53 protein-coding genes (2 of these 53 only partly in view) are annotated in these 56012 nt (G+C 69.0%); 27 read left to right on the top strand and 26 right to left on the bottom strand.

The annotated features are described in order from the left end of the window. The 3 genes in view from ACIHA7_RS02585 to ACIHA7_RS02575 are tightly spaced (at most 39 nt apart) and all read right to left on the bottom strand, a layout consistent with a single transcriptional unit that may run on beyond the window. A protein-coding gene (locus ACIHA7_RS02585; protein ID WP_397284800.1) for a hypothetical protein crosses the window boundary here: on the bottom strand, positions 1-1164 show its 5' portion. It extends 150 nt beyond the left edge of the window; only the first 1164 of its 1314 coding nucleotides appear in the window; the start codon lies at positions 1162-1164; its stop codon lies off the left edge, out of view. Further along, complete coding sequence (locus tag ACIHA7_RS02580) at positions 1157-1597, bottom strand: hypothetical protein (protein WP_397284798.1); 441 nt, start codon at positions 1595-1597, stop codon at positions 1157-1159. Before ACIHA7_RS02580 ends, ACIHA7_RS02585 begins: the two co-directional genes overlap by 8 nt. A gap of 39 nt (positions 1598-1636) precedes the next feature. Beyond that, positions 1637-2362, bottom strand: coding sequence for an alpha/beta hydrolase (locus ACIHA7_RS02575; RefSeq protein ID WP_397284796.1), 726 nt, complete (start codon positions 2360-2362; stop codon positions 1637-1639). Positions 2363-2533: 171 nt separating this feature from the next. On the opposite strand from ACIHA7_RS02575, the gene ACIHA7_RS02570 reads away from it, so the two are divergent. Next, positions 2534-3472: an SMP-30/gluconolactonase/LRE family protein gene (locus ACIHA7_RS02570; RefSeq protein WP_397284794.1), complete on the top strand. Its 939-nt coding sequence runs from the start codon at positions 2534-2536 to the stop codon at positions 3470-3472. Here the strand turns inward: ACIHA7_RS02570 and ACIHA7_RS02565 are convergent. Then, positions 3457-4443: a helix-turn-helix transcriptional regulator gene (locus tag ACIHA7_RS02565; protein WP_397284792.1), complete on the bottom strand. Its 987-nt coding sequence runs from the start codon at positions 4441-4443 to the stop codon at positions 3457-3459. The genes ACIHA7_RS02570 and ACIHA7_RS02565 overlap by 16 nt on opposite strands. 96 nt (positions 4444-4539) lie before the next feature. On the opposite strand from ACIHA7_RS02565, the gene ACIHA7_RS02560 reads away from it, so the two are divergent. Then, positions 4540-5685 carry an epoxide hydrolase family protein gene (locus ACIHA7_RS02560; RefSeq protein WP_397284790.1) on the top strand — a complete coding sequence of 382 codons (1146 nt, stop codon included), beginning with the start codon at positions 4540-4542 and terminating at the stop codon, positions 5683-5685. A gap of 43 nt (positions 5686-5728) precedes the next feature. On the opposite strand, the gene ACIHA7_RS02555 is transcribed toward ACIHA7_RS02560, so the two are convergent. Next, positions 5729-6613, bottom strand: coding sequence for a hypothetical protein (locus tag ACIHA7_RS02555; protein WP_397284788.1), 885 nt, complete (start codon positions 6611-6613; stop codon positions 5729-5731). 207 nt (positions 6614-6820) lie between these two features. Here ACIHA7_RS02555 and ACIHA7_RS02550 point away from each other — a divergent pair, with 207 nt between their 5' ends. Both ACIHA7_RS02550 and ACIHA7_RS02545 read left to right on the top strand, forming a co-directional pair. Further along, positions 6821-7993: an acyl-CoA dehydrogenase family protein gene (locus ACIHA7_RS02550; RefSeq protein WP_397284786.1), complete on the top strand. Its 1173-nt coding sequence runs from the start codon at positions 6821-6823 to the stop codon at positions 7991-7993. A gap of 9 nt (positions 7994-8002) precedes the next feature. After that, on the top strand, positions 8003-9130 hold the full coding sequence (locus tag ACIHA7_RS02545; RefSeq protein WP_397284784.1) for an acyl-CoA dehydrogenase family protein: 1128 nt from the start codon (positions 8003-8005) through the stop codon (positions 9128-9130). A gap of 39 nt (positions 9131-9169) precedes the next feature. On the opposite strand, the gene ACIHA7_RS02540 is transcribed toward ACIHA7_RS02545, so the two are convergent. After that, positions 9170-9676 carry a hypothetical protein gene (locus ACIHA7_RS02540; RefSeq protein WP_397284782.1) on the bottom strand — a complete coding sequence of 169 codons (507 nt, stop codon included), beginning with the start codon at positions 9674-9676 and terminating at the stop codon, positions 9170-9172. Positions 9677-9969: 293 nt separating this feature from the next. Between ACIHA7_RS02540 and ACIHA7_RS02535 the strand changes: the two genes are divergently transcribed. Beyond that, entirely contained in the window at positions 9970-10260 is a 291-nt protein-coding gene (locus tag ACIHA7_RS02535; RefSeq protein ID WP_107659044.1) for a hypothetical protein, read from the top strand. A gap of 117 nt (positions 10261-10377) precedes the next feature. Then, entirely contained in the window at positions 10378-11211 is an 834-nt protein-coding gene (locus tag ACIHA7_RS02530) for a GNAT family N-acetyltransferase (protein ID WP_397284780.1), read from the top strand. Between the two features lie 35 nt (positions 11212-11246). Here ACIHA7_RS02530 and ACIHA7_RS02525 read toward each other — a convergent pair whose 3' ends face one another. Both ACIHA7_RS02525 and ACIHA7_RS02520 read right to left on the bottom strand, forming a co-directional pair. Continuing rightward, entirely contained in the window at positions 11247-12893 is a 1647-nt protein-coding gene (locus ACIHA7_RS02525; RefSeq protein WP_397284778.1) for a serine/threonine-protein kinase, read from the bottom strand. 3 nt (positions 12894-12896) lie between these two features. Next, positions 12897-14699 carry a serine/threonine-protein kinase gene (locus ACIHA7_RS02520; RefSeq protein WP_397284776.1) on the bottom strand — a complete coding sequence of 601 codons (1803 nt, stop codon included), beginning with the start codon at positions 14697-14699 and terminating at the stop codon, positions 12897-12899. Between the two features lie 264 nt (positions 14700-14963). Here ACIHA7_RS02520 and ACIHA7_RS02515 point away from each other — a divergent pair, with 264 nt between their 5' ends. The 5 genes from ACIHA7_RS02515 to tuf all read left to right on the top strand — a co-directional run bounded on the left by ACIHA7_RS02515 (position 14964) and on the right by tuf (position 19650). Continuing rightward, the gene (locus tag ACIHA7_RS02515; protein WP_194836262.1) at positions 14964-15734 is read left to right on the top strand and encodes a deoxyribonuclease IV; all 771 of its coding nucleotides are present in this window, start codon (positions 14964-14966) and stop codon (positions 15732-15734) included. Positions 15735-15793: 59 nt separating this feature from the next. Continuing rightward, on the top strand, positions 15794-17011 hold the full coding sequence (locus tag ACIHA7_RS02510) for a CaiB/BaiF CoA transferase family protein (protein WP_397284773.1): 1218 nt from the start codon (positions 15794-15796) through the stop codon (positions 17009-17011). Further along, positions 17008-17166, top strand: coding sequence for a hypothetical protein (locus ACIHA7_RS02505; protein ID WP_397284771.1), 159 nt, complete (start codon positions 17008-17010; stop codon positions 17164-17166). The genes ACIHA7_RS02510 and ACIHA7_RS02505 overlap by 4 nt, the downstream gene beginning before the upstream one ends. Then, a complete protein-coding gene (locus ACIHA7_RS02500; RefSeq protein ID WP_397284769.1) occupies positions 17163-18104 on the top strand; it encodes a hydroxymethylglutaryl-CoA lyase in 942 nt (313 codons plus the stop codon). Before ACIHA7_RS02505 ends, ACIHA7_RS02500 begins: the two co-directional genes overlap by 4 nt. Positions 18105-18471: 367 nt before the next feature. After that, positions 18472-19650, top strand: coding sequence for an elongation factor Tu (gene tuf, locus ACIHA7_RS02495; RefSeq protein ID WP_397284767.1), 1179 nt, complete (start codon positions 18472-18474; stop codon positions 19648-19650). Between the two features lie 121 nt (positions 19651-19771). On the opposite strand, the gene cqsA is transcribed toward tuf, so the two are convergent. From cqsA to ACIHA7_RS02475, 4 genes are all read right to left on the bottom strand, one after another. Then, complete coding sequence (gene cqsA, locus ACIHA7_RS02490; RefSeq protein ID WP_397284765.1) at positions 19772-21010, bottom strand: alpha-hydroxyketone-type quorum-sensing autoinducer synthase; 1239 nt, start codon at positions 21008-21010, stop codon at positions 19772-19774. A 229-nt stretch (positions 21011-21239) separates the two neighbouring features. Beyond that, a complete protein-coding gene (fmdA, locus tag ACIHA7_RS02485; protein ID WP_397284763.1) occupies positions 21240-22493 on the bottom strand; it encodes a formamidase in 1254 nt (417 codons plus the stop codon). Between the two features lie 15 nt (positions 22494-22508). Further along, positions 22509-22787: an FmdB family zinc ribbon protein gene (locus ACIHA7_RS02480; RefSeq protein WP_397284761.1), complete on the bottom strand. Its 279-nt coding sequence runs from the start codon at positions 22785-22787 to the stop codon at positions 22509-22511. Positions 22788-22890: 103 nt separating this feature from the next. Then, entirely contained in the window at positions 22891-23964 is a 1074-nt protein-coding gene (locus ACIHA7_RS02475) for a substrate-binding domain-containing protein (protein ID WP_397284759.1), read from the bottom strand. A gap of 64 nt (positions 23965-24028) precedes the next feature. On the opposite strand from ACIHA7_RS02475, the gene ACIHA7_RS02470 reads away from it, so the two are divergent. From ACIHA7_RS02470 to ACIHA7_RS02455, 4 genes are all read left to right on the top strand, one after another. Then, positions 24029-24466: a MarR family winged helix-turn-helix transcriptional regulator gene (locus tag ACIHA7_RS02470; protein WP_397284757.1), complete on the top strand. Its 438-nt coding sequence runs from the start codon at positions 24029-24031 to the stop codon at positions 24464-24466. 81 nt (positions 24467-24547) lie between these two features. Then, a complete protein-coding gene (locus ACIHA7_RS02465; RefSeq protein WP_397284755.1) occupies positions 24548-25324 on the top strand; it encodes an ABC transporter ATP-binding protein in 777 nt (258 codons plus the stop codon). Positions 25325-25335: 11 nt separating this feature from the next. Further along, on the top strand, positions 25336-27849 hold the full coding sequence (locus ACIHA7_RS02460) for an ABC transporter permease (protein ID WP_397286463.1): 2514 nt from the start codon (positions 25336-25338) through the stop codon (positions 27847-27849). A gap of 226 nt (positions 27850-28075) precedes the next feature. Beyond that, positions 28076-28903, top strand: a complete 828-nt coding sequence (locus ACIHA7_RS02455) for a phosphatase PAP2 family protein (protein ID WP_397284753.1) — start codon at positions 28076-28078, stop codon at positions 28901-28903. Between the two features lie 195 nt (positions 28904-29098). Here the strand turns inward: ACIHA7_RS02455 and ACIHA7_RS02450 are convergent, their stop codons facing one another. From ACIHA7_RS02450 to ACIHA7_RS02425, 6 genes are all read right to left on the bottom strand, one after another. Further along, positions 29099-29506, bottom strand: a complete 408-nt coding sequence (locus tag ACIHA7_RS02450) for a PIN domain-containing protein (protein ID WP_397284751.1) — start codon at positions 29504-29506, stop codon at positions 29099-29101. Further along, positions 29503-29730 carry a type II toxin-antitoxin system VapB family antitoxin gene (locus ACIHA7_RS02445; protein ID WP_397284749.1) on the bottom strand — a complete coding sequence of 76 codons (228 nt, stop codon included), beginning with the start codon at positions 29728-29730 and terminating at the stop codon, positions 29503-29505. The genes ACIHA7_RS02450 and ACIHA7_RS02445 overlap by 4 nt, the downstream gene beginning before the upstream one ends. A gap of 59 nt (positions 29731-29789) precedes the next feature. Next, complete coding sequence (locus ACIHA7_RS02440) at positions 29790-30950, bottom strand: VWA domain-containing protein (RefSeq protein WP_397284747.1); 1161 nt, start codon at positions 30948-30950, stop codon at positions 29790-29792. A 97-nt stretch (positions 30951-31047) separates the two neighbouring features. Beyond that, complete coding sequence (locus tag ACIHA7_RS02435) at positions 31048-33390, bottom strand: DUF5682 family protein (protein WP_397284745.1); 2343 nt, start codon at positions 33388-33390, stop codon at positions 31048-31050. Further along, entirely contained in the window at positions 33387-34487 is a 1101-nt protein-coding gene (locus ACIHA7_RS02430; RefSeq protein WP_397284742.1) for an AAA family ATPase, read from the bottom strand. The genes ACIHA7_RS02435 and ACIHA7_RS02430 overlap by 4 nt, the downstream gene beginning before the upstream one ends. Next, positions 34484-37357, bottom strand: coding sequence for an SWIM zinc finger family protein (locus ACIHA7_RS02425; protein WP_397284740.1), 2874 nt, complete (start codon positions 37355-37357; stop codon positions 34484-34486). Before ACIHA7_RS02425 ends, ACIHA7_RS02430 begins: the two co-directional genes overlap by 4 nt. 421 nt (positions 37358-37778) lie before the next feature. Between ACIHA7_RS02425 and ACIHA7_RS02420 the strand changes: the two genes are divergently transcribed. The 5 genes from ACIHA7_RS02420 to ACIHA7_RS02400 all read left to right on the top strand — a co-directional run bounded on the left by ACIHA7_RS02420 (position 37779) and on the right by ACIHA7_RS02400 (position 41592). After that, positions 37779-40196: an AAA family ATPase gene (locus tag ACIHA7_RS02420; RefSeq protein WP_397284738.1), complete on the top strand. Its 2418-nt coding sequence runs from the start codon at positions 37779-37781 to the stop codon at positions 40194-40196. Then, on the top strand, positions 40181-40363 hold the full coding sequence (locus tag ACIHA7_RS02415; protein WP_397284736.1) for a hypothetical protein: 183 nt from the start codon (positions 40181-40183) through the stop codon (positions 40361-40363). The genes ACIHA7_RS02420 and ACIHA7_RS02415 overlap by 16 nt, the downstream gene beginning before the upstream one ends. A gap of 59 nt (positions 40364-40422) precedes the next feature. Then, the gene (locus ACIHA7_RS02410; protein WP_397284734.1) at positions 40423-40812 is read left to right on the top strand and encodes a hypothetical protein; all 390 of its coding nucleotides are present in this window, start codon (positions 40423-40425) and stop codon (positions 40810-40812) included. Positions 40813-40882: 70 nt separating this feature from the next. Continuing rightward, positions 40883-41272 (top strand): YchJ family protein, encoded by a 390-nt coding sequence (locus tag ACIHA7_RS02405; RefSeq protein WP_234391231.1) that lies wholly within the window; start codon positions 40883-40885, stop codon positions 41270-41272. Positions 41273-41316: 44 nt separating this feature from the next. Beyond that, a complete protein-coding gene (locus tag ACIHA7_RS02400; RefSeq protein ID WP_397284732.1) occupies positions 41317-41592 on the top strand; it encodes a SelT/SelW/SelH family protein in 276 nt (91 codons plus the stop codon). Between the two features lie 48 nt (positions 41593-41640). Here ACIHA7_RS02400 and ACIHA7_RS02395 read toward each other — a convergent pair whose 3' ends face one another. Next, positions 41641-41865, bottom strand: a complete 225-nt coding sequence (locus tag ACIHA7_RS02395) for a zinc ribbon domain-containing protein (protein WP_107659023.1) — start codon at positions 41863-41865, stop codon at positions 41641-41643. Between the two features lie 151 nt (positions 41866-42016). Between ACIHA7_RS02395 and ACIHA7_RS02390 the strand changes: the two genes are divergently transcribed. Further along, complete coding sequence (locus tag ACIHA7_RS02390; RefSeq protein ID WP_397284729.1) at positions 42017-43615, top strand: carboxylesterase/lipase family protein; 1599 nt, start codon at positions 42017-42019, stop codon at positions 43613-43615. Positions 43616-43673: 58 nt separating this feature from the next. On the opposite strand, the gene ACIHA7_RS02385 is transcribed toward ACIHA7_RS02390, so the two are convergent. From ACIHA7_RS02385 to ACIHA7_RS02375, 3 genes are all read right to left on the bottom strand, one after another. Further along, positions 43674-44981, bottom strand: coding sequence for a cytochrome P450 (locus tag ACIHA7_RS02385; RefSeq protein ID WP_397286461.1), 1308 nt, complete (start codon positions 44979-44981; stop codon positions 43674-43676). A 121-nt stretch (positions 44982-45102) separates the two neighbouring features. Continuing rightward, a complete protein-coding gene (locus ACIHA7_RS02380; protein ID WP_397284727.1) occupies positions 45103-45825 on the bottom strand; it encodes a TIGR03089 family protein in 723 nt (240 codons plus the stop codon). A 3-nt stretch (positions 45826-45828) separates the two neighbouring features. After that, the gene (locus ACIHA7_RS02375) at positions 45829-47253 is read right to left on the bottom strand and encodes an LCP family protein (RefSeq protein ID WP_397286459.1); all 1425 of its coding nucleotides are present in this window, start codon (positions 47251-47253) and stop codon (positions 45829-45831) included. A 327-nt stretch (positions 47254-47580) separates the two neighbouring features. Here ACIHA7_RS02375 and rfbD point away from each other — a divergent pair, with 327 nt between their 5' ends. The 4 genes from rfbD to ACIHA7_RS02355 all read left to right on the top strand — a co-directional run bounded on the left by rfbD (position 47581) and on the right by ACIHA7_RS02355 (position 51176). Next, on the top strand, positions 47581-48450 hold the full coding sequence (gene rfbD / locus ACIHA7_RS02370; RefSeq protein WP_397284725.1) for a dTDP-4-dehydrorhamnose reductase: 870 nt from the start codon (positions 47581-47583) through the stop codon (positions 48448-48450). A gap of 11 nt (positions 48451-48461) precedes the next feature. Continuing rightward, entirely contained in the window at positions 48462-49400 is a 939-nt protein-coding gene (locus ACIHA7_RS02365; RefSeq protein ID WP_397284723.1) for a glycosyltransferase family 2 protein, read from the top strand. 232 nt (positions 49401-49632) lie between these two features. Continuing rightward, the gene (locus tag ACIHA7_RS02360; RefSeq protein WP_397284721.1) at positions 49633-50712 is read left to right on the top strand and encodes a sugar phosphate nucleotidyltransferase; all 1080 of its coding nucleotides are present in this window, start codon (positions 49633-49635) and stop codon (positions 50710-50712) included. Between the two features lie 131 nt (positions 50713-50843). Further along, the gene (locus ACIHA7_RS02355; RefSeq protein WP_397284719.1) at positions 50844-51176 is read left to right on the top strand and encodes a hypothetical protein; all 333 of its coding nucleotides are present in this window, start codon (positions 50844-50846) and stop codon (positions 51174-51176) included. Positions 51177-51233: 57 nt separating this feature from the next. Here ACIHA7_RS02355 and ACIHA7_RS02350 read toward each other — a convergent pair whose 3' ends face one another. Then, a complete protein-coding gene (locus ACIHA7_RS02350; RefSeq protein WP_107659019.1) occupies positions 51234-51932 on the bottom strand; it encodes a response regulator in 699 nt (232 codons plus the stop codon). Further along, on the bottom strand, positions 51929-53515 hold the full coding sequence (locus ACIHA7_RS02345; RefSeq protein ID WP_397284716.1) for an ATP-binding protein: 1587 nt from the start codon (positions 53513-53515) through the stop codon (positions 51929-51931). The genes ACIHA7_RS02350 and ACIHA7_RS02345 overlap by 4 nt, the downstream gene beginning before the upstream one ends. 125 nt (positions 53516-53640) lie before the next feature. Here ACIHA7_RS02345 and ACIHA7_RS02340 point away from each other — a divergent pair, with 125 nt between their 5' ends. Next, positions 53641-55008: a cation:dicarboxylate symporter family transporter gene (locus ACIHA7_RS02340; protein ID WP_397284714.1), complete on the top strand. Its 1368-nt coding sequence runs from the start codon at positions 53641-53643 to the stop codon at positions 55006-55008. Between the two features lie 58 nt (positions 55009-55066). Here the strand turns inward: ACIHA7_RS02340 and ACIHA7_RS02335 are convergent, their stop codons facing one another. Then, on the bottom strand, positions 55067-55282 hold the full coding sequence (locus tag ACIHA7_RS02335) for a DUF4287 domain-containing protein (RefSeq protein ID WP_397284712.1): 216 nt from the start codon (positions 55280-55282) through the stop codon (positions 55067-55069). Positions 55283-55471: 189 nt separating this feature from the next. Continuing rightward, positions 55472-55897, bottom strand: coding sequence for a DUF4267 domain-containing protein (locus tag ACIHA7_RS02330; protein ID WP_397284710.1), 426 nt, complete (start codon positions 55895-55897; stop codon positions 55472-55474). Positions 55898-56011: 114 nt separating this feature from the next. Here ACIHA7_RS02330 and ACIHA7_RS02325 point away from each other — a divergent pair, with 114 nt between their 5' ends. Then, on the top strand, position 56012 holds a 1-nt sliver of the coding sequence (locus tag ACIHA7_RS02325; protein WP_397284708.1) for a TetR/AcrR family transcriptional regulator. It continues 590 nt past the right edge of the window; only 1 of the gene's 591 nt is visible here; the start codon is cut by the window's right edge — 1 of its three bases falls inside, at position 56012; its stop codon lies beyond the right edge, outside the window.

Below are 56012 nucleotides of genomic sequence, written 5' to 3'. Positions count from 1 at the left end.
GCGGGCGGTCGCGTTCGCGGCGTTCGCGGCGACACTGGATCCTTGGCGCGGTGCGTCGCCCATGGCCATCGCGCCGCCCATCAACCCGCCCATCGCGCCCGCGCCGAGGCCGGTGACCGCGTCGCTGGTGCTGTCCCTGCGCCGCTCGTCGCGCTTGCGTTGCTCGTCGGGGGCGGCCGGGGCCGCGGTACCCGGCACGACGACCTGCGGGGCGGCCGACGCGGTGGTGGTGCTCGGTGCGATGGTCGCACCGGAGCTCGGCGCGGTGCCGACGGCGGCGGGTGCCGAGGTCGGCGGGGCATCCACTCCGGCCGCAGTGACCTGAAGCGGTGTGGGTGCCGAGCTACTTCCGGCGATCGCATCGGGTACACCGTTCGCCGCCGCAACCGTCGCAGGCGCGGTCTCGGCCGACTGCTCTGCGACGGCGACCTGTTCCTCGCCCGCTGGTTCGGCTGCCGGTTCGCCGACGAGCCGGCTCGCGTCCGAGGGTGTGTCCAGCACAGCGGTGGGCGCGGCAGTGGTTTCCGCGCCGAGGCCGGGCCCGGCGATCTTGGCGGCGGGTGTCGTATAGGTGGCGGTGGGCACGTCGCCGGACTGCTGGTCGCCGAATGCGGGCACGTCGTTACCGGTCGGAATGAACACACCGGCGTAGATGTCGTTCATCGCCCGCACGATGTCCTGGCGCGTGTGCTCGGCCGACTTCTGGTCGGCGATATTGCTGGTGGCCTGCGTCGGATCCAGCAGCGCCGCACCGAGATCGGGTGCCTTCGCGGTCGGCGCGGACACCGCAGCCCGCAGCGCCTCGGCCGCGTCGCCGGCCTGCCCGAGCCGCTGCGAGACCACCGCGAGCACGTCGGCGAGGTCCTGACCGGTCTGCTCGAACGCGTGCACGGCGTCGGCGGCTTTCTGCGCCGCGCCGCCGCGCCAGCCGTCGGCGATGGCCGCTTGGACCTCGAGATGGGCCTGCGCGACCGCGTCGGCCAGGCCTGCGGCCGCATCACCCCAGGCCTGCTGCCCACCCGCGAGCACGGCGGGCTTCAATAATTGGACCTTCTCGTGGATTTCGCGATGGGTCATGCTGTCGAAGATCTCGACGTTCGGCGCGTAGGGCGGGTCGTTGCGCCGGACGAACGTCTGCCCCGGCGTGTGCGGCAATCTACGCATGGGCCGTTCCCTCCGCGTCGATCCGGCCGACCGACGCCGCGAGCAGCGAGTCGGCGCCCTGATATGCCGAGCCCGCGGCCCGGAAGGTCAGCGCCAGTTCCCTGGCGGCTTCGGCGTATTCCCACAGCCGGGTGAGCGCGCCGTGCGCCTTCGTCTCGAAACCCGCGCGCAGTGCGTCACCGGAGGCGAACCCGCCGAACCCGGGCAGCGACGCGGCGGCGCTGAGTAATCGGATCTGTTCCTCGATCTGGTTGGCCAACTGCTCGTAGCGGCGCGCGCATTTCTCGTGCACGCCCTCGGCCACCAGCATGCCGTCGATCCACAGCTCCCCGTCGTCGACCGCGCTGTGCAAGGCGGCGACGGTGGCTCCGGGCGCCGTGACGATGGACAGATCCGGGCGTCCGACACCGTTGGCGTTCTCGTTAGATGGCACCTCGACGTCCCCCTTCCTCATCTCTGAGCGAGGCTCAGTTCACGGGCGCCGTGCCAACCCCACGACGACACCCTGCATCCAGTCCGCGATGTCGGCAGTGACCCGCGCGTGCACCGGCTCGTGCAGCAGATCGTGCCCGGCGTCGGCGTACGCCCGTAAATCTACCGATTCGTGGCGTCCAGTCCATACCTTCACCGCATCAATCGGCGCCCGCCGGTCCTCGACGCCGTGCACGGCGAGCACCGGAAGCTCGCGTGGCAGAGCGGAACCCGGCGCGCCGGGGGCGCCGCCGCCGAGTGCCCGTTTCGGCACGCCGGACAGCACCACGCCGGTCACCGCGTCGGTCGGGATGGCGGGTCGCAGCGGATAGTCGCGTTCCACAATCGTCGAATCCGTCGTCGCCTCGCCCGGATCCGGCACCGCGGCACCGAACATGCCGAGCACGGTGACCGCGCCGAGCGAATGCCCCATCAAGATCAAGGGGGGTTGCGGCTCGGTCGCCCGCACGAGGTCGAACAGCCGCCGCGCGTCCGCGACCAGTTCGGCCAGCGTGCCCGGTTTGCGCGGATCGCCCTCGCTGAGGCCGTGACCCGAGGTATCGAGTGCCCAGGTTCCGATGCTGGCAGCCTTCAGCGATCGCGCGAAACGGTGATAGTGGCCGCTGTGCTGGCCTAGTCCGGGCAGCAGCAGCACTGTCGCAACGCGGTTTTCGCTCGGCCACCGCCGATAGTGCATCCGGCCACGGGCGCCGTCGAAAAAGGGCATGCCGAGATCTTGTCAAAGATCTTGGCGCTCAGTGGACTTCACGACGTCCGCGCACCGCCGCCGGACCGCCTTCGCCCCGGCCAGGGTCGGTATCGGGCCGGAAGGCCGTTGTCCAGGTGGCTAGACTGCCCGCAGATTGCTGTGTCGGCTTGCAGAGACCCGAGGTGCCCGTTGCGAAGACTCCATCGTCAAGACTCGTTGCCCCGGCTCGGCATGCTGTGGCCGACGGCGCTGGTCGCCCTCGCCTGCACCGCACCGGTCGCCGCCGCGGATCCGGCCGCCGCCGCGCAGCCGATCGCCTCGTGTGCGCCCGCGCAGGCCGCGACCGCGGTACCGGTCGGCATACCGGTGCTCGATTGGTCGGAGAACGTCGGCTACGACGCCGAGGGCAACCTGTGGGTCTCCCGGATCTACCGCAACGAGGTGCAGCGCTACGACCGCTCGGGTGCGCTCACCGCGACCGTCCCCGTCGAATTCCCCGGCGCCGTCCGCAGCGGACCGGACGGGTTGCTCTACGTCGTCTACGGTGATTCACCCACCAGCGCGATCCGCCCCGGCGGTGTCGTGCGGTTCGATCCGGCGGCCGCGGACCTGAAGCCCGAGGTCTTCGTCTCCGGCTTCACCATGCCCAACGGCGCCGCCTTCGACGCGGCAGGCAATCTCTACGTCGCCGCCATGTCCGGCGTCGTCCGGGTGCGCGCGGACGGCAGTGTCGATACCGCCTGGACCGAGCAGGCGGCCAGGACTGGCGCCAACGGCATTGTCGTGCGGGGTAATTCGCTCTACGTAACGGTCAACGGGAGCACGCTCGGCCAGGTCGTCCGCATCGCGATCGACGATCCGAGTGCGCAGACGGTGGTCGCGAATCTCGCCTCGTCGCTGCCCGGTGTTCCGGATTTCGCCGACGATCTGCACATCGATGCCGACGGCGTCCTGTACGTGACCACGCTGTCCGGCCAGCTCGTTCGCGTCGATCCCGCGACCGGTGCGGCCTGCGCGGTGCTCACCGGCGAGCCGTTGACGTCGGTGGTCGCCACGCCGGGGCAGCCGAATCAGTTACTGGCCGGTACCGAGAGCGGCGCGGTGCTGCGTATTCAATTACCCCGCTGACCGTGCGTTTTCGGGCCGACGGCGCGCTCGACGCGTGCGGAGACCGCGCGTAGCTGTCGGCGCAACTCCGGCGGCTCGTGCACCTCGAAGTCGGCGCCGAGGGTGATCAGCCGGTGTGCCAACCACTCCGGCGAGTCGTCGCGGAGGGTGTCCAGGCGGCACGAGTTCTCGTCGATCGCGATGAGGTCGCCGGGGTCGTCACCGAGCCTGCCCGCGATCCGTTGCGCGGGTGCGTGAATGGTGACGGAGAGCCGGAAAGTCGGTGTACCCCAGTCGGTTCGGCGGCCCGCCACGTAGGCGGCCGGATCGGCCGCGGGGAGTTCCCGAGGGACGAAGCGCGCGGCGGTCGGCTGCACCTGTGCGACGCGATCGACCCGGTAGACGCGCCAGTCGTCGCGATCGACGTCGTAGCCGACCAGATACCAGCGGTGCCGGACCGGTGCGAGTCCGACGGGTTCGGCATGCCTGCGCGAGTGCGTGCCACTGCCGTCGCGATAGGTGAAACGCACTCGCTCCCTGTTGGTTACGGCGGCGGCCAGTGCTGTCAGCACCTCCGGATCGACCAGCGGTCCGGTATCGGCGGGCGGTGCGAGCGCGGTGCCGAGCACCCGCACTCTTCTGCGTAGTTTCGCGGGCAGTACCTGCTCCAGCTTGGTGAGCGCGCGCACCGACGCTTCCTCGATGCCCGCGACCGCGTAACCCGCCGCGGCCCGCAGTCCCACCGCGATGGCGACCGCCTCGTCGTCCTCGATCAGCAACGGCGGCAACGCCGACCCGGCCACCAGCCGATAGCCGCCCGCCGCGCCCATCGTGGCCTCGACGGGATAACCGAGTTCGCGTAATCGATCGATGTCGCGGCGCACCGTGCGATCGGTGACGCCGAGTCGTTCGGCCAGTTCGCTGCCCGGCCATTCGCGTGGGGTCTGCAGCAGCGACAGCAGACGCAGCAACCGGGCGGGGGTGTCGTTCATGAATCTCAGATTGACAGATAACTAGGACACAGATGGTCCTACATGGTTCCTAACGTAGTGCTCGGATCGAACGACCGACACACGAGGAGCCTCTCGATGACCGACCACCGCACCGCCGTCCGCCCGTTCCGCATCGACATCGGCCAGGCCGACCTGGACGACCTGCACGACCGGCTGAGCCGGACCCGCTGGTCGGCCCAGCTGCCCGGTGTGGAACGCGAGCGCGGCGTGCCCGTCGCCTACCTGCGCGAGCTCGCCGAGTACTGGCGGACCGAGTTCGATTGGCGTGCGCAGGAAGCGGCACTGAACGAGTTTCCGCAGTTCATTACCGAAATCGACGGCCTCGACGTGCATTTCGTGCACGTCCGCTCGCCCGAGCCGGACGCGGTGCCGCTGCTGCTGACGCACGGCTGGCCGAACACCTTCGCCGAATTCAGCAAAACCATCGGCTTGCTCGCCGACCCGCGCAAGCACGGACTCGACCCGGCACAGGCTTTCCATGTGGTGGTGCCGTCGGTGCCCGGTTTCGCGTTCTCGGCGGCGCCGCACGAGGTGGGGATGACGCCGCAGCGGGTGGCTGAGATGTGGCTGGTGCTGATGGATCGGCTCGGCTACCAGCGCTTCGGTGCTCAGGGCGGTGATCTCGGTGCCTACGTCGCGCCGGAAATGGCGATCGCGGCGCCGGACCGGGTGATCGGCGTGCACATCGATGGGGGCATCGGCATGCCCAGCGCGGCCGACGTGCCGACCATGACCCCGGACGAGCGGGCCGAATGGGATCTCATGCAGCAGTGGATGACCGGCGTGAACCACCACGAGTTGTTGCGCATCGCCCCGCAGACCTTCGCGCACGCGTGGACCGACTCCCCGGTCGGCCTGCTCGGCTGGCTGATGCATAAGTTCAACGAGTTCGCCCCGCTCGCCGATCAGGCCGAGGACGTCATCGACCGCGACCACCTGCTGACCACAATCAGCCTGTACTGGTTCACCAATACCGCGGCCACCTCGTCCTGGCCGATGTACAACGGTCTCGGCGACAACGGATTTGCCTGGCCCAAGGGGCAGAAGCGGGTTCCGACGGGCGTTTACGGCGGCGGATCAGCGCTGATGCTGCGACTTGCCCAGCGCGACAACGACATCGTGCACTGGCCGGAGGGCAATACCGGCAATCACTTCGTGGCGATGGAACTGCCCGAGCTGCATGTGGCCGATATCCGCGCGTTCTTCGCGAAGGTGCGCTGAACCAGGCTGTGCGGCATCGCCTTTCACGGCGGTGCCGCCCGGGTCAGTTGGCAGGCTTGGTGAACTCGCCGTGCACCGCGGCACCGGCGGGCGCACCCGGCGTGGTCGGCACCGCCGGGGGAGCGGGGGCGGGCGCCGGAGCAGGCTCGGGCGCCGGGGGAGCGGCGGGCGCAGGCGCGGGTGCAGGTCTGGGCGCGGCGGACGGTGCGGGGGCCGGCGCCGGGCCGATCTCGGTCCCGTTGGGGCCCGGTGCGGTCAGTCCGGGACCGTTCGCGTTCGACGGATTGCTCGGCTGGTGCACCGGCTGGTCCGGCACCATGAAGGTGCCGACGGTCGGTGTCATCACGCAGTGCGCGAACGGGTAGTCGATGATGCCCCACATCGAGGCGATCACCGTGCCGGGTCCGCTGTGCACCGTCTTGGACAGCGAGGGCAGTCCGTATTCGGTGAGGTCGTCGAGCGGGTCGATGCCGCTGGCGCCGTTGTTGATGTTCACCCAGGCCACGACGAGGCCCGAGGCCAGTGGTGCACCGGTGTGCGCGGGCGTCGCGCTGAAGCGCAGCGTGCCCGGCGCGATATTGAGGTCCTGGCTGTTGCCGACGCCGTCGGTGGTCGCGGCCGCGATGATCGTGGTGACCGGGCCGACGCTGCCACAGCCGAAAGTGGGTGCGGCGTAGGCGAACGGCGTGAAGGCGCTCGTCACGTGGCGCAATCCGGCGACATCGGCGAGCTTGGTGTACTGCGTCAGCGCGCCGACACCCGCCTGCACGGTGGGGTCCGGGCCCGCGATCTCGGTGAGGTGGGCGAGGCCGGCGTCCAACGGTGCCGGTTCGGGCTCGGCGGTGGCCGGGCCACCCAGGGTCAATGCCGCGCCGATGCCGAGGGCTACCACGGCCGTACTGGCTCGTGCGATGGTCCTGCCGTTCACTCGAACTCCTCGATACGCAAAGTCTCGGGGTCCCCAACCCACGTGCAGCAACGTACCAGTTCGTCCGAGGTGCCGCCCGGGTAGCGCCGGTGTCCACCCTCGGTTGACGCCCGCCGAGCGTGTCCTACCTGTGTGATCCAGTCGACAGTGGAGGATTACCGGAGGGTAGGTTGGACTCGGACGTACGAGACACAGACGGAGCTGCGTATGAAAATAAGCCTGTCCCCCGATGAAGTCGCCTTCCGCGACGAACTGCGAAACATCTATCGGACCGAGATCCCCGCCGACATCCGTGAGCGGTTCAAATACGGCAGGGAGCTGTCCCGCGACGACATCGTCCGCTCGCACAAGGCCCTCAACGACCACGGCCTCGCGGTGCCGAACTGGCCCGTCGAATGGGGTGGCAAGGACTGGACCCCGATGCAGCGCCACATCTGGCAGGACGAGATGCAGCTCGCCTCGGTGCCCGATCCGCTGACGTTCAACGCGCAGATGGTCGGCCCGGTGATCGCGCACTTCGGCTCGCCGGAGCTCAAGCAGCGCTTCCTGCCGCCCACCGCCGCGCTCGACATCTGGTGGTGCCAGGGCTTTTCCGAGCCCGACGCCGGGTCGGACCTGGCCTCGTTGCGCACCACCGCGGTGCGCGACGGCGACTCCTACATCGTCAACGGCCAGAAGATCTGGACCACCCTCGCCCAGTACGCGGACTGGATCTTCTGCCTGGTGCGCACCGATCCGAGCGCGCCGAAGAAGCAGGCGGGCATCTCGTTCCTGCTGTTCGACGTGAAGTCGCCCGGTGTCACCATTCGCCCGATCAAGCTGATCGACGGCGGTTACGAGGTGAACGAGGTGTTCTTCGAGAACGTCCGGGTGCCCGCCGATCAGCTGGTCGGCGAGGAGAACATGGGCTGGACCTACGCGAAGTTCCTGCTCGGCAACGAGCGCACCGGCATCACCGGCGTCGGCCGCACCAAGGTGAAGATCGGCGTGGCGAAAGAGTATGCCGCGCAGACCAGGTCGGGCAGTGGAACGCTGCTGGAAGATCCGCTGTTCGCGGCGCGGCTCGCCGAACTGGAGAACGAGCTGCTCGCGCTGGAGCTCACCCAGCTCCGCGTGGTCTCGAACTCCTCGGACGGCAAGCCGAATCCGGCGTCCTCGGTGCTGAAGCTGCGCGGCTCGGAGCTACAGCAGGCCGCCACCGAGTTGCTGCTCGATATCGCGGGCCCGGACGCGGTGCCGGTCGGCGCCGACGACATCGCTTCGCCCGGTTGGGCGCAGCGCAGCGGTCCCGGGTACCTGAACTACCGCAAGACAACCATCTACGGAGGCTCCAGCGAGGTGCAGCGCACCATCATCGCCTCCACGATCCTCGGATTGTGAGGCGCCGCCATGGATTTCGATCTCACCGATGAACAGGAAATGCTGCGGGACACGGTTCGTGAGCTGCTCGCTCGCAACTACGACCCGGAGACCAGGCTGAAGGTGACCGACACCGAACTCGGCTGGAGCAGGGAGGTGTGGCAGCAGCTCGCCGAACTCGGCGTGCTCGGGCTGACTTTCAGCGAGGACGACGGTGGCGTCGGCGCGGGCCCGGTGGAGACCATGGTGGTGCTCGAGGAGGTGGGGCGCAGGCTGGCGCCGGAGCCGATCCTGGATGCGGTGCTCATCCCCGGCGCGCTCCTCACCCTCGCAGGCAGCGCCGAACAGCGGCAGCGCGTACTGCCCGAGGTCGCCTCCGGCACCAAGCTGCTCGCCTTCGCCCATGCCGAACCCGGCGTGCGCTGGCCCGCGACGGAGCTGGCCACCACCGCTGTGCCGCAGGGGGATTCGTACGCGCTGTCCGGTATCAAGAACCCGGTCACGCACGGCGACTGTGCCGACGAGCTGGTGGTCAGCGCGCAGCTGCCCGGCGGCGGGACCGGGCTGTTCCTGGTCGCCGCCGATACCGAGGGCGTGACCCGCAAGGCCTACCGCACGGTGGACGGTCAGCGCGGCGCGCAGGTCGAGTTCGACCAAGCCAGTGCCGAACTGCTCGGTGGCGACGTCGACGCGGCTGCGGCGATTCGGGCCGCGCAGGGCCAGGCGCAGGCCAGTCTCTGCGCGGAATCCATCGGTGCGATGGAAGAGGCGCTGCGCTTGACGACCGATTACCTGAAGCAGCGCAAGCAGTTCGGGGTCACCCTGTCGAAGTTCCAGGCGCTCACGCATCGGGCGGCGGACATGTACGTGTCCCTGGAGCTCGCGCGCAGTATGAGCCTCTACGCCACCGCGGCCGCGGCCGACGGCGCGATCGACGACCAGGTCGCCTCGCGGGCCCGGCTCCAGGTCGGTCGCTCGGCGCGGCACATCGGCCAGGAAGCGATCCAGCTGCACGGCGGCATCGGCGTCACCGCCGAGTACCCGGTCAGTCACTACGTGGCCAGACTGACCGCGATCGAGCGCACCCTGGGCGGGGGGCTGGAGCATCTGCGGGTGCTCAGCGCGCGGGTCGGCGAGCACGAGCTGCCCGAGCTGTAAAACCCTTGCGGTGGTGCGTGTTCCGCGCACCACCGCGGGTCACTCGTGATCGCTGTTCAACCCGCCGGACGAGCTCTCCGACGGGCGCGTGGTCGGCTCGTCCGGCGTCGTTGTCGTCGGCCGCGGCCTGGTCGGCCGGGTGGTGGTCGGGCGAGTCGTCGGCGCTTCGGTCGTCGTCGGTGCCTCGGTGGTGGTGGCCGGTGCGCGGGAGTCCTCGGACGGCGTCTCGTACGGCGGAATACCGTGCGATTCTTCCGGGGCCGGTTCGCCGGAGGTGGTGGTGGCGAATCCGGTGAACGGCGTCGCCTGGGGTGCTTGGTAGGGGGCGATGCGCCAGGTCGGCGACGGCGGAATCGATACCTTCGGCACCGTCACGCTGGTGCCCGAGTGCACCACGGGCGCGACGTTCGGGTCCGACTGCAACGGCGGGGGTGCGACGTAGGTGTCCTGCTTGCCGATTCCGCAGGCGCCGATGAGGACTAGCCCGACGGAGATCGCGCCTGCGGCGATCGCCGGACCTGCGATCTTGGTCCTGGTGCTCTCCATCGGTGACACTCCTGCTGCGGTTCGAGTGGGCCTCACCTTACTCGAGCGCGGTCCACCCGGCCAGGCGACGCGGTCGCCGCCGGTGCGTCGGACCCTTTCATTTTAAACACTGGTAACTCACATATCGAATTGGTCTCTTCGGCGTGTCGTGGGCACGTGTCGCTGTCATATGGCGCGGCATGGTCGTAGCGTGTGAGCAAAGTTACGCGTGAGACGCCTGTACCCAGATGAGAGAAGCGTTGTGTGATGAACGCGGCATTGGTTCTCTGATCGGCGTCATCGAGGAGTAGATGATGGGAGCTTACTCGACAGCGTCGCAGCAGGAGTCGTCCGCAGCCGCCAAGGATGCGGTGTCGGCTTCTTCGCAGCATCTCGTGTCGAACGGGTCAGCGCGCTCGCTGTCCACGATTCTTTCGCGGACACTCGCCTGGCTCATCTTCATTGGCGGCATAGTCGGGGCTGTCCTCGGCATCGCCGGCCTACACGTCGAAATCACCGTCGCCGGACTGATTCTCGCGTGCACCGCAGGGCTGGTCCTGCTCAAACTTCGCACAGGTGGCCGTGGCGGCAACGAAACGGATTGACCCCGAACCCTACTGAGCCGGTGCGCCGACCCGATCATCGGCCGGTCACCGGACCATCGTGGCAGGCCGAGCGAGACACGCGGGCGCACAAGTCATTCGCCGCTTACCGTGGTGATCATGAGGATCGAGATCACCACGGACGCCGCCGAGTTCCGCTCGCGCACCGAGCCGTTCCTGCTCCGTGATCCGCTGCGGCACACCGTGATCAGCACCAGCATCGCCAATCAGGTCGCCGGTCTCCAGGCCGCCGACGGCAGCTCTCGATTTCTGGCTATGTACGGTGACGGCGCGTCGGTGACCGGTGTCGCCATGCGCGTCGCGGACCGGGACATGTACCTGGGCGAGCTGCCCGAGGGCGGCGCGAGCGCGGTGGCGGACGCGCTGGCCGAAGTAGCGCCGGAAAGCACCGGGGTGGAAGGACTCGCCGCCGACGCCGACCTCTTCGCCGAGCGATGGAGCGACCGCCTCGGCGTCGGCGTCCAACCGTCCTACACCACCAGGCTGTACCGGCTCGGCGCGCTGCGCGTCCCCGACGTGCCCGGGAGTCCGCGCCGGGCAACCGAATCCGAGGTCGAGCTGTGTGTCGAATGGGCCGAGGCGATGCGGGCCGAGGCCGGGATCTCGCCGGCCGGGCTGGACAAAGCGACCATCCGCAACCGGGTCGCGGCGGGACTGATGTGGTTCTGGGAGCGCGACGGCCGCCCGACAAGCTTTGCCGCCCATCACCTTCCCGTGCACGGCTGGTCCCGCGTCGGCCTGGTGTACACACCGGCACAGGAGCGCGGGCACGGCTACGCCAGCGCCGTCACCGCGCACATCGCGCGCCGCTTGCGCGCGGACAACTTGAACGTGTGCCTGTTCGCCGACACCGCCAACCGCACCTCCAGCAAGATCTACCAGTCCATCGGCTTCCATCCGACCCACGAATTCGTACACCACGCATTCGGTTGAGCGCCTGCGTGTTCCGGTCGCGGGATTCGGCTCGTTCAGTTCAGTGGGGCGTCGGTCCACCACTGCATCAGCTCCGACTCGGTGGCGATGAAGCCCGCGCTGTACATGAGGATCGCGGCGCGCTGCGGGTCGGCGGTGAACTCGGTGATCATGCGCGGACGCCGGGAACTGCTGTTGTGCAGCGTGTAATTGGTGTAGGCGTGGCCGTGATTGGTCGCCGTGGTCCGGTCGTTGGCGGGTAGGGCGTCGAGCGCGGCCCGGACGTCGGCGGGGGAGTTGTAGAGGTAGAAGGAGAAGGCCGCCTTGTTCTCCGTGCCGCCGAAGCAGCGCCACATCACCAGCCAGGTGCCGAAGGCGGGATCCTCATCATCGATGGTCGGCGCCGAAGCCGGGTCGTAGGCGAAGCAGCCTGCCTTGTTGTAGCCCGTTCCGGACTGAACCAGCTGCTGGGCAGTGGTTTTGGGCAGCATCGCCGGGAACTCGGCGCTGAGCGCCGCCGCGTTCGCGCCCACCTGCGCGGGGTCGGCGGTCGTCGCCGGTGGTGCCGAGGTCGGCGCCTCGGTGGGGTCGGCCATGACGGTGGCGCGTGGCGTGGTCGCGGTCGTGGTGACTGTCGGTCCCGCCGAACCTGTTTCGCCGCGGGCGGACATGAGGACCGAGGCGATGAGTCCGAGCACCAGGAGCACGCCGATCCCACCGCCGAGCTTGGCGTTGGACTTCGGGCGCCGGGCGGGAACCGGGCCGCTGCGGACGGGACCGGCGCCGGGTCCGTCCTTCCCCACGGCGCGCTGCTCATTCGGCGGGGAAGACGGCGTGAACTGGCTCGGCGCGACGGGCTGCGCGAACTGTTGCGGCGCAGTGAGCGCATGCCAAGCAGCACCGGCGAATTCGGCGCACGAATCGAACCGCCCGTCTGGCCGCTTCGCCATCGCCTTGGCCAGCACCGCGTCCAGTGCCACCGGCAGCCCCGGCCGCAGCCGGCTGACCGGCGGTGGCGGTACCTGCAGATGTCCCTGGATCACCGCGACGGGGTTGGTGGCGTCGAACGGCACCGTGCCGGTCAGCAGCCGAAAGAGCGTGCAGGCCAGCGAGTATTGGTCCGAGCGGTGATCGAGCAGCGCACCCGACAGTTGCTCCGGCGACGCGTACGCCAGAGTGGCGGTGAATGTTCCGGTCTGGGTCAGCCGCCCGGTGTCGTCGCGAAAGCGCGCGATCCCGAAATCGGTCAGGAACACCCGCTCGCCGGCGCCCGCGGTGCGCTCGAGCAAGATGTTGGCGGGCTTCACATCTCGGTGCAGCACGCCACGGCGGTGGGCGAAGTCGAGTGCCTTGGCGGTCTCGCCGATGATCTGCACCGCGCGCTGCGGCGGCAGCGACCGCGCGTCCACCCCGGCGGCGTCGGTGCCGTCGATGTACTGCATCGAGATCCACAGCCGCTCGTCCTCGACGCCGCGATCGAACACGGTCACGATGTTCGGGTGATCCAGCCGGGCGACCAGGTCGGCCTCTCGCTCGAACCTGGTGCGGATCTCCTTGTCGTGGAAAACTTCCGGGTTCAACAGCTTCATCGCCGTCAACCGTGGCAGGCGTGGGTGCCGCGCCAGGTACACCGAGCCCATGCCGCCGCGACCGAGCAGCCGTTCGATGGTGTACCCGGCGAATATCTCTCCGGGTTGCAGCATGGATCAGTTCAGCGGCGCCGAGCGCCACCAGCGCAGGGTCTGATCGATGGAGCCGGAGCCGTCGGTGAACATCAGGTACTGTGCCCGATCCGGATCGCCGGTGAAGGCGGTGACGATCTTCGGGCCGCCCGTGTCGTATTTGTAGTTGGTGTAGGACTTTCCACCGTTGGTGTCGGTGGACTTGGTGTTGGCTGGCAGCGTGTTCAGCACCGCCTGCACGTCGGCGGCGGACTTGTAGACGTAGATGCGATAGAGCGGGTCGGAGCTGTCGCCGCCGCCGTAGCAGCGCCACTGCCAGGCCCAATCACCGAACTCCGGGTCACCATCGCTCGGCGACGGCGTGTAACTGGCGTCGGTCTCCCAGCATTTGGCGCCGTTGTACCCGACCTGCTCGGTCTTGGTGGCAGGCACCATGCGCGGGAATTCGGCACTGATCGAGTCCGCGGTCGCGGGCACCGTCTTGCCCGGCCCATTCACACCGGACGCGACCGAACTCGGTGTCGTATCGCCGCCGGAGGAGCCCGAATCGCTGACCGCGCCGATGATGGCCAGCGTCACCACCAGCAGCACCACCACCCCGACACAGATACCGATGATGACGCCCACGTTGGACTTCTTCGGCGGCCGTCCGGCGACGCTGACCGGAGACATGGGCGGCGGGCCGTAGTTGTTGCCGAACTGCTGCCCCGCGTACGGTGCGGTCGGCTGCGGTGCCTGGCCGTTGCCGTACTGCGGCGCGGCCAGGGTGGCCGGCTGCGGTGTGAACGGCGATCCCGCAAGGTGATTCGGCCCGCTGGTCGGCTGGCCGTACTGCGCCGGGTATGGCGCGCCGGTGGTGGGGGTCGGCGGTCCGGTGGTGGGTCGCGGCCCTGTGGTCGGCCGTGGTCCCGTGGTCGGTCGTGGTCCGGCCACCGCCGTCGGCGGCGCGGTGAACGGCCGCGGCCCGCCGGCCACCGGCATCGACGGCACGCTCGGATTGGTCAGGGCCTGGCGGGCGGCGGCGGCGAAGTCGGCGCAGCTGGGGTACCTGTCCTCCGGTCGCTTCGCCATCGCCCTGGCCAGCACGCTGTCCAGGGCGTAAGGGAGGCCCTGGCGGTGACTGCTCAATGCGGGCGGCGCGCCTTGCAGGTGACCCTGGATGACCGCCGCGGGGTTGGTCGCGGAGAACGGGCCGGTACCGGTGAGCAACCAGAACAGCGAGCACGCCAGCGAATACTGATCCGACCGATGATCCAGCGACGAACCGGTGAGCTGCTCGGGCGAGGCGTAGGCCAGTGTGGCGGTGAAGGTTCCGGTCTGCGTGAGATGGCCGGTGTCGTCCCGGAAGCGGGCGATGCCGAAGTCGGTGAGGTACACCCGCTCGCCGCGGCCACCACCGCCGCGCGCCAGCAGGATGTTCGCGGGCTTCACGTCGCGGTGCAGCACACCGATGCCGTGCGCGTAGTCGAGGGCGTCCGCGGTTTCCTTGACGATCTGCACGGCGCGCTCGGGCGGCAGCGCCTGCGGTTGCACCGACGCGGCGTCGATGCCGTCGATGAACTGCATGGAGATCCACAGCTGCTCGGCCTCTAGCCCGCGGTCGTAGACCGTGACGATATTCGGGTGGTCGAGCTGGGCGACCAGATCCGCCTCCCGTTCGAACCGCGCCCGCACCTCCTTGTCGAAGAACATCTCCCTGTTCAACAGCTTCAACGCGGTCAGCCGCGGCAGCCGAGGGTGTTTCGCCAGGTAGACCGATCCCATGCCACCGCGACCCAGTTGCCGCTCGATGACATAACCGGCGAAAACGTCACCGCTGGCCAGCATGTCTGCTCCACTTCCCGCCGCCCGCCGGGACCCACCGACGAACAGGCGTACAGCATAAGAACGCGCGATCAGGCACGGGCCGGACCACGGAAAACATCGAAACCATAGCAGTTGTCACCGGACCGGCGGCCCGCCAGCAAGGGCGGGGTAATGCCGGTCGAGCACGCGGATCTACCGATGTATCTCGTGGGGCTCCCGCGATGCAACATATCCCGGTTCGCCGTCCGCGGCCCGCTGTCGGTGGTGGTCGTTAAGCTGGCCCTCATGCAGATTGGCGCACACGTCCGGCTCGACGGCGACCCGATCGGCTTCGGCGAGAAACTCGGCGCCGACGTCATCCAGATGTTCGTCGTCGACCCGCAGAGCTGGGACAAACCCACCCCGCACCCGCGGACCGAGGAGATCGTGGCCAGCCCGATCGACGTGGTGGTGCACTCGTCTTATCAGATCAATGTCGCGAGCCTGAACAATCGCCTGCGCATGCCCTCCCGCAACGCGGTCGCCCAGCAGGCCAAGGCCGCCGCCGACCTCGGCGCGATCGGCCTGGTCGTGCACGGCGGGCACGTGCGCTCCGACGCTGAACTGGCCACCGGCGTCGACAACTGGCGCAAACTGTTCGAGCGGCAGCAGGACAAGGGCGGCTTCGCGGTGCCGATCCTGATCGAGAACACCGCGGGCGGCAACCACGCGATGGCGCGGCATTTCGACTCGATCGCCCGATTGTGGGACGCCGTCGGCGATTTCGGCGCGGGCTTCTGCCTCGACACCTGCCACGCCTGGGCAGGCGGCGAGGAACTGATCGGCGTGGTCGACCGCATCAAAGCGATCACCGGCCGCATCGACCTGGTGCACCTGAACTCCTCGCGCGACGAGTTCAACTCCGGCGCCGACCGCCACGCCAACTTCGCCGACGGGACCATCGACCCCCAGCTACTCGCCGAGGTCTGCAAGACCGCGGACGCCCCGGTCATCCTGGAAACTCCCGCCGACGGGGTCGCCGAGGACCTGGCTTACCTGCGCGAGCACGTGGGGTAGATGGGTCCCCGCGAGGTGTCGTCGTCCGGTGCCGCTCGGACCCCTGAGACAATGGCGCGATGACTATTCGGCCGTTGGACGGTGTTCGCGTCCTGGAGCTGGGCAATTACATTGCCGCGCCGACCGCCGGGCGTATCCTCGGCGACTTCGGCGCCGAGGTGATCAAGGTGGAACGGCCCAAGGCCGGGGACGAGTTGCGTAACTGGCGGCTCTACGGCGGCGACACCTCCATGCTCTACCGCACCGTCAACCGGAACAAGAAGTCGATCACGCTGGACCTACGCAGCGAAGCGGGCCGCGCCGTCGTGCTCGACCTGGTCCGCCGCTGCGATGTGCTGCTGGAGAACTTCCGCCCCGGGATGCTGGAGAAGTGGGGGCTCGGCCCGGATGTGCTCAACGCGGCGAACCCCGATCTGGTGATCACCAGGATCTCCGGCTACGGGCAGACCGGACCGCACGCGTCCCGGCCTGGCTTCGCCGCCGTCGCCGAGGCGGTCGGCGGCCTGCGCGAACTGATGGGCGAGCCGGACCGGCCACCGGTGCGCACGGGCGTGTCCATCGGCGACTCGATCGCGGGCGTCTACGCCGCCTTCGGCACCGTGATGGCGCTGTTCCAGCGTGAACGCAAGTCGGATGAGACGCCGATTCCGTTGCGTGAGCGCGTCATCGACGTCGCCCTGAACGAGACGATCCTGTCGGTGATGGAATCCCTCGTGCCCGACTACTTGGCCTACGGCATCACACGCGAGCGCACCGGCGGTTTGGTCGAGGGCATCGCCCCGAGCAACGCCTACCCGTGCAGCGACGGTGTCAGCATCATCATCGGCGGCAACGGCGACGCCATCTTCCAGCGCTACATGCAGGTGATCGACCGCCCCGACCTGGCCGCCGACCCGGAACTGCACGACAACGCGGGCCGCTGGCGCAACCACGACCGCCTCGATGCCGCGATCACCGAGTGGACCAGCAGGCACACCCGCGCCGAGGCACTGAAGATCCTCGAGGCCGCGGGCATCCCGTGCGGCCCCATCTACACCGCGGCCGACATCGTCGCCGACGAGCAGTACAAGGCGCGCAACATGATTCAGCCGTTCTCGGTGGATGTCGGTGCGGCGGAACCGAAGACGGTCGGCTTCCCCGGCATCGTCCCGGTGATCGGTGAACAGTCCCTGCCCATCCGCAACGTCGGACCCGATCTGGGTGAGCACACGCACGAGGTGTTGTCCGGGCTACTCGGCATGAGCGACAGCGAGATCGACGCCTTGGAGGCGAAATGAGGGAAGACCGCAGGCGTCCGCCGCGACGCGGCCCACGCGATATCCGTTCGCCGGGGTTCACCCGGCCGACCGTGCATCCCAACCCCGCCGGTGTGCACGAAAAGCCGTGGGGCGGCGTGATGTGCGCGCCGCGGCAGGAGCGCGAAGAGCGGTGAGCTCGGCGATCCTGCGTGACGTGACCCTGCGTGACGGCTTGCAGCTCACCGGAAAGGTGCTGCCGGTCGAGCAGAAGGCCGACATGGTCCGGCGGCTGCTCGGGCTCGGCGTGCCCGCACTGGAGATCGGCTCGATGGCGCGGCCCGATCTGGTGCCGCCGATGGCCAACACCATGGAGCTCATCGCCGCGCTGAGCCCCGAAGAGCTGCAACGCTGTTGGGTGTGGGTGGCCACGCCGCGGCACGTGGCGAAGGCGGCCGCGGCCGGGGTACGCAATTTTCAGTACTGCTTCTCGGTCTCGGACGCGCACAACAAGGCCAATATCGGCCGCAGCACCGAGGACAGTGTCGCCGCCATGCCCGACGCGGTCCGGCTCGCCGCTTCCGTGGGCGGCTCGATCCAGCTGTGCCTGGCCACCAGCTTCACCTGTCCGTTCGACGGCCCGGTCGATCCGGAGCGGGTCATCGCCATCGCCAACGATCCGCGCACCGCGGGCGCCGACGACATCGTGCTCGCCGACACCCTCGGCCAAGCCCATCCCGGTGAGGTCGCCGCGCTGGTCTCCGCCGTCCATACGCGAACCCCGCGGCGCCGCATCGTCTTTCACGGCCACGACACCTGGGGCATGGGCGTAGCCAACACCCTGGCCGCCATCACGGCGGGCGCCACGATGGTCGACGGCGCGCTCGGCGGCCTCGGCGGCTGCCCCTTCGCCCCCGGCGCCAGCGGCAACACCGCCACCGAAGACATCCTCTTCGCCACCCGCCCCACCTGGTTCACCCCCGCCACCCTCGCAACCCTGGTCGACCTCTCCACAGACCTACTCACCGACCTCGGCGAACCGAACCGCTCCCGCACCGCAGAAGGCGCCCGATCGAAAGCCGAGGCCTTCGAATGGGTCAGCCATCGGCCCGCTAATTCATTCGACGGCGAGTAGACACTCAGGCAGCCGACGAGCGGTGACGCTCATGCGCGCGCTGTGAGCCTTCGCCGCCTATTGCACGGCGGCGGGCGATTTCGCGGTCACCGGTGTCCGGAAAATGCGTCGCGCTCAGCGGGTCTCGGCGCTTACCATTCGCAGCATGTTCAGCTACGCCATCGTCGCATCGTCCGCAGTCGCGGGCGCGATGGCTGCTGTCCTGGCCGCCTCGGCAGCATCTGCCGCGCAGCTCGACGGAGCCCGAAGCTGACCTTCCCCGGGATGTCCCGGGACCTCGGACGGGGAAGGTCGCCCCGTCGCTGAGGTCCCGCTCGACATCGTCGGGCACATTCGCTCGTGCCCGCCAGGCAAACCAGGAAAAACCATGTCCAAGCAGACCTATGTCCGCACCAAGCCGCACCTCAACATCGGCACCATGGGCCACGTCGACCACGGCAAGACCACGCTCACCGCGGCGATCACCAAGGTGCTCGCGGAGCGGGGCGGCGGCAGCTTCGTGCCGTTCGACCGGATCGACCGCGCACCGGAAGAGGCGCAGCGTGGCATCACCATCAATATCGCGCACGTCGAATACGAGACGGCGACCAGGCATTACGCGCACATCGACATGCCGGGGCACGCCGATTTCGTGAAGAACATGATCACCGGGGCGTCCCAGCTGGACGGCGCCATCCTGGTGGTCTCCGCGCAGGACGGGGTGATGCCGCAGACCGCCGAGCACGTGCTGCTGGCCCGCCAGGTCGGCGTCGAGCACATCGTCGTCGCCCTGAACAAGGCCGACGTGGGCGACCCCGAGCTGCTCGACCTGATCGAGCTCGAGGTGCGCGAACTGCTCACCGCCCAGGGGTATCCCGGCGCCGACCTGCCGGTCGTCCGGGTCTCCGGCCTGCGCGCGCTGGACGGCGACGAGCGGTGGACGGCCGCGTTGCGGCAGCTGCTGGACGCTGTCGACACGTACGTGCCGACACCGGTCCGGTACACCGACGCGCCGTTCCTGCTGCCGGTGGAGAACGTGCTGACCATCACCGGTCGCGGCACCGTGGTCACCGGTGCGGTGGAACGCGGCCGGGTCCGGCTCGGCGACCGGGTGGCCGTGCTCGGCCTCGGTGACGAGCTCACCTCGGTGGTCACCGGCGTCGAAACCTTCGGCCGCACCATGGATGTCGCGGAGGCGGGCGACAATGTCGCACTGCTGCTGCGCGGCGTGCAGCGCGATCAGGTCCGCCGCGGCCAGGTCGTCGTCGAACCCGGCAGCGTCGCCGTGCACAGCGGGTTCACCGCCCGCGTCTACCTGCTCGGCGCGGCGGAGGGCGGCAGGCGTACGCCGATCACCACCGGCTACCGCCCGCAGTTCTACATCCGCACCGGTGACGTGGTCGGTGACGTGACACTGCCCGATGACATCCGGGTGGCGATGCCGGGTGAGACGGTCGAGCTGACCGTCGAACTCGGCCGCCCGGTGCCGTTGGAGCCGGGTCTCGGCTTCGCCATCCGCGAGGGCGGCCGCACGGTCGGCGCGGGCACCGTGCTCGCCACCGGCTAGCGGTGCGACGCCGGGGGGGGGGGGGGGGGGGGGGCCCCCCCCCCCCCGGCCGGGGGCCGGGGGGGGGGGGGGCCCCGGGGGGGGGGGCGGCCCCCCCCCCCCCCCCCCCCACGGCGGTCGTTCAACCGGCGGTGGCCGATGTCTGCGCGTGCCGCGGTGGCGGCCCGCTCGGCTTGGGAAACGGCTCGACGGGCGGCATCGCGCCGAACCTGGTACGAACTTCGGTGCACGCGTCGATGATTCGGCCGACGGATTCGTCGGTGAGGCCCGCGTGCAGGCAGAAGCGGATCAGTGTGTGGTTGCGTGCGGTGTGGGGTGGGCACAGCAGGGTGCCGAAGATGCCGCGTATCTCCAGGAAGTCCCGGATGGCGGCGGCGCGCAGGTCGGGTCCGGCCTGTAGCGCGACGATGTGGCTGGCCGAGCCGGCCAGGTCGAATTCGAGCGCGGTCAGCGCCCGGCGCACCATGGTCGACAGTTCGCGTAGTCGCTGGCGCCGCCAGTTGTCGGTCCGGATCAGCTCGAGCGTCGCGGCCAGTCCGGCGATCTCGTACGGCAGCATGGTGGAGGAGAAGACCGCGGGATGCGACTCCAACTTGAAGTAGTCCACGAAGTCGATGCTGTTCGCGCCGACGAACCCGGCCCGGCCGCCGAAGGCCTTGGCCAGGCTGGCGATTCGGTACGGCACCCGATCGGTGAGGCCGAGCGCCGCGACCATCCCCGCCCCGGCGGGACCGTCGGTGCCGAGTGCGTGCGATTCGTCGACGACGAGCACGCTGTCGGTTTCGTCGGCGATATCGCACATGTGGGTCAGCGGGCACCGGCTGCCGGTGTTGCCGTAGATGGCGTCCACCGCGATGATGCCCGGCCCGTGCGCGCGAATCTGCTCGCGCAGGTGCCCGGGAAAGTTGTGCCGGAACGAATAGATCGGCGCACCGGTCGCCCGCGCGCCGCGCCAGAACGACATGTGGGCGAATTGGTCGAGATAGACCGGAGTTTCGGCGTCCGCGATGCACTGCAGCAACCCGATACTCGCATTCCAGCCGGATTGGCAGAGTATTCCGGCGGGCGACCGTAGCTGATCGGCGAGCGCGCGTTCCAGCAGCACCTGCGGGTGGTCGTCGCGCAGGAAGGCGCTGGCGGCGAGTCTGCCCGAGGTCGGAGCATGTAGGGCGGCCTCGATCGCGTGGGTGATCCGCGGATCGGCCCACAGCGCCAGGTAGTCATTGCTGGTGAGCACGACATCGCCGTGGTCGGGGACACCGCCGTGCAGAATATGCCGCCCGCCCCAGTGCCCGGCGAGTCTGCCCGACTGAAAGCTATCGACGCGCAGGCGAATCCGTTCGGCGACAGTAGGGCCCATGGAACTCCTTTCGCTACCAATAGCTACTTCAGAGCACACGCCTCTCGATTGAACCACCGTGGCCTCGGGCCAGGGCGGTATTCGACAACTTGACGGATGACCACTAATTCACCGGCACGGGATTGTCGGCGCCGCATTTGCCGCCGTCACGGTACAGCTGCCCGCAATGATTCAGCAATCGTGCAGCGGGCCCGTTGTGCGTGCAACACAACCGGCACCGCGTGATCGGTCAGCGGGTGGCGCGGGGTGCGCCGGGGCCCGGGTCGATCCGGGCCGGGCCTGCTGCGGTGGGGAGCACGGGGAAGTCGAAGATCGCGGTCGGAATGTACACGGTGGCGCAGGAATTCGGGATGTCGACGACGCCGGAGAACCGACCCTCGATGGGCGCGGCGCCGAGTAATAAGTAAGCCTGTTCCGGGGTGTAGCCGAACTTGGTGAGGTAGTCGATCGCGTGCAGGCAGGCCCGCTCGAAGGACAGCTGCGAGTCGAGATAGCGCTGTTCCCCGTCGAGGGTCACCGAGGTACCCGAAAAGGCAAGGTATTCAGAGTAATTGGGTCCGGAGTTGCCAGGGACGAAGATGGCGTTCTCGCTGACGCCGTAAAGCTCCATGCCGTTCTTGATGAGATCGACCCGCAGGTCGATGAATCCACCCATCTCGATGGCGCCGCAGAAGGTGATCTCGCCGTCGCCCTGGGAGAAGTGCAGGTCGCCGACCGAGAGATGCGCACCGTCGACGAACACCGGATAGAACACCCTGCTGCCCCGGGTGAAGTTCTTGATGTCCTGGTTGCCGCCGTTCTCCCGCGGCGGCGCGGTGCGCGCGGCGTCGGCGGCGACCCGATCGAACTCGGCGCCCGCGAGCGTGCCGAGGATGGCGTCGCGCGGCTCGGGCGGCAGCGCCAACGGCGGCACCCGATGCGGATCGGTCGCGATCAGCGCCTCTTCCCGGGCGTTCCATCTCGACAGCAGTGCGGTGGACGGGGCGGTGCCCATCAAACCGGGGTGTGTCATTCCGGTGAACTTCACGCCGGGGATATGCCGTGAGGTGGTGGTCTGACCGCTGAAATCCCAGATGGCCTTGTAGGCGTCGGGGAAGTGCTCGGTGAGGAAGCCGCCGCCGTTGTCGGTGGCGAAGATGCCGGTGTAGCCCCAGCCCTGACCGGCGAGCGGGCCCGTGTCCTCCTGCGGGATGGGGCCGATGTCGAGAATGTCGACGATGAGCAGGTCGCCGGGCTGCGCGCCCTCGATCGCGAACGGGCCCGACAGGCAGTGCACCGTGCTGAGCGGCGCGTTCAGTACGTCCTCGGCCGAGTCGTCGTTGTGGATGGCGCCGTCGAACCACTCGCGCACGTGCACGCGGAATTCGTCGCCCGGTTTGACGGTCACCGCGGCGGGGATGTCTGGGTGCCACCGGTTGTGGCCGACGATCTGCTGCTCGGTGAACCGCTTGCTGGAGTCGAGCGGGAACAGTAACTCGGGCATGGTGTTTCCTTCGGGTCAGGGGCGGGGCAGCTTGCGGTGCAGCGGGTTACGCGTCACCGGCACGGACCGGCGCGGCGGCGGTGCGGCGACGATCGACGGCTCGCTCGCAGTGCGTTCGGTCAGCTCGATGAGCCGGGTCGCCGAGGATCCCGGCCGGATCAATGCCGCGACGCCGAACTGTCGTTTGCTGCTCGACGCGCAGTCCGGGCACGGCGCGGCGGCGGGCACGTCGGCCATCGCGAAGGTCAGATCGAAGCCGCCGCAGGCGCGGCAGTGGAACCAGTAGAGGGGCACGGAGACCTCATTATTTTCATTTGAATATGTTTCGTATGATGACGATACAAAGCCAGGCAGGTCGCCGCAGCGAAACCGCACGGTGAAGTTCGTGTTACGAGATTCAGGAGTTCAGTTCGGCGAGCACGCTGAACTCGAGCGCGTCGGCGTCGGCCAGGTAGACCGGCTGGGTGGTGTGCGCGCCGCGGACCCGCACCTCGCCGCGCGGGCCGCCGTAACTGACTCGCGGGGCGTGGCGTTCGATGTCGCGCAGGTCGAGGCTGCGGGCGGATTCGGCGAGGGAGGCGAACAACAGTAGGCCCTCGTAACAGGATTCACCGATGTTGTTGAGCGCGGGCCCGGCCGGGCCGAACTCGCGCAGGTAGCGGGCGCCGAAATCCATCCCGGCCGGCGACACGACGCTCTCGAAATAGCCACTGGCGGTGAACAATCCGCGCGTGCTGTCGGCGCCGCCCGCGTATAGCACGTCCTCGCCGATCATCATGCTCAGCCGCAGCCTGCCGTCGTCGAGCCCGGCCTCGGCGAAGGCCAGGTTGAACGCGGCGCAATCCGCGCCGACCATGAACAGCAGCACGCCCTGTGCGGGGGAGCGGCGGACCAGCTCCAGTGCCTGCCGGAAGTCGCGGCCGCCGAGCGGGACGAAGGCCTGCCCGACCACCTCGATATCGGTGGTCGAGGCGAATTCCCGGGTAGCCCTTGCGGTTTCCCGCGGCCACACGTAGTCGTTGCCGACCACACACCAGCGGCGGATGCCGTGCTCGGCGCGCAACCAGCGCAGCGCGGGGAACAGCTGCTGTTCCGGCGTCTCGCCCACCATGTAGACGCCGTCGGAGTCCTCGCCGCCCTCGTAGAAGGTGGTGTAGACGTAGGGCACCCGGCCTGCGGTGTGCGGGGTGATCACCTTGCGCGCGTTAGACAAATGCCAGCCGACGACGCCGTCGACCATCCCGGTGCCGACCATTCGATCGATCGTCGCGGCCAGCACGGGCAGCGGCGCGCCCGCGTCGACGGGGTGCAGCCGGACCGGCCGGTCGAGGATGCCGCCCGCGGCGTTGATATCGCCGATCGCCAGAGCCGCGCACGCCTCACACGAGGGCCCGAACATGCCCGCCGTGCCACTCAGCGGCACCACCAGCGCGATGTCTACCGTGGAACGACGAAAACCGGAGCGCGGCAACGGAAATCACCACCGTATATTTCCATTTGAATATTTACCATACGGGGTTGGCTATAGTACTGCTGTGGACGATAGCACCGCCCCCGCCGCGCTGGAGGAGCTGGCCCGGCTTGTGCGCAGGGCCTCGCAGGAACTCGACCGGGCCATCGCGACCAGCCTCGGCGAGAGCTCCGTCGCGCGCTGGCACGTCCTGGCCGCGGTGGTGGACGGCGTCGGCCAACCCATGTCGCACCTCGCGGAGGCGACCCTGCTCACCGGGGCCAACCTGACCCGGTTGATCGACGGGATGATCGCCGACAACCTGGTGCACCGCAAAGTCGACGACACCGATCGCCGCCGGGTACTGGTGTTCCCGACCCGCCGCGGCCTGCTCGCCTACCAGACGATGAACCGCGCCGTCGGCGCCAGCGGCCTCGACGTGCTCGCCACCGGCCAGGCCCGATTGGCCAAATCGCTGGCCGCCATGGTCGACCAACTGCACGCCGAACCCGCTACCACGTAACCCGCCGCGGCGCATCGATACCGGGGGAGTCGGGGAATTCCCTGATGGCGCGCAGGGGCGAACCCGGTAAGACTGGTGTGCATGACTTCGCAAGCTTTGGGTTCCGACACCGCCGAAGCGGCGGTTCCGACCGATGTCGCGGCCCGCGCTATCGACCTGGTGAAGGTCTACGGGTCGGGAGATACGCAGGTCCGGGCCTTGGACGGGGTGTCGGCCGAGTTCGCGAAGGGGGAATTCACGGCGATCATGGGCCCCTCCGGGTCCGGCAAGTCGACCCTGATGCACTGCCTGGCCGGACTGGACAGCGCCAGCACGGGCACCGTCCGGATCGGTGACACCGACCTCGCCGGCCTCTCCGACAAGCAGATGACGCGGCTGCGACGCGACCGGATCGGCTTCGTCTTCCAGGCGTTCAATCTGGTGCCGACGCTCACCGCACTGGAGAACATCACGCTGCCGCTGGACATCGCGGGCCGCAAACCGGACCAGGAGTGGCTCGACACCGTGCTGAAACGGCTCGGCCTCAACGATCGGCTCACCCATCGCCCCAGCGAGTTGTCCGGCGGGCAGCAACAGCGGGTGGCCTGCGCGCGGGCGCTTGCGGCCAAGCCGGAGATCATCTTCGGCGACGAGCCGACCGGCAACCTGGACTCCAAGGCCTCCGCGGAGGTGCTGTCGATCCTGCGGGCCGCGGTGGACGAGTTCCGGCAGACCGTGGTGATCGTCACCCACGAGCCGCACGCCGCCGGGTTCGCCGACCGGGTGGTGTTCCTGGCCGACGGTCAGATCGTCGACGAGCTGCGGGACCCGACCTCGGAGACCGTGCTCGATCGGATGAAGGCGCTGGAGCAAGCCTGATGGGTAGTCCGATGCGCAAGGTTGCGCTGCGCAACCTTGCGGCACACAAGGTCCGGCTGGCGCTCACCCTGTTGTCGGTGGTGCTCGGCACCGCGTTCATCGCGGGCTCGTTCGTGTTCACCGATACGCTGCAGCGCACCTTCGACGGTATCTTCGCGGGCCAGGCGAAGGGCGTCGACGTTCGGGTAAGCCCGAAAGAGCGCCAAGCGCAAGGGATTCCGAACAACATCGTCGACGAGCTGCGAAAGTATCCCGGGGTGCGCACGGCCGCGCCGAGCGTGAACGGCGTCGTGGTGCTGCTGACGCCCGATGGGAAGAAGGCCATCCAGACCGGTGGCGCGCCCACCTTCGGCCAGTCGTATCTGCCGCCGGAGCAAACGGTCGCCGAACCGAACAAGTTCGTCCAAGGCGCGCCGCCCACCAAACCGGGCGAGATCGCGCTGAACGTCGGCGGTGCCGAGCGGGCGGGATTGAAGGTCGGCGAGCACACCAAGGTGATGATCCCGTCCCAGGGCAATCCCCTGGATGTGACCCTCACCGGCATCTACGAGGTGCCCGGAGACACCAGCGGTTTCATCGGTGTGCTGTTCGACGACGGTCAGGCGCGCAAGCTGTTCACCGACGGACTGCACGTGGCCTATGTCGATCTCGCCGTCGCAGGCATCCCGGGTGACCAACTGCGCGACGAACTCGCCAAGGCGCTGCCGAACTACAAGGTGCAGAACGGCGATCAGGTGCGCGCGGACATCAAGAAGGAAGTGTCCAACGCGCTCAACTTCATCAACTACTTCCTGCTCGCGTTCGGCGCGATCGCGCTGATCGTCGGCACCTTCATCATCTACAACACCTTCTCGATGATCGTCGCCCAGCGACTGCGCGAACTCGCGCTGCTCCGCGCCGTCGGGGCGAGCAGGCAGCAGGTCGGCCGGTCCGTCGTCGCGGAGGCGTTCGTTATCGGATTGGTCGGCAGCGCACTGGGTCTGGCCGGTGGCATCGGCCTGGCGTTCGGCTTGTCGGCGGTGCTAAACGCCTTCGATCTCGGGCTGCCCACCGGGTCGATGGCGGTGCTGCCGCGCACCGTCGTGGTCGGGTTGCTCGTTGGCCTCGCCGTGACGATGCTCAGCGCCTACGCCCCGGCCCGGCGGGCGGCGAAGATCCCGCCCGTCGAGGCGATGCGCGAGGAATTCGCCTCGGCCGGTGACTCTTTGCGGGTGCGCACGCTGGTCGGCGCGGTGCTCGCGGTGGCAGGCGGTGTGCTCGTGTACGTCGGCGCGCAATCCACCGGCGGCGACGCGGCGTTGACCGTCGGCATCGGCGCGCTGGCGCTGATCCTGGCGGTGCTGCTGGCCGCGCCCGCACTGTCGCGGCCGGTGGTGGCGGGGCTCGGCGTGCTGATCGGCCCGTTCGGGCCGATCGGACGGATGGCGCGCAACAACGCCGCGCGCAACCCACGCCGCACCGCCGCAACGGCTTTCGCGCTCACCCTTGGATTGATGCTGGTGACCGCGATCGGCATGCTCGGCGCCTCGGCGAAGGCGAGCGTCGGTGTGCTGGTGGACAAGGGTGTGAAGTCCGAATACGTGCTCGCGGGGCAGCAGTTCACCGGAGTGCCGTTCGGCGCCGCCGACGCGGTCCGCAAGTCGGTGCCCGGCGTCGCCGACGTCGTCGGGATCCGCGGGGTCGGCTTCAAGATCGGTGACGATCAGGTCGGCGGCGCCTCGCCGGACGGACAGCTCGACCGGGCGCTGAACTACGAGATACTGCGCGGCAGCGCGACACTCGGCGATCGCGACATCTTGGTGTCCGAGGATGAAGCCGACAAGCGCGGCTGGCGGGTCGGCCAGCAGGTGTCGCCGACCAGTTTCGACGGTAAGAAGGTGCCGCTCACCGTCAGCGGCATCTACCGCAAGACCCCGCTGCTCGGCGCGTTGGTGGTGTCGCCGGTGGTGTACAAGGAGGTCGTGCCGGTCAGCTTCCAGAGCAACATCGTTGTGCTGGTCACCGCCCAGCCCGGCACGGACCTCGCCGAGCTGCGCGCCGATCTGGAGAAGGCGGTCGAGCCGTTCCCGGTGGTCCAGGTCCAGGACCGGGAGGAGTTCAAGGGCGCGCAGGGCCAGCAGATCAACACGCTGCTCGCCATCCTCTACGGCCTGCTCGCGCTGGCGGTGGTGATCGCGATCCTCGGCATCGTCAACACGTTGGCGCTGTCGGTGGTGGAGCGGCGGCGCGAGATCGGCATGCTGCGCGCCGTCGGCATGCAACGTGCTCAGGTGCGCCGCACCATCTATCTGGAGTCCATGCTCATCGCCGTGTTCGGCGCCATCGTCGGCATGCTGCTCGGGCTCGGGCTCGGTGTCGGGTTCCTGCGGACGCTGCGTGATCTCGGTCTGGATCAGATCGCCATCCCGTGGTCTCAGCTCGTGCTCGTTCTGGTGAGCTCGGCGGTGGTCGGTGTGTTCGCCGCGCTCTGGCCCGCGGTCCGTGCGGCGCGCACTCCGCCGTTGGCGGCGATCGCGGACCTGTAGTAACGCGTTATCCGGCGGGCCCCGATCTTCGGGGCCCGCCGTTGTGTGCCGGGATGATTCGAATCCGCTGTCCCACAGCAGCTCTGGTGCCGCCTGGCCGATCGCCGTGTCTGTCTGATCACCCCAGCCGAAATCGACAGGGTGGTGCTGCTAAATTAAACGGAGGATGTAGCTCCACTTAATTGCCGGGATCGGCCTGGTTCAACGGAGAAGGAGGCCGCGGGCGATGGTGGCTGTGGGTCTTGGTGGGCCCGGTGCGGGACTGGAGTTCGCGCCGAGCGGGCTCGTCGAGCGGGTGCGGGCGGCGGTGCACGGCCGTGGTGGCGAAGCGGCCGGGCAGCTCGCGCTGATCACCGTGCTCTATCTCGGTTATCGCGTCGGCCGGATGTTCACCGCCGACGACACGGTGCGCGCGTTCGGCAACGCGCGTGGTCTGCTCGGTCTGGAGGATCGGCTGGGGCTGCCGGAGGAGACGACGGTGCAGTCGATCTTCGTGCACCGCGACTTCTTCGCGGTGCCGGCGAACTTCTACTACGCCACCGCGCATTTCACCGTCGCGGTGGCGGTCCTGTTGTGGTTGTGGATGTTTCGGCCCGAGCATTATCGCTGGACGCGAAACCTGATGGTGGCGTTGACCGTCGCCGCTCTTGTCGTGCACGTCCTGGTTCCGCTGGCGCCGCCGCGCATGCTGCCGGAGTACGGTTTCGTCGATCTGGCCGCCGTGCACGGTCAATCCGTCTACGGTTCGGCCGAATCCGGCGGGCTGTCCAATCAGTTCGCCGCCATGCCGTCACTGCATGTCGGCTGGGCGTTGCTGCCCGCCTTCGCCGTCGTCGCCGCGACCCGCACGTCGTGGCGTTGGCTCGCCCTGGCCCACCCGGTGTTCACCACCGTGATAGTCGTCGGCACCGGTAACCACTACTGGCTCGACATCATGGTTGCGGTTGGTTTGCTGTCGGTGGCCGCCCTGCTGCATACGAAACTCGTCCCGACTGCGGCGACCGCCTGGGGCTTCATGGGTCCCGTTGCGGCAAAAACCGCCGTGACCAGCTGAAACAAGTCGCACTACGGTACGCCGAACCCGACTCGCCCCCGCGATCTCTGTCGTACGATCTCCTGAGCTGTCCGGTTCGCCCGTTCAGATAGGAGCCCGATGGATCTCTCCACCCTCTCCACCCTGCTCGGCATCGCCATCCAGCTGGTCAACCTGGCCTCGGCCCTCTCCAGCCTGTCCGGCTGAGTCGGTGCCCTAGTAATTGCGAATGTTGTGTTCGGTCAAGTCGGTGGCGTGCTTGGCGACGGTGCGAAAGTCGTTGTCGTCGTGCAGTACAGTCAGCCCATGATGGGCGGCCGTTGCCGCGATGATCAGATCAACGGCCGAGGCACTGCGATGCTGGCCGAGTCGTGACATGCGGTGCTGCACGGCGTTGACCCACGCGCCCGCCTGCTTCGGCACCGAAACATCCGGGTAGATACGCGCGAACATCTCGTTGAGCTCATCGAACTCCTGCGCGTCGCGGGCGCTGTAGAGGAACTCCGAGCGCTGTACATAACAGGATCCGACGGTCTGCGCGACGATCGCCTGCTCCCACGCTGCCTGAATGGCCGGGTCTGCGAGCAGTCGCACCAGTCCGGAGGTGTCGAGTAGGTAGATCACCGATCGCGGGCCGCTTTCTCGGCGAGATGCAGCCGCTCGGCGTCCGCTACCGCACCCCAGGTGCGGGCGCGCTCGAAGTGTTCGCGCACTAGGGCGGCGCGTTGCTGCTGTTCCGCGTAGAAGCGAAGAGCCATATTGACCGCCTCTTTCTTCGTGCGGACGCCAGACAGTGCCATGGCCTGTGCAAGCGCGTCGTCGTCCAGGTCGATCTGCGTCACTGACATGGCACACCTCGGTCTCGATGTTGGTGATGTACAAACGAGGATACATGACCAACATCCCTTCAGCTATGGCTCGTGTTGGCGTTGGCCCAGACTTGCAGGTCGCCGCGGTCCAGGGCTACGGCGAGCAGGGCGGGGAACTTGTCGGGGGTGCAGGCGAAGGCGGGGACGCCGAGGGCGGCCAGGGCGGCGGCGTTGTCGTGGTCGAAGGCGGGGGCGCCCTCGTCGGAGAGCGCGAGCAGGACGACCACCTGGACGCCGGATTCCTTCATGGCGTTGACCCGGCGCAGCATTTCGTCGCGGACGCCGCCCTCGTAGAGGTCGGAGATGAGGACGAAGAGGGTGTCGGTGGGGCGGGAGATGAGGGTTTGCGAGTAGGCGATGGCGCGGTTGATGTCGGTGCCGCCGCCGAGCTGGGTGCCGAAGAGGACGTCGACGGGATCGTCGAGTTTGTCGGTGAGATCGACGATCTCGGTATCGAAGACGACCAGGGAGGTCTGCAGCGAGCGCATCGAGGCGAGGACGGCGCCGAAGACGGAGGCGTAGACGACGCTGGCGGCCATCGAGCCGGATTGGTCGATGGCCAGCACCACGTCGCGCTGTACGGCGTGGGCTTTGCGGCCGTAACCGACCAGCCGCTCCGGCACGACGGTGCGGTGTTCGGGCAGGTAGTTGGCCAGGTTCTTGCGGATGGTGCGGTCCCAGTCGATATCGCGCAGCCGAGGGCGGGAGACGCGCGCGGCCCGGTTCAACGCGCCGGAGACGGCGGCGACGGTGTGCGCGGCGATGCGCTGTTCGATCTCGCGCACCACCTTCTCCACCACCAGACGCGCGGTCGCCTTGGTGGTTTCGGGCATCACCCGGTTCAGGCTCAGCAGGGTGCCGACCAGGTGCACGTCCGGCTCCACCGCCTCGAGTAGCTCCGGCTCGAGCAGCAACTGGGTGAGATTCAGCCGCTGCACGGCGTCGCGCTGCATCACCTCGACGACGGTCGAGGGAAAGTAATTGCGGATGTCGCCGAGCCAGCGGGCCACCCGGGGCGCGGACCCCTCCAGCCCGCCCGAGCGTTTGCCCGAGGTCCGTTCGTCGTCGTTGTACAGCGCCGACAGCGCGCGATCCATCGCGACGTCGTCGGCCGAGCCGAGCCCGCCGAGTCCTTCTTCGGCGGCCGTGCCGAGCACCAAACGCCAACGCCGCGCCTGTGTTTCGTTGTCGGTGTTCATTGGATCCTCTGCGTGGTGGTCGAGCTGACAATCGGCGCGGGCCGCGCCGGTCGAGGCCGGGCGACGCTGCCGGACGGTGTGGCAATCGGTGGCCTACTCACACCGCGACCCCCAAAATCTCTGCGGCGGAGCGCAGCGCGATGCTGCCCCGCGCCACATCGAAACTGCCGTCGTGGCCGGTGCGGACGGCGCCACCACCCCCATCGCGCACCGCACGGCCTATCGCTCGGCGCTCACCTGATTCGAAAGCGCCGAAAGTTCTGCGCAGCAGGGGAAGCGTCTCGACGAACTGGTCCTCGCGCAGTTCGCTCAGCCAATCGTCGATGAGGCGCAACAATTCTCGGTCGTGTACCAGCAGCAGGCCGCGACCGCCGAGGAAGCCGTCGATCCAGGCGGCCTTCGCGGCGGCGGTGTTGCCGACCGACAGCGCGGCGGAAAGCCTACGGGCGGAATCGTTCTCGTCGATGATTCCCGCGTCGCAGAGGAGCCGGACGGCGCGGCCGACCAGTGCGCCGTGCACGTCGTCGCGGTCGGCGAGTTTGTGCAGCGCGCCGAGCCATTCGCCGGTGGCCCAGCCGTCGTCGCGGGTATGGATGGCGGTGTGCGCGGCGTCGAGCTGGCTGCGTAGTTCGGTGGCCGCGTCGGTATCGAGCCCTGTGACAGCGCCGGGCAGGCCCGCGCAGACGCGCACCAGCAGGCCGTCGGCCACATGTGCGAGGGCCTTGGTGTCGGTGCCGCGGACATCGCCGTAGCGCAGCGTCCTGATCAGGCCGGGCAGGGCGGCCAGCAGGTGGGTGATGTCGTGGTCCAGCGCGGCGGCGGACTCCAGCCTGCTGATCAATCCGTCGGTGGCGCCGCCGAGGTCGGCCAGCAGCGCGACCTCCAGGGCGGCGGTGAGGTCGCCGACGGTGCTGTCGGCGCGACCGGCCGTGTCGAGGATCTTCGCCTCGGCGGCGGTGCGGATGGTGGTGCCCCACCGGGAGGCCTCGATGATGGCGATGGCGTACTCCGGTCGCCACTGCAGCGTCCAGGTCTCCCGGAAGGTGCCGGTGCTGCGCACCTCGCCGGTGGTGAGCTCGCCCCACGGGATGTCGAGCACGCGCAGCCGGTGCAGCAGGCGAGAGCGCTCGACCTCCCGTTCTTTGCGCAGGTCCAGATCGAGTACCCGGGACAGGGCTTCCTGTTTCATCCGCAGGGTGCGGGCGCGGGCACGCAGGTCGGCGTCGAGCGGGACGGTCGGCGTGCCCTCGGGCACGGTGCCCAAGGCCTCGCCGACGACGAGTTCGTCGACCACCAGCCGCAGCATCGTCTCGTCGCCCCCGCACATCACCGCCCTGGTGGCCTCGGTGACCTCGGACAATCCGGCCAGCGGGCGATCGCGCATGGCGGCGAGCGCGTCCGCGAGCCGGACGGCCTCGATGATGTGCGCGCTCGACACCGGCAGATCGTGCGCCCGCAGCACCCCGGCCACCTTGGTGAGCCAGCGCGCGATCGGCCGCTCGGTCTCGGTGAACAGATGGTGGTACCAGCCGGGTGAGGTGATCCCCGCGCCGTATCCGGAGGTGGTGGACAGCCGCGAATGCGTCCACGGCACCCAGGTCAGCGTGGCCTTCGTCTTCGGAGGGCCCTTCAGCAGCCGAGTATCCGCGGCGGCGGGCCCGAGCTTGCCCGCCAGCGCGGGCGCATGCCACGCCCCGCATACCACCGCGAGCCGAACCGCCCCGTCCTTCAACGCCTTCCGCATCGTCTGCCGCATGTACGCCTCGCGGCGCAGCGTGTGCGCGTCGATGCGGACGGGCCCAAGTCGGATCGGCTCCAGCTCGAGCACATCGCCCGTGGCCTCGGCGACCGAATTGGCCGCAGGTTTCTCGGGGCGCAGATCGATGGACGGTGTCGAATCCTCTTCGGCGGCTACCTGCTCGGCACCTTCGCGCAGGGCACCCATCGCCTCGGTGATCGCCTCGAAAGCGGTGGCGTCGGGCGAGGATTCGACCACCGCGTCCCACCAGCGTTCGGCATCGTCGTAACCGCCCGCCGCGGCCAGCTCGGTCAGTGGATCGAACCGGTCACCGGGCTCCTCGTCGGCGGCGAGGACCATGCTCGCGGGCAGATCGCAGAACCGGACGGGCACATCGTGTTCGGCCGCGTACGCCAGCGCCTGCCACTCCGGTGAGAACACCGCGTATGGCCAGAACGCGGCTTTCGCGGGCGCGTCGGGCACGTAGGCCAGCAGCGCGACCGGCGGCTGCATCCCTTCGGCCGCAACGTAGCCGACCAGTGGATCGGCATCCGCGGGCCCTTCGATCAGGATGGTGTCCGGCTGGAACTCCGCCAGTGCCAGCCGCAGCGAGCGCGCGGAGCCCGGCCCGTGATGACGGATGCCGAACACCCGGGTCAGCGCACCGTCGGCCGTCGAGTCGGTGTCGGCGGTGGCGCTCATCCGGAGACCTCGCGGCACGCCCGGTAGAAGTCCGACCACTCCGGGCGTTCGCGGACAACGGCCTCCAGGTACTCGGTCCACACCACCGCGTCGGCGACCGGATCCTTGATCACCGAGCCGAGCACGGCGCCCGCGACGTCGGCGGCCCGCAGCACACCGTCGCCGAAGTGCACCGAAAGGGCGATCCCATTGGTGATCACCGAGATGGCCTCGGCGGTGGACAGCGTGCCGGAGGGCGATTTGAGCTTGGTGCGGCCGTCGGCGGTGATCCCGGAGCGCAGTTCGCGGAAGACGCGCACCACCCGGCGCACCTCCTCGGCCGCGGCGGGCACCTTCGGCAGTTCCAAGGAGGCGCCGAGCTGTTCGACGCGGCGGCTGACGATGGCGACCTCCTCGTCCTCGCTGGCGGGCAGCGGCAGCACCACCGTGTTGAAGCGGCGGCGCAGCGCGGAGGACAGCTCGTTCACGCCGCGGTCGCGGTCGTTGGCGGTGGCAATGACGTTGAAGCCCTTGGCCGCCTGCACCTCCGTGCCGAGTTCCGGTACCGGCAGCGTCTTCTCGGACAGCACGGTGATCAGCGCGTCCTGCACGTCGGACGGGATGCGGGTGAGCTCCTCGATCCTGGCGATGGCGCCTGCGCGCATCGCCGTCATCACCGGCGACGGGACAAGCGCGCCCTCGCTCGGGCCCTCGGCGAGCAGCCGCGCGTAGTTCCAGCCGTACCGGATCGCCTCCTCCGCCGTCCCCGAGGTGCCCTGCACGAGCAGCGTCGATTCACCGCAGATGGCGGCCGAAAGATGCTCAGATACCCAGGTTTTGGCGGTGCCGGGCACGCCGAGCAGCAGCAGTGCCCGGTCGGTGGCCAGCGTCGCGACCGCCACCTCCATCAGCCTGCGCGGCCCCACGTACTTCGGGCTGATCACGGTGCCGTCGTCGAGGGTGCCGCCGAGCAGGTAGGTGACCACCGCCCACGGGGACAGCCGCCAGGACGGCGGGCGCGGGCGCTCGTCGGCGGCGGCGAGCGCGCGCAGTTCGTCGGCGTAGGCCTGTTCGGCGTGCGGACGCAGCAGGTCGGGCGTCACGTCGGTAATGGTCACTGCAGCTCCTCGAGCATCATCGAGCGGTGGTTGAGGTCGTGTGCGAGCTGATCGAAGGCTCGCTCCCAGGCGGGATCGCCGCACCGGCGCGCGACCACGGCGGCGGCGCTCGCGGCGGTAACGGGTAGGTGCACCGACGCGGCGGACAGCAGCGACCGGTGCGCATTGGGGGTATTGCCGTGCGCCTCGGGGCGGCGAGCCGCCGCGCGGGCACGTTCGAACAACAGCAGAATCACGTGCTGCGCCAGCTGTTCCGGCCACGGGTGCCCCATCGCGGGCAACAGCGCCTCGATCTCGGAGAGCCAGGAGCCGTCCAGCTCGAGCAGGTGCCTGGCGCGATCGGCCAGTGGCAGCAGCGCGAACAACTCGCGCCTGCGCAGCATGGCGACGTCGGTCGGCACGCCCGCGTCGAACAGCGCCCGCGCCCAGGTCGAATCATGTTGGGCCAGTGCGGCGTCCACCCAGCCGTCGAAGATCGGCTGGCGGAAGCGGTCGTCGATCGTCACCTTGACCGCCTTGTCGGGCGCGCCGAGCACGCTCGCCCAGTGGCTGAGCGGCGTCGCCGCGACCAGCTGCCGCAGTCTGCCCGCGGTGAGGTCGGGGGCGCCGCCCCAGCGGTAGGTGAACTCGACGCTGCGGTCGGTGATGCCGTCGCGGTGCGCGGGCGGGTCCAGCGTATCGGGCAGCGCGACAACGAGTTCGGTGTGCAGCAGCCGGTGCTCGACGCGGATCCAGTCGCTCGCACGGCGGGTCATGCGATGCGCGAACGCCGAATCGGGCAGCAGGGTCAGCAGCCCGGCGGCGGTCCGCCGGACATCGGCGCGCCGATCGTCCAACCCGGCCTCAAGTAACGGCTCGTCGGCGCGGGAGATCCCCTCGGCCAGGACCGCGAGCAACTCCGCCTTCAACGGCCCTGACTCCTTCGGCCATGCCGCGGCGAGCGTTTCGCGCGCCGCATCCGCGTCCCGTCTGCGCAGCTCGGTCAGCCACGCGCGCCGCTCCGGCGGCTGCCCGAACTGCCACACCTGCTCGGTGGCCGCCGCGGCGGGCTGCTCGCGCACCAGGTTTCGCCACTCCGGATGCTGGCCGGCCAGCCATCGGCCACGGGTGCCCGCCAGGCGCAGCAGCGGTTCCCGCAGCTCGGCGTTGCTCTTCGCCTGATCGAGCAGCTGCCCGCACAGGGCGTCCGGCGCGCGGTAGTCGAACGGCATGGCCGCGGTGAACCATTCCGGCAGAAAGGGAGACCGTTCCTGGAGCATGCGGGCGAGGTGGCCTGCGGCGGTGGGTGGCAGCAGGCGTCGCGTGTCGTCCTCGGCGGGTTCGGGCGCGGTCGCGGTGACCGCGCGGACCCCGCCGCGCGCGAAAACGTCGTGCAGCGCGGCGGATTCGAGCAGGCGCAGGGCCGGATCGGCGGGCAGTTGGTCGGCAGCGCGCGTCACCGGTGCGGCGAGCCGGGTGAGGTCCGGCGCCCGGCGCGCGGTGCCGAGCAGCGCGACAGAGGTCAGCTCCGCCGCGTTCGATGGCGGTGTGACCCGAGTCTGCGCGGTGCTCCGGCCGACCGGATCGAGCCTGGCCAGGTCGATTACCTCGCCAGCGCTGAATACCGAGATCGGCACGAGGCCCTCGATGGTCCACTCGGCGGCCACGGTCACCGGATGGCCGCCGGACACACCGAGTAGTCGCCACGGCTGCTCGCCCGGCGCCACCGGCAACGCGGTGCCGTCGGATTCGGTGATGTACCAACCGTTTTCGGTGTGCACCGGGATCACGTCGACGAGCAGCACCGGCCAGCCGCGCAGCCACGGATCGGCGCCGAGCGCGGCGGCGTGATCGTCGAGTGCGGCGGCCACCGTGCCCGGGTGCTCCGGATCGAACGGCAAGGTCGTGAAAGGCGCTGCGGCACCGTGGCGTTCACCCCACAGCGCCCGCAGCGGTGCGGCTCCGGGGTAGTAGTGCAGATCCGCGTCGGCGAGCAAACCGAGTGTCGGCACGTCCGCGGGGAAGCCCGGCGAACCGAACGAGTGGTCGACCACCAGCGCCCAGCGCCGAGACCTGCGCCCGTACAACCATGTTCGTCGCGTGTAGAGGCGCTCGTCCTCGGAGATCCGGACGCCGAGCACCATCCATTGATCCCGGACCGCGGGCTCGGTGCGCACCGTCTCGGCGGGATTCGGATAACCGACATGCGTGCGGACGGTGGCGCTCAACTCCGGCGCCAACTCGTCCAACCGTCGGTGCGCGGCGATGAGCAGGTGCAGCCGCGCGTATTCGCGCAGCACGACCTCGGGCCAGTCGGCCCTGGTCACCACGGCGGTGGGCAGCTGGCGCAGCGCCGAGGCGATGCCGGGTGCCTGCGCGTCGACCATGCGGGCGGCGATCGCCTCGAACGCCCGGAACGAGCGGTCGGTCTGCGCCAGCCCGGTCCGTATTTGGTCGCCCAGCCAGACGTCGAGCTCGGCGAGCCCCGCGGTGACCCGCACCCGCCGCTGTTGTGCGGTAGCGGGATTCGCGGTGCGGGTGGTGGACTCCGCCGCGGGTTTGGCGGCCTTGGCCACCCGCCCGTCGATCCAACTCGCCGCGAAATCGGCGATCCCCGGTGCCTGTTCGACCCGGCCCGCCGCCCATTCGAGCAACAGCGACAGCGCGTGCTTGCACGGGAACTTGCGACTGGGACAGGAGCACTTGTACGCGGGCCCGGACAGATCGACGATCGTTTGATACGGCTTGGCGCCGCTGCCCTGGCACAGTCCCCACAGCGCGATGTCGTGCTGCCCCGTGCCGCGCCAGCGGCTCGCGAGTTTCCGCGCGGCCGACAGCGAGCTCGCGTCCGGCGCGAGCGCCGTGACCTGGTCCTCGCTCCAGCGCGTCATGTTTCCCCCGTTCCTCGGTTGACCGGATTTGTACCGCAGGCCACCGACAAGTGCCGCGTCGACCGGTGTGGTTCGCACGGAAATACCTGTGCCATCGTAAGTTTCAGTGCTGAAAACATCTTGCATGTGCCGATGTTCTCTGGCATTCTGTCCTGTTCGGCTCGACCGAACCATCCAAATCGGGTGATACACCATCGAGCTGCCCGCCGGGGCTGGCGAGGGGTGGACATCGAGGCGCGGCCCCAGCCGTTTCGATGACCATATCCATCCCCGCGGGCAGATTCGCATGGCTGCCGGAGGTCTCACCTCCGGTGGGCGAATCCCACGGGATCGGGTAGCGTTTCGCACAGCTTCGACAGTGGCGCCGCGCACGGGATCGGAGGACGTGTAGCGGCTCGGTGGTGGAGGGGGTCCGACCAAATTGCGTCCCGACGCCGATCCGGTGCCTCGGCTGACCGAGGTGGTGACCCGGCGGCTGGCCGACGATCCCGCGGTGACGCCCTCGGTCGCACGCACCGTCCTGCGCGCCCTCGGTGGCGGTGAGAACGATGATCGGGCAACCCGATTCGACGACGGCGGGATCTTCCTGCGGGCCATCCGGGTCCGCGGCTTCCGCGGCATCGGGCCGGAAGCCGAACTGCAACTACCGCCCGGCCCGGGCCTGACGCTGGTCGTCGGCCGCAACGGCAGCGGCAAATCCAGCTTCGCCGAGGCCGCCGAGCTCGTGTTCACCGGCGGCAACCGCCGCTGGGACGGTAGATCCGCGGCCTGGCGCGAGGGCTGGCGGAACCTGCACGACGGCGGCACCGCCCGCATCGAGGTGGAGCTGCTCACCACCGGCGACAAGCCGCAGCTGACCATCGCCAAGGAGTGGGCCGCCGACGCCGACCTCCCCGACGCGCAGTGGACCGAACAGCACCCGCCCGCCGCGCCGACGGAGTTCGACATCGACCGCTGGGCGGGCAGGCTGGAGCTCTACCGGCCGTTCCTGTCCTACAGCGAGCTCGGCGCGCTGGTCGACGGCAAACCGAGCGACCTGTTCGACGCGCTGCACCAACTGCTCGGCCTGGACGAACTGACCTTGGCGCAGGAGCGAATTCGCATGCGCCGCCTGGAACTGGAACGCGCCGTGCGCGATTCGCGCCAGGAACGCCTCGAGCTGCTGGAGGCGCTCGAGACGGTGGCCGACGACCGCGCCATCCGGGTGAACAGCCTGCTGCGACCCGCCCAACCCGACCTCGCCGCGGTCGGGCGCGAGGTCATCGGTACCTTCGACGACCAGAGCGGCCCGGCCGGCCTGCGCGCGATCGTGCGGCTGACGCTGCCCACCGCGGCCGAGGTCGCGGAGGTGGCCGCTCGGCTCGCCGAGTGCGGTACCGCGCTGACCCGCGGCACCACCGCCGACGCCGAGGCGGATCTGCGCGTGCTCGAGCTGCTGCGCCGGGCCCGCGACCACCACAGGGCGGGCGGCGCCTGCCCGTGCCCGGTGTGCGGTCGCGGCGAGCTGGACGACGCGTGGGCCAGGGAGGCCGACGACTCGATCGCCACCCTCGCCGCCCGGGTCGACGCGTTGACCACCGCACGCACCGAACTCGGCCAGGCGCTGCGCGCTGCGCGCTCGCTGCCGGATCTCGTTCCGCCGGAACTGGATTTCGACCCGCGTAACCCGCCCTCGGTGGACACCTCCGCCGTGCGCCGGGCCTGGGCCGACTGGGCCGCGCTCACCTCCGCCGATTACACCCCCGACCTGCCGGATCGGTTGCGCGGCGCGCACGCCAGGCTCGTCGACGAGCTCGACCTGGTGCAGCAGGGCACCCGTAAGGAACTGGACCGCCTCGACGAGGTGTGGACCCCGCTGGTGCCGCGCATTGTCAGCTGGCTGGATGGTGCGCGCGAGGTCGCCGCGCACGCGGCCGAGCTGCGCACCGTCAAGAAGGCCGAGGACTGGCTCAAGTCCGCCACCGCGGGCCTGCGCGGCGAACGCATGACACCGCTGGAGACCACCGCGCGCTGGGTGTGGCAGACGCTGCGCCAGCAGAGCAATGTCGAGCTCGGCGCTATTCGCTTGCAGGGCAACGCCGGAACCGCGCGCCGGGTGCTGCTCGACGTCACCGTCGACGAGGTGGACGGCGCCGCGCTCGGCGTGATGAGCCAGGGTGAGTTGCACGCGCTCGGGTTGTCGCTGTTTCTGCCGCGGGCCACGGTCGAGGAGAGTCCGTTCCGCTTCGTGATGATCGACGACCCGGTGCAGGCGATGGATCCGGCGAAGGTGGACGGGCTGGCCAGGGTGCTCGCCGCGGTCGCGTGGACGCGGCAGGTGGTCGTCTTCACCCACGACGAACGCCTCGCCGAGGCGGTGCGCCGGATGCAGCTCGACGCCACCGTGCTCGAGGTCCAGCGCCGGGACCGTTCGGTGGTCGAGGTCCGGGTGTCCAGCGATCCGGTCCGCCGCTACCTCGACGACGCGCGCGCCCTGGTGCGCACCCCGCAGCTGCCGCAGGCCATCGCCGATGAACTCGTCGCCACCTGCTGTCGCTCCGCGGTGGAGGCCGCGAGCCTCGGCCGGGCCAGGCGCACGCTGCTCGCCGACGGCATGAACCACCGCGAGGTGGAGCGCCACATCGACGCGGCCCAATCCACCAGGGCGAAGGTGGCTCTCGCGGTGATGGGGGTCGGCGGCAAGGTCGACGACCTCAACAAGCATTTGGTCGCGCGCGAAGGGAAATGGGTGGTCGAGGCGTTGCGCGACGCCACCGCGGGCGCACACGTGCCGATCGGCCGCGGCATGCGTGAATTGATCACCGAGACAGAAAGGTTCGTCGCATGGCTCGCGCGCTGACGGCGTGGCGCAGGCCGGAGCCGGGTGCGGGCACGCCCGAGCACAGCAGGTTGCAGCGGCGCTCCCCCCGCGCGGGAATCGAGCACCGGCGAGGTGCGGACAGCGGCGCGCACAGCATCCGAATGTGTTGGGGCGACTGGGGTAGCAGCGGCGAGGCACGGGCATGAGCGCCCAGCGTGGACCGCGCCGCGGACCGATCGGTGGTCGCGGAGCCAACCGGCGACCCGTGAAAGGACCCAAGCGCCCGCGGCCGTCGGTGGCCGAGCGGCTCGACACCGTGGACCGCTTGCTGGCCGGCGCGGTGACCGACGCGGGCGGGCTGTGGTCCCGCGCCACCGCGTGGATTCTGCGAATCGCGTTGGAGCAGTCCGTGGATGAGCTGTGGGGGCGACTCGCGCCCGCGCTGATGCGCTGCCCGATGCGTGCCCAGCTGATCGCGCTGCGCACCTTCGCCGGACCCGAGGTGGCGGCGCAGGTGGCCGCGCTGTGGGCGGCGCTGTCGCGGGCCGCGCACCACCACGACTACGAGCTGGCGCCCAGCGTCACCGACCTGCGCCGTTGGCGCGAACAGACGGTGGCGATCGCAGGCGCGCTGGCGGCCGTCGAGTCGAGGTGACCGGCGCCGTCGCGGCGGAACAGGCCACCCGGGCGGAGCTTCGCCGCGGGCGGCACGCGAGAATCGGAGCATGAGTGGGACCCGGATGTGTCCGTGTGGCCGGGGCGAGGCCTTCGACGACTGCTGCGGCCCGGTGCTGAACGGAAAGCGGGCGGCGGCGACCGCCGAGGCGTTGATGCGTTCGCGCTACACCGCTTTCGCGGTGGGGGACACCGACTATCTACGCCAATCGTGGCATCCGCGCACCAGGCCCGCCGAGCTGGAGCTCGATCCCGGCCAGCGCTGGTTGTTCCTGGAGATACTGCGCACCGCCGACGGCGGGCTGTTCGACGAGACCGGCTTGGTCGAGTTCGTCGCGCACTATCGGGCGGACGGTTCCCGTGGCGCACTGCACGAGGTCAGCAGGTTCCTGCGCGCCGACGGCGCCTGGGTCTACCTGGACGGCGAGATCGAGGCGTGAGTGCGCACGGCGCGCCGCGGGCCCGAACGGTAGCGTGAGCCGGCATGTCCCGTGTCGCGATCGAGTACTGCACCCAGTGCCGCTGGCTGTTGCGCGCGAGCTGGATGGCGCAGGAACTGCTGAGCACCTTCGGCACCGAACTCGGTGAGGTGGCGCTGATCCCGGCGACGGGCGGCATCTTCCGGATCACCGTCGACGGCGAGCAGGTGTGGGAACGCAAGGCCGACGGCGGTTTTCCCGATATCGCGGTATTGAAGCAGCGGGTGCGCGACCGGGTCGCGCCGGACCGTGATCTCGGCCACGCGGATCGGCGCGACTGAGCCCGGCGCTCGGCCTACGGAACCGGTCGCCCGCCTGCCGGGTGGGACTCAGCCGCAGCAGCCGCCACCGCAGCAGCCGCCACCGCCTTGCGGCGCGGCCTGGCTCGGCGCCGGTGCCGTGCCACCACGGCTGACCGTGGCAAACGTGGTCAGTAGCTTGACCGTGTCGGCATGGCCCGCGGGGCAGGACGCCGGATTCGACGACTCCGCCATCGGTCGGTTCACCTCGAAGGTGTCGCCGCAACTGCGGCACCGGTAGCTGTAGCTCGGCATCGGTCAAGCGTACCGCCGCGATCTCAGCTTGGTGCGTCGCATATCCAGGTCGCCGGTGGGTAAGTACCCTCGAATAAGAGATCACGAGGTGCGAGGCCAGCTGGAGCAAACACGCAGCACACCGAGCGATCGCTGGCAGGAGGTGCGAACAATGACTACTCAGTTCGAGACCGAACCGGGCTGGGAAGTGCGCGGCGCCGAGCCTGTCGTCACCACGACTTCGGGTGATGTCCGCGGCCGCTGGGACGGCCCGGTGGCGGTATGGCGCAGCATTCCCTATGCGGCCCCGCCGCGCGGGCAGTATCGGTTCCAGCCGCCGCGGCCCGCACCGGAGTGGGACGGGATCCGCGATTGCGCCACCTTCGGCGAGATCGCGCCGCAGACCATGGGCAACATGGTCCCCGTCGACTCCGACCTGCGGATGGGCGAGGACTGCCTCTGGCTGAACGTATGGTCACCCCGGCGCGACGTCGGCGACCTGGTGCACTCCTTCGACACGGGCGAACCGCGTCCGGTGCTGGTCTGGTTGCACGGCGGCGCCTACTGCCTCGGCACGGCCGCGCAGGGCATCTACGACGGCCGCAAGCTGGCCGAATCCGGTGACGTCGTCGTGGTCACCGTGAACTACCGCCTCGGTGCGCTCGGTTTCCTCGATCTGTCCTCGCTGCCCGGCCCGTTCACGCCGAACCTCGGCCTGCACGATCAGATCGCCGCGCTGGAATGGGTACGCGACAATATCGCCGCGTTCGGCGGCGACCCCGGCAATGTCACGCTGTTCGGCGAATCGTCCGGCGCGGGGTGCGTCACCGCGCTGCTGACCTCGCCGCGCACGGCCGGGCTGTTCCACAAGGCCATCGCGCAAAGCCCGCCGGCCACCACGGTATTCGGCCAGGAGCGGGCGGCTGCGGTGGCGCGGCGATTCCTGGAACTGCTGGAGTTGCCCGCCGCCAGGGCCGTCGAACTGCTCGACTGGCCGGTCGAGAAGATCGTGGAGGTCGCGGGCATCCTGCTGGACGAGATCCCGTTGAAGGAGCCGGGCAGGCTGGCGGCCGCGCCGGTGGTCGACGGCGATCTGCTGCCGACCTATCCGATCGAGCGGTTCCAGCACGGGCGTTCGCACCGGGTGCCGTTGATGATCGGCGCCAACAAGGACGAGGCCTCGCTGTTCCGGGTGTTCCGCTCGCCGATCATGCCGGTGACCCCGGACGCGGTGAACGCGATGCTCAACGATGTGGCGGCCAGCCACCCGGAGCTCTCGCACGAGCGCATCGCCGAGATCACCTCGGCCTACCCGGATCTGGACAAGACCAAGGGCGCGCTGGCCATGTCCGGCGACGCCGCGTTCCGGATGCCGGCGCACTGGGTGGCCGACGCGCACGCACAGCACTCGCCGACCTGGATGTACCGCTTCGACCACGCGACGCCGATGCTGCGGGCAGCCCGGGTCGGCGCCGGGCACGCGACCGAATTGCCTTATGTCTTCGGCAATTTCGGTTCGTTCAACCACGACCCGACCTTCTGGCTCGGCGGTCGCAAGGTGGCCATGGAGGTGTCCGGCCGAATGATGCGGCGCTGGTTGGCCTTCGCCACCCACGGTGTGCCCGCCGCGCTCGACGGTTCGAAGCACTGGCCGCCGTACCGTCCGGACACGCGCACCACGCTGCTGATCGACACGGTCGATCGTGTGGTGGACGACCCCGACGCGGAACTGCACACCGCTTGGGGTGCGCAAGCCGTAGGTTTCAGCTGAAACCTGTTGTCTCGCAGGGCGGCTCGGTTATCCACAGGTACCGAGCCGCTCGGCGAGGTCAGACCGTGGTCGGTTCGGGGGCGGGTGCGCGCCGCCCGAGGCGGACCGGCAGCTGCTCGTAACCGTGCAGAGTGAACAACTTCCGGCGTTGCGGCGGTCCGTCCAATTGCAGATCCGGGAAACGCTCGAACAAGGCCTGTAGCGCGTAGACGCCCTCCATGCGGGCCAGGCTGGCGCCGAGGCAGACGTGGATGCCGTTGCTGAACGACAGGTGCTCCTTGGCATTCGCGCGACCGATGTCGAAACGGTCCGGCTCGGCGAACACCGCGGGATCGCGATTGGCGCCGGCCAGTGACAGCACGACGGTGTCGCCCGCGCGCAGCCGCTCGCCTGCGATCTCCACGTCGCACAGCGCGGTGCGCGCCGTCGTCTGGACCGGTGAGTCGAAGCGCAGTATTTCTTCGATGGCGTTGGGCCACAGCTCGGGTTCGGCGCGCAGCCGCGCGAGCTGCTCGGGATGTTCGAGCAGCTGGGCCACCCCGTTGCCGATCAAATTCACGGTGGTCTCGAAGCCGGCACCCATCAGCAGACTCGCCGAGGCCTTGAGCTCGAACAGGTCCAGCTCGCCCGCGGTGACCAGGGCGCTGAGAATGTCGTCGCCCGGGGTGCGGCGCAGGCGGGCGATGTGCTCGTCGAAGTAGGCGTTCATCACCTCCATGGCCGCCAGCGCGCGCTGGTAGGCGCGCCAGGAGATGCCGACATCGAGCAGCGGTGTCAGTTCATCGCCCCAGTGCAGGAACCGGTCCTTGTCCGAGTCGGGGAAGCCGAGCATCTCGGAGATGATCGCGATCGGGACCTGGGCGGCGAAGGCGGTGATCAGATCGGCGGAGCCGCCTGCGGGCAGCGCGTCGAGCAGTTCCGCGGTGACCGTTTCGACGCGGTCGCGCAGCCTGCGGATGGCCCGCGGGGTGAACGCGGAGGCGACCGGCTTGCGCATCTTCGTATGGTCCGGTGGGTTGATCACCAACATCGACGGTGGTTCCACCGGGTTCGGCGGCAACGGGAAGTGGTTGGCCAGCTTCTGCAGCGGGCCGGGGATGTCGAAGCTTTCGGTGCTACGAACGCCGAATCGATTGTCGCGCAGGATGGCTCGGCACAGCTCGTGGTCGAGGGTGGCCCAGGAGATCGAGGTGCGGATCAGCCTGCCTTCGCCGCGCAACCGCTCGATGAGCGGATACGGATCGGCGAACCCGCCGGGCCCACCCATCAGTTCGGCGAAGGCGTCGCCACGCCTGGCCTGGCGGCGCAACACCAGCCGGGGCGCGCCTTGCACGGACAACCAGCGGAACCAATACTGCGGCTTCATCATTCACCAACTCCGTCGTTGTGCGATAAATCCACCGTACGGAACCCGGCCAGAATGTGGAACGTCCCCTGGTCGGACTTTCACCTATACCGTGGTAGGAGTCCACCGCGGTGGCGGCCGGTCAGGCCCGTTGGGCCGTGACGCGTTCGGTCTCGATGCGGCGCTCGCGCAGAGCCGGATCGGGATTGACCACCTGGACGAGGGAGGCGCCCGCCGCGAGCACCGCGACGAAGCCGTCGATCAGTTCGGCGGGGGTGTCCCACGGCGTGCTCGACAGCACCCGGTCGCTCTCGGAGAACCCTTGCCGCATGGCCGATTTCTTCGCCTCGGCGAACACCTCGGCCACCGGCATGCCGTCCAGCGCGGCACCCGCGCTGCCCGGCAGGAACTGATCACCGTGCACCCGCACGGAGGTCGCGAAGTCGGTGACGCCGACCGGGAGATCGCGCACCGGCGCGCCCATCGCATCCAGGGAGAGCGCCGCGACCTCGGCGACGCCGTCCGCGTCGTCGAGCCGGTCGGCGGTGACCAGGGCCAGTTCGGCATGCTCGTCGGGGCGCAGCACCACCTCGGTGCCCGCCCACCAGCAGCCGAGCAGTACGGCCGCGGTCTGCCAGTGCGCGGGCAGCAGCACCGCGATCCGCGCGCCGGGGCTGAGGCCGAACTCGTCGCGAATCAGGTTGGCCGTCTTGGCCGCCCAGTTCGCCAGGGTGAGCCCGGACAGTTCGATCCTGGCTCCGGTGGCGTCGTCGTAGTAGGTGACGCGCGGCCCGGCGGGGTCCCGCGCGAGAATCGGATCGAGCACTTTCTCGGTGAGGGTGAGCGCCTTGTCGAGGTCACGCATTGTCTAATTCACGCATTTCGGTCCGTTCTGGCCTGCGTCGATCGGTGGGGCGGGCGGGACTGGCGTCGCGGCGGCGCTCGACGTTCCGGAGAAGTCGAACATGCTTCCTGCCGCCGAGCCCGGACCAGAATAGTCGCTCGCCAGCACGACGCTCACCGAATCCGGCGACAGCGTCGTATCCGCGAGCACCGGCAGCCCACCGAGCGCCTCGGCCACCGCCTTGGCTTTCGCGTCGGAGGTCTTGGCGGCGAGCACCCGGCTGCCGGACACCTTCGGGCCGGTGTAGTTGCCGACCAGACCCTCGTGGAATCCCTTACCGCGCAAAGCCTGTGCGACCTGACCGGCCAGGCCGCCGATGCCGCTGGCGTTGTACACGCTGACGGTCACCGTGGCCGGATCAACGGCGGGCTCGTCCGACTCGGCGGTCTTGCCGTCGACCAGCGAGCCGACATAGGACTTCACCGCCGCGGGATCGACCCGCACCACCGATTCGCCGCTGGTGGTCAGGTAATTCAGGTCGGTGACCGGAATGGTCTCGAACTTCACCTGGCCGCCCGAAAGGTCCTGCAACTGCTGCAGGAACGCGAGCACGTCCCAGTCGTCGTCGAGCACGACGGTGCGCCCGACCGCGTCGCTGAGCTGCTTCATCCGCCCTGGATTGCTGAGCGTCTTCGCGTTGAGCACCTGCCCGACCAACTGCGCCATGAACACCTGCTGGCGCACAATGCGATCGAGGTCACCGCGCGGCAGATTGTGCCGCTGCCGCACGAAGCTCAAGGCCGCCGGACCGTCGAGGCGTTGGCGGCCCGCCGGGAAGTCGGCGCCGGACATCCATTCGTCGACCGGATTGTTCAGGCACACCTCGACTCCGCCCACCGCGTCGGTGAGCAGCACGAAACCGAGCAGGCTCACCTCGGCGTAATGATCGACGCTGATGCCGGTGAGGTTGGCCACGGACTTGATCAACGCCTGACGACCCGCCTGCGTGGACTGCTTGTCCGCGTCGGCCTCCGGAACACCCTGGTTCATCAGCTTCAGCCGCTGCGTCTCCTTGGTCGCGCCGTACGCCGAGTTGATCTTGCCCTTGCCGAGATCGGGAATGTCGACATAGGAGTCGCGGGGCAGGGAGATGGCGGTCGCGGACCGGCCGTCGTTCGGCACCCGGATCAATACGATGGTGTCGGTATTGGTGCCGACCTCATCGCCCGCGTGCAGCAGCGCGCGCTCCCGGTCGCTCAGCGGATTGCCGTGCGCGTCGGTGCGGCTGTCGACGCCGACCAGCAGGATGTCGACCGCGCCGTCGCGCCCACCGCCGAGCCCGAGATTGCCGATGCGCTCGATATTGGAGATCAGGCTGTCGACGCTGTGCCAGGCGAAGCCGGTGATGACGAGCACCACCACCGCGAGCACCGCGGCGCCGGCCCGCACCGGACCGCCCGCAGGCAACAGCGATCGAGTGCCGCGCGGCCTCGCGCGTTCGCGGCTCGCAAGCGCTCCGAGCGGCCGGGTCACCCGGAACCCTCCGCCGCAGCTACTTTGTGTCCTCTCGCCAACACGACATCCTTTCGACACGCTCGGGGCCTCTTACGACTGCACGGTCCGACCGACCACCCCACCTTTCCGTAGCCCCCGCACCCTTTCAGCAAACCATTGTTCGCGGGCGGGTGTCCGCCGAGGGCAACTGACTGAAGGCTAACGAATACCGGCCCGGGCACCCTCAATCCGCAGGTGTGGCGGCGTGCCAGACTCGACCCCGTGACAGCTTCGACAGCATCCGGCGCCGCCGTGCCCGCCCGCCTCGTCGTGACCGGGGCAGGTGGACAGGTCGGCCGGGAACTGCTCACCCTGGCGCCGGCCGCCCGCGCGTTCGGTCGCCGTGACCTCGATATCACCGACGCGGCCGCGGTCGCCGCCGTGCTCGAGCCGGGTGACGTGGTGATCAACTGTGCCGCCTACACCGCGGTCGACCGCGCCGAGACCGACGTGGCCGCGGCGTTCGCGGGCAACGAGACCGGCCCGGCCGTGCTCGCCGCCGCCTGCGCGCGGGCCGACGCCAGACTGATCCACCTGTCCACCGACTACGTGTTCGCCGGCGTGCACGATCGCCCCTACGAGACCACCGATCCGACCGGGCCGGTCAGCGTCTACGGCCGGTCCAAACTCGCCGGCGAGCAGGCCGTGCTGACCCGCGCCCCGCAGGCGCACGTGGTGCGCACCGCGTGGGTATATGCCGGGCGCGGAAGTGATTTCGTCGCCACCATGCTGCGGTTGGAGCGCGAACGCGACACCGTCGACGTGGTGAACGACCAGCTCGGCGCACCCACCTACGCCGCCGATCTCGCGGTCGCGTTGCTGGAACTCGCGGGTCGGCCGGACGCGCCGCGGCTGCTGCACGCCACCAACTCGGGCCAAGCCAGCTGGTTCGACCTCGCGCGCGCGGTATTCGCGGGCGTCGGTGCCGATCCGGAACGGGTCCGGCCCTGTGACTCGTCCGCGTTTGCGAGACCCGCACCGCGCCCGGCATATTCGGTGTTGTCGCACCGGGCCTGGGCGGAAGCCGGGTTGACGCCGCTGCGGCCCTGGCAGGTGGCACTGGGGGACGCGCTCGCGCGGTTGTCCGACTAGGCTGCTGGGCCGTGGACGTATCCGACTCCGCCCAAAAGGGGCTGGCCGTCGTCACGGTGACCTATTCACCGGGCGAGCACCTCGAGCACTTCATCACCACGCTGGCTGCCGCCACCACCGAGAAACCGCAGGTAATCCTCGCGGACAACGGGTCGACCGACGGGGTGCCCGAGCTGATCGCCGAGGCCAATTCGCATGTGCGGCTGCTGCGCACCGGCGGCAATATCGGCTACGGCGGCGCGATCAACCGGGCGGTCGCCGAGATCGATCCGGACATCGAGTTCGTGGTGATCGCCAACCCGGACATCCGCTGGGGTAGCGACTCCATCGACCAGCTGCTCGCCGCCGCGAAGCGCTGGCCACGGGCCGGTGCGCTCGGTCCGCTGGTGCTGGAACCGGACGGCAGTGTCTACCCCTCCGCCCGCCGGGTGCCCGGTCTGCTCGACGGCGCGGGTCACGCGATCCTCGGCACGGTGTGGAAGACGAACCCGTGGACCCGGCGTTACCGCCAGGAGAACGAGGAGATCTCCGAGCGGGCCGTCGGCTGGCTGTCCGGCTCCTGCCTGCTGGTGCGGCGCGCGGCGTTCGACTCGATCGACGGCTTCGACTCGCGCTACTTCATGTACATGGAGGACGTGGACTTCGGCGACCGGATGGGCAAGGCGGGCTGGCACAACGTGTTCGTGCCGTCCGCGGAGGTCACCCACGCGAAGGGGCATGCCGCGGGACGGCACCCCGAGGTGATGCTGCCCGCGCACCACGCGAGCGCTTACCGGTTCCAGGCCGACCGGCATCCGCACTGGTGGCAGCTACCGTTGCGGCTGGCGTTGCGGGCCGGACTTGCGGTGCGCTCCCGGATTGCGGTTCGATCTGCGCTGCGTCAACAAGCGCAGGACGCGGGTCAACAAGCGCAGGACGCGGGTCAACAGGCGCAGGACGCGAGTCGATAGCGCAGGACGCGCGTCGATAGATGCCAATGTGACTCGATAAGCGCAGGACGTGAGTTAGCGGAGGCAAACCGCGAGCCAATAGGGTGCAAAGCGTGACTCGCTGGTCACCCGGCCGAGCGACAATCGACGTAGGGCCCGCACTACTTAGTGCGGCCCGAGTGAAACCGGCGCGCAGCCGAGTCTCGATCGGCGCGCGAGCAACAATCGATCCACTGTGAACAGGGGACCTTGAATGGCAGGAAATGCAGGCACCGACGCCGTGATCCTGGTGGGCGGGCAGGGCACACGACTGCGCCCGCTGACCCTCTCGGCACCGAAGCCGATGCTACCGACGGCCGGACTGCCGTTCCTGACGCATCTGCTCGCTCGGATCGCCGAGGCCGGGATCACGCACGTGGTGCTGGGCACCTCCTTCAAGGCGGAGGTGTTCGAGAACCATTTCGGTGACGGTTCCGAGCTCGGCCTCGAGCTGGAGTACGTCACCGAGACCGAGCCGCTCGGCACCGGCGGCGGCATCCGCAACGTGCTGCCCAAGCTGCGCGCCGACACGGTGATGGTGTTCAACGGTGACGTGCTCGGCGGCACCGAACTCGGCGCGGTGCTGGACACGCACGAGTCCACGAACGCCGATGTCACGCTGCATCTGGTGCGGGTGAGCGATCCGCGCGCCTTCGGCTGCGTGCCGACCGACGAGAACGGCCGGGTCACCGCGTTCCTGGAGAAGACCCAGGATCCGCCGACCGACCAGATCAACGCGGGCTGCTACGTCTTCCGCCGCGAATACATCGAGAAGATCCCGGTGGGCCGCCCCGTGTCGGTGGAGCGCGAGGTGTTCCCGCAGCTGCTCGCCGAGGGCGCCCGCGTGCAGGGCCACGTCGACACCTCCTACTGGCGCGACATGGGTACCCCGGAGGACTTCGTCCGCGGCTCCGCCGATCTGGTCCGCGGCATCGCCCCCTCGCCCGCACTGCCCGGCCAGCGCGGTGAGTCCCTGGTCCATCCGGGTGCGGGTGTCGCGCCCGGCGCACTGCTCATCGGCGGCACGGTCGTCGGCCGCGGCGCCGAGGTCGGCGCGGGCGCTCGCCTCGACGGCGCGGTCATCTTCGACGGCGCCATCATCGAGGCGGGGGCGACCGTCGAACGCTCGATCGTCGGGTTCGGCGCCCGCATCGGCCCCCGCGCGCTGGTGCGCGACGGCGTCATCGGTGACGGTGCGCACGTCGGCGCGCGCTGCGAACTACTGCGGGGCGCGCGGGTGTGGCCGGGCGTCGAGATCCCCGACGGCGGGATCCGCTTCTCCACCGACGTCTGATCGGCGCGGGCTCGAAATCGGTTTCGTCGCGACGGTGCTTCTGGCAGGGTGCTGCCCAGGGTCCCGGGGCTCCGTCGCGGGATCGCTTCTTTGCTCACTGTGCCGATTGGGAATAGTTGAGGAGAACATCTATGGGGAAGTCTGTCTCTCGAGTACTGGCCGCAGCGGTTTTCGCGGGGGCGGTCGGCATCTGCGCGGCGCCGAACGCCACGGCCGCACCGTCGATCTACGAACCGAGCATTACCCCGTGTAGCCATCAGTTCAGAACGCCGTTCGAACCCGCCCGCCCGGGTACCAGCGCCTACTGGAGCCCGTTCGGTACCGCCGACATCGTCTGCTACGACGCGGGTTTCGGCGTCAGCCACTACCAGCGTGACCCCGGCGGGCAGTGGCACGCCATGAATCAATTGATTCCCGGCAACTACTTCATCAACATCTTCGGCTACAACCACCTGCCCGCCTAGGCGGCCCGAAAGTCTTCGCGCAGATCCTCTTTCGAGGTGTCTGCGCGAAGACTGCTGTCACGCTCTGGTTTTCCAGACGTAGCGGGTCTTGGGGCGCCCCGCGCGGCCGTAATCCGAACGGCGGGTGACCAATCCGTCGTCGGCCAGCTTCTCCAGATATCGCCATGCCGTGATCCTGGAGACGCCGATGGTGGTCGCGGTGTCCGCGGCGGTGATGCCCTCGGGGGCGGCCCGCACGGTGCGAGAGATCTCGTCGAGGGTCTGCGGCGCAACACCTTTGGGGGTGGTGGCGCGTTGGTCGGGGGTGCGTAGCGCGCTGAGGGCGCGGTCGATGTCGTGCTGGGAGACCGCGGTTTCGCCTGCGGGCAGCGCCGTGCGGAATTCCCGGTAGCGGTCCAGCTTGTCGCGAAAAGCGGCGAAGGTGAACGGCTTCAAGAGATAGAGGACAACGCCGTGCGAGACCGCGGTGCGCACCATGGCGAGGTCGCGGGCCGAGGTGATGGCGATGACGTCGGGTCGGGGCGCCAGGCCGGTGAGGGCCGCCGCGACGTCGAGGCCGCTGGCATCGGGTAGCCCGATATCCATGAGCACCAGGTCGATCGGCGTGCCCTCGGCCGCGGCCTCGGCGGCCGCACGCATCGCCTCGCGGCCGGTGTGTGCCACCCCGACAGGCGTGAAGCCCTCGATGCGGTCCACATAGGCGCGGTGTGCCTCGGCGATGAGCGGTTCGTCCTCGACGATCAGCACTCGGATCACTGTGCGTCCTTTCGCGGAATCGTCACGGTTACCGCGCTTTCCGGATCTAGTTCGGTACGAATGGTTCCCCCATGCCTGGCCACCATGCGGTGGACCAGTGCGAGGCCGAGCCCGTGATGGTCGGCCTTGGTCGAATAGCCGCGCTGCGACGCCCGCGCGAACGTCTCCTCGGACATGCCGGGACCGCTGTCGGCAACCCGCACGTACAACGCCGAAGCCGGTTCGGCGCGCCCAGCTTCGGGATTGTCGCCGCAGTGCCGCACGGTGACCTCCACCCAGCCCGACGGGCTTTCGGCGGCGGCGTCGATGGCGTTGTCGATGAGATTGCCGACCAGCGTGACCATCTCCTGTGGGGTCAGCGGCTCGATCGAGTCGAGTGCGGTGTCCTCGGTGATGGTCAGTTCGATGCTGCGCTCGGCCGCCTGGTTCACCTTGCCGAGCAGCAACGCCGCCAGCGCGGGCGACCCGACCGCGTTCAGCAGCCGATCGATGAGGGCTTGGGACAGTTGCAGTTCCGAGGTGGCGAAGTCCACCGCCTCCTGATACCGGCCCAGTTCGACCATGGTGACCACGGTGTGCAGCCGGTTGGCGGATTCGTGCGCCTGGGCGTGCAGCGATTCGGCGAAACTACGCACCGAGTCGAGTTCGCCCATCACCGCGCGCAACTCGGTGTGGTCGCGGATCGTCATGACGGTGCCGATGGGCCTGCCCTCCCAGCTGACGATGTCCTGGTTGATGAGCAGGATCCGGTCGCCGGTCACGTGCATCTCGTCGCGGACCACGCCCCAGCTCATCTGCCGCATGGAGGTCGGCAGGTCGCTGCGGCGTACCTCGCCGTCGGGCAGTTCGAGCAGCCTGCGTGCCTCGTCGTTGACCACCTCGGCCAGCTCGCCCGCGATGCCGAAGACCACCAGGCCCTCGTGGATCGAGTGCAGGACGGCGTCGTGCTGTTCGTACATGGCCCGCAACTCGTCGGGTGCGAGCCCGTGCGTCTGCCTGCGCAGCCTGCGGCTCAGCAGGAACGACCCGCTGCCCGAGACGGCGAGGCCCGCCGCGGCGATGCCGAGGATCAGCGGCAGTTGCGCGGCCACCTGATCGCCGATCTTGGCGCGGGTCACCCCGGCCGACACCAGCGCGACCACCTTCCCGCCGTCGTAGACCGGCGCCACCGCCCGGATCGACGGCCCGAGGGTGCCGGTGAACGTTTCGGTGAAGGTCTCCCCGGACAGCGCGCGGTCGATGTTTCCGCTGAACGGCTTGCCGATCATGTTCTGGTTGGTGTGCGTGTAGCGGGTGCGGTCCGGCGCCATCACGACGATGAAGTCCATGCCGGTCGAGTGGCGGATGCGCTCGGTCACCGGCTGCAGCAGCGCCGTGGGATTGATGGTGTAGACGGCGGACAGGGTGGACGGGGCTTCAGCGACACTCACCGCGACATCTCTCACTTCGCGGGTGGTCGTCACGTCGCTGTGGCGCCGCGCGTCGACCACCGCGAGGACCGCGCCGACAGCGACCATCAGGGTCAACACGATCAGCTGTAGTGCGAAGGCCTGACCGGCCAGGGATAGCCGACCGCGTCTCACTAGCTGTTTTCCTCCGCTGAACGTAATGCACCAAACCGTGACCGGCGTCACCAGGGCCGTCATCATTCTGCCTGGAAGGCGTGAGGCACTTCACGTCGGCACCACTTCGGAGGACATCACTCGGTATGAGCCAAGCAACACCAGCAGCACCCCCACGCAAGCGCGACCGCACCCATTGGCTGTATATAGCCGTCATCATCGCGGTGTTCGCGGGCATTCTGGTGGGTTGGCTGGCGCCCGGTTTCGGGGTGTCGGTTGCTCCGCTCGGCAGCATCTTCGTCGACCTGATCAAGATGATGATCGCGCCGGTCATCTTCTGCACCATCGTGCTCGGCATCGGCTCGATCAGATCGGCGGCGACCGTCGGCAAGGTCGGCGGGCTGACCATCGCGTACTTCATGGTCATGTCGACCGCCGCGCTCATCATCGGGCTCGTCGTCGGCAACGTGATCTCGCCTGGTACCGGATTGAACGTCGGCGAGAACGCCAAGGCGGTCAAGTCGCTCACCGACACCGCGCACAAGGCTGGCGGGACGTGGGACTTCTTCAGTGGGATCGTCCCTGACTCGCTGCTGTCGTCGCTGACCTCGGGCAGCACGCTGCAGGCCCTGTTCGTAGCGCTGCTCGTCGGTTTCGCGGTGCAGGCCATGGGCAAGACCGGCGAGCCGATTCTGCGTGGCGTGGCATTGCTGCAGAAGCTGGTGTTCCGCATCCTGGTGATGATTCTGTGGCTGGCGCCGATCGGTGCGTTCGGCGCGATCGCCAATCTGGTCGGCAAGAGTGGACTGGACGCGGTGCTGAAGTTGGCAACGTTGATGATCGCGTTCTACCTGACCTGCTTGATATTCGTGTTCGGCGTGCTCGGGGTGCTGCTGTGGGCGGTGGCTCGGGTGTCGGTGCTGAAGCTGGTCCGCTATCTGGCCCGCGAGTACCTGTTGATCCTGGCGACCTCGTCCTCGGAGTCGGCACTGCCTCGGTTGATCGCGAAGATGGAACACATGGGCGTCGAGCGGACGACTGTGGGTGTGGTTGTGCCGACCGGATATTCGTTCAATCTGGATGGCACTGCAATTTACCTGACAATGGCGTCGTTGTTCATCGCTGATGCGATGGGAAAACCGTTGACGCTCGGCGAGCAGATCGGCCTGTTGCTGTTCATGATCGTCGCCTCCAAGGGTGCGGCCGGTGTCACCGGCGCGGGCCTGGCCACGCTGGCCGGCGGCCTGGAGAGTCATCGCCCCGAATTGCTCGACGGCGTCGGCCTGATCGTCGGTATCGACCGCTTCATGTCCGAGGCCCGCGCGCTCACCAATTTCTCCGGCAATGCCGTCGCCACGGTGCTGCTTGGCACCTGGACCAAGACCATCGACGCGGACCGGGTCAAGGAAGTTCTCGACCGCAAGCTGCCCTTCGATGAACAGACCATGGTCGATGACGACCACGGCGCGCAGCCGCAGCAGGAGCCCGACACCAAGGACCTGGTTCCGGCTTAGCTGCTCTGTGAAACACGAAGGGCCCGCAGGATCTGCGGGCCCTTCGCGCATTTCGGGGTCAGGAGGCCCACTTCTCCGGGTTGAGGTGGTACTGGGCGAGGGCGGTGGCGTGTCCGTGGCCGAGGGTGTGCTCGGACTTCAGCCACTCCACCAGCGGCTTGTGCGACGTCAGACCGGACTCACTCATCGCGGTACGCCACTCGTCGATGGTGCGGCCGTACTTGGCCTCGATGGACGGGAAGTAGGACGCGGGCCCGTGTGGCTTGGTCGACATAGTGGTCGTCTCCTGTGATCGTCGTGCGTTCAGTGGTGTGGACGGCGGCGCGTCGGAAAATTCATCGGGCGCGGGTGGTTTGTGTGCCGGATCACGGGTGCGTGCGAATTCCGGTCTGCGCGAGCGAGTCCGGACGCGGAACTGTCCGGCACCGGCGAAAACCGGTACCGGACAGCAGGTGCGGTGGAATCAGGCGGGGACGCCGATGGGCCGCGGGGTCGCCCGTTCGGCCAGTTGGTGCTCGCGGATCAGCATGCCGCCCGCGAGGAAGACCAGCGCGGCGGTGAGGCCGTGGATGCCGAAGGCGGCTGCGGTGGAGCCGTGCCAGCTGAGGACGGTCAGCATGTCGCCGACCGGGACCAAGGCGATGACCAGGGTGGCGATGCCGAGTGCGTAGCGCTGCTTCGCGGCGAGCAGGGCCAGGACGAGCACGCCGAAGACGGTGTCGCGGACCCCCTTGAGGTTCATGAACGCGGTGGCCTCGCCGTCCGGCCACGCGGGCAGGCCGAAGCCGGGAGCGATGGCCTGCGGGCTGATGAGGTAGCTGAGGCCGATGTAGAGGATGAAGGCCGCGCCGATGAGGGACAGTGCGGTGGCGATGCGCGAGGTGGTCATGGTGCTGCTCCTTGGTGCGGGTGCTCGGTCCTGCTCCGATATCTAGCGGCGCTAGGTTCGAGAGCAACCCTAACGGAGCTCCGTTAGCTTGTCTAGCGCTGCTAGAATTCCGGCA

Origin of the sequence: Nocardia sp. NPDC052316 (genome assembly GCF_044547795.1) — a bacterium.
Taxonomy (GTDB): Bacteria; Actinomycetota; Actinomycetes; order Mycobacteriales; family Mycobacteriaceae; genus Nocardia.
Note: the sequence above shows the minus strand (reverse complement) of the source record. Positions and strands in the feature narration are given on the sequence as shown.

Excerpts from the sequence above, each read along its gene's own strand:
- ACIHA7_RS02385 (WP_397286461.1), bottom strand. The coding sequence starts at position 44,981 with ATGAAGCCGCAGTATTGGTTCCGCTGGTTGTCCGTGCAAGGCGCGCCC.
- ACIHA7_RS02335 (WP_397284712.1), bottom strand. The coding sequence starts at position 55,282 with ATGTCGACCAAGCCACACGGGCCCGCGTCCTACTTCCCGTCCATCGAG.
- ACIHA7_RS02455 (WP_397284753.1), top strand. The coding sequence starts at position 28,076 with ATGGTGGCTGTGGGTCTTGGTGGGCCCGGTGCGGGACTGGAGTTCGCG.
- ACIHA7_RS02525 (WP_397284778.1), bottom strand. The coding sequence starts at position 12,893 with ATGCTGCAACCCGGAGAGATATTCGCCGGGTACACCATCGAACGGCTG.
- ACIHA7_RS02400 (WP_397284732.1), top strand. The coding sequence starts at position 41,317 with ATGTCCCGTGTCGCGATCGAGTACTGCACCCAGTGCCGCTGGCTGTTG.
- ACIHA7_RS02405 (WP_234391231.1), top strand. The coding sequence starts at position 40,883 with ATGAGTGGGACCCGGATGTGTCCGTGTGGCCGGGGCGAGGCCTTCGAC.
- ACIHA7_RS02465 (WP_397284755.1), top strand. The coding sequence starts at position 24,548 with ATGACTTCGCAAGCTTTGGGTTCCGACACCGCCGAAGCGGCGGTTCCG.
- ACIHA7_RS02440 (WP_397284747.1), bottom strand. The coding sequence starts at position 30,950 with ATGAACACCGACAACGAAACACAGGCGCGGCGTTGGCGTTTGGTGCTC.
- fmdA (WP_397284763.1), bottom strand. The coding sequence starts at position 22,493 with ATGCCCGAGTTACTGTTCCCGCTCGACTCCAGCAAGCGGTTCACCGAG.
- ACIHA7_RS02575 (WP_397284796.1), bottom strand. The coding sequence starts at position 2,362 with ATGCCCTTTTTCGACGGCGCCCGTGGCCGGATGCACTATCGGCGGTGG.
- ACIHA7_RS02515 (WP_194836262.1), top strand. The coding sequence starts at position 14,964 with ATGCAGATTGGCGCACACGTCCGGCTCGACGGCGACCCGATCGGCTTC.
- ACIHA7_RS02565 (WP_397284792.1), bottom strand. The coding sequence starts at position 4,443 with ATGAACGACACCCCCGCCCGGTTGCTGCGTCTGCTGTCGCTGCTGCAG.
- ACIHA7_RS02360 (WP_397284721.1), top strand. The coding sequence starts at position 49,633 with ATGGCAGGAAATGCAGGCACCGACGCCGTGATCCTGGTGGGCGGGCAG.
- ACIHA7_RS02520 (WP_397284776.1), bottom strand. The coding sequence starts at position 14,699 with ATGCTGGCCAGCGGTGACGTTTTCGCCGGTTATGTCATCGAGCGGCAA.
- ACIHA7_RS02415 (WP_397284736.1), top strand. The coding sequence starts at position 40,181 with ATGGCTCGCGCGCTGACGGCGTGGCGCAGGCCGGAGCCGGGTGCGGGC.
- ACIHA7_RS02445 (WP_397284749.1), bottom strand. The coding sequence starts at position 29,730 with ATGTCAGTGACGCAGATCGACCTGGACGACGACGCGCTTGCACAGGCC.
- ACIHA7_RS02545 (WP_397284784.1), top strand. The coding sequence starts at position 8,003 with ATGGATTTCGATCTCACCGATGAACAGGAAATGCTGCGGGACACGGTT.
- cqsA (WP_397284765.1), bottom strand. The coding sequence starts at position 21,010 with ATGGGCCCTACTGTCGCCGAACGGATTCGCCTGCGCGTCGATAGCTTT.
- ACIHA7_RS02535 (WP_107659044.1), top strand. The coding sequence starts at position 9,970 with ATGGGAGCTTACTCGACAGCGTCGCAGCAGGAGTCGTCCGCAGCCGCC.
- ACIHA7_RS02505 (WP_397284771.1), top strand. The coding sequence starts at position 17,008 with ATGAGGGAAGACCGCAGGCGTCCGCCGCGACGCGGCCCACGCGATATC.
- ACIHA7_RS02355 (WP_397284719.1), top strand. The coding sequence starts at position 50,844 with ATGGGGAAGTCTGTCTCTCGAGTACTGGCCGCAGCGGTTTTCGCGGGG.
- ACIHA7_RS02510 (WP_397284773.1), top strand. The coding sequence starts at position 15,794 with ATGACTATTCGGCCGTTGGACGGTGTTCGCGTCCTGGAGCTGGGCAAT.
- ACIHA7_RS02425 (WP_397284740.1), bottom strand. The coding sequence starts at position 37,357 with ATGACGCGCTGGAGCGAGGACCAGGTCACGGCGCTCGCGCCGGACGCG.
- ACIHA7_RS02395 (WP_107659023.1), bottom strand. The coding sequence starts at position 41,865 with ATGCCGAGCTACAGCTACCGGTGCCGCAGTTGCGGCGACACCTTCGAG.
- ACIHA7_RS02380 (WP_397284727.1), bottom strand. The coding sequence starts at position 45,825 with ATGCGTGACCTCGACAAGGCGCTCACCCTCACCGAGAAAGTGCTCGAT.
- ACIHA7_RS02540 (WP_397284782.1), bottom strand. The coding sequence starts at position 9,676 with ATGGAGAGCACCAGGACCAAGATCGCAGGTCCGGCGATCGCCGCAGGC.
- ACIHA7_RS02460 (WP_397286463.1), top strand. The coding sequence starts at position 25,336 with ATGCGCAAGGTTGCGCTGCGCAACCTTGCGGCACACAAGGTCCGGCTG.
- ACIHA7_RS02330 (WP_397284710.1), bottom strand. The coding sequence starts at position 55,897 with ATGACCACCTCGCGCATCGCCACCGCACTGTCCCTCATCGGCGCGGCC.
- ACIHA7_RS02530 (WP_397284780.1), top strand. The coding sequence starts at position 10,378 with ATGAGGATCGAGATCACCACGGACGCCGCCGAGTTCCGCTCGCGCACC.
- ACIHA7_RS02340 (WP_397284714.1), top strand. The coding sequence starts at position 53,641 with ATGAGCCAAGCAACACCAGCAGCACCCCCACGCAAGCGCGACCGCACC.
- ACIHA7_RS02550 (WP_397284786.1), top strand. The coding sequence starts at position 6,821 with ATGAAAATAAGCCTGTCCCCCGATGAAGTCGCCTTCCGCGACGAACTG.
- ACIHA7_RS02435 (WP_397284745.1), bottom strand. The coding sequence starts at position 33,390 with ATGAGCGCCACCGCCGACACCGACTCGACGGCCGACGGTGCGCTGACC.
- ACIHA7_RS02560 (WP_397284790.1), top strand. The coding sequence starts at position 4,540 with ATGACCGACCACCGCACCGCCGTCCGCCCGTTCCGCATCGACATCGGC.
- tuf (WP_397284767.1), top strand. The coding sequence starts at position 18,472 with ATGTCCAAGCAGACCTATGTCCGCACCAAGCCGCACCTCAACATCGGC.
- ACIHA7_RS02390 (WP_397284729.1), top strand. The coding sequence starts at position 42,017 with ATGACTACTCAGTTCGAGACCGAACCGGGCTGGGAAGTGCGCGGCGCC.